We start from the raw sequence: 55,390 nt of genomic DNA on the forward strand, positions 1-55,390 counted from the left end.
CCAGATTATCGGCACGCGGCGCAGACCTGCCTCATATTGATTACTTGGGACAAACGGAAGTCTTTTTAACCCCAAGGGCCCTTTGGGCGCTGCGGCGGCTCAGAAGAACCGCCCCCCCACGGACCGGACACTCCGGAACTCTGAGTGCGGGCCTTTGCGCGGCCGTAACCTTGCCCGCCCAGACCTGACTGAGCGAGCTTTCGCAATTCATCGATCCTGTTTTGCGTGTTCGGGTGGGTCGAAAACAGACTGTCCATCCGTTCACCTGATAGCGGGTTGATAATAAACATGTGCGCCGTTGCCGGTGAGCGTTCAGCATCGTCGTTGTGAATGCGCGCAACCCCGCCGGAGATCTTCGACAATGCCGAGGCCAGCCACATCGGCTCACCACAGATTTCGGCCCCCATACGGTCGGCGGCGTATTCCCGGGTTCGCGATATTGCCATCTGCACGATCATGGCGGCCATCGGAGCGACAATCATCATGACGATCAAACCGACAATCCCGAGCGGGTTGTTGCGGTTTCCGCCGAAAAACATTGCGAAGTTCGCAAGCATTGAAATCGCACCGGCGATTGTGGCGGTGATTGTCATGATCAGCGTGTCGTGGTTTTTGACGTGCGCAAGCTCATGCGCCATGACACCGGCCACTTCTTCTGGGCTCAGCATGTCCAAAAGGCCGGTCGTGGCTGCGACTGCCGCATTCTGAGGATTTCGGCCTGTTGCAAAAGCATTTGGCTGCGGATTGTTGATCAGATAAACCTTCGGCATGGGGAGCTCGGCATTGGCTGCCAGCTGCCGGACCATCTTGAAGAGTTCCGGTGCCGTCCGCTCATCAACCTCCTGCGCATGGTGCATGCGCAGAACCATCTTGTCCGAGTTCCAATAGCTAAAAACGTTCATGCCCGCGGCAACCAGCAGCGCGATCATCATACCGCCTGGACCGCCGAGCATATAGCCGATGCCCATGAAAAGAGCGGTCATGGCCGCCAGAAGCATCGCCGTGCGAATGTAGTTCATCGTCGCTTTCCACCTGACATGTTTCACATGACCAACTGCCGCTCTATATAGCGGACTCAGACATCGAAATGGTGTCAAACAGGAGTTTCTGCAAGATTGTAAGGAAATGACCCTCGGTCGAGTGAGGACCACATGGACGACAAAAAACCCCAAACAACAGAGACCTACGAGGCGCTTGACGTCCCTAACCTGGCGTCTAAAGCGGACGGTGTCGCGGCGAAGCGGTTTGAGGACCTGCCACCTGCCGCCCAACGGGCGCTGTTGGAAGCACAAGAACGCCGCAAGAAAATCGACGAAAAAAACAACGCGATGCCAATGGAAATCGACGGCCGCGGGGGGTTGGAGCCAACCCGCTACGACGATTGGGAAATCAAAGGCATTACCGTTGACTTCTGATAGCTGCTAGCTCGCGACCATTTGACGAACGCGCTCAGCAATAGCGCGTGCGAGCGGAGGCTGCATTTCAGGGTCCAGATGGATAGCATCAACCTTGCTGACGGACACGACGCTGCCAGCATCGAAAAATTCGGCACCATATAGTCTGGCAATGCGCTGGTAGACTTCTGGCAACTTTCTCGCCTGATCGTGGCGATCATCTCCAAGGAAAAAATCCTCAAACGGCGTTTCGGCGAAAACACCAAGCGGCGGCGGACATACCAGCAGGGTTTTCGGCGCGCGCCCCTCCGGGTCGTCCGTATCTCGCCCGCTATAGTCCAACAAACGAGACATCGCTGCCCCGATCGTCTCAGCGCTCATCTGAAACCGTGATTGCAGGTCGTTTGTTCCCAGCATAATAATCAGGATGTCGATTGGCATATGGGTTTTTCGGATGGTTGCCAGATGCGCCAGTCCGTTCTTGTCGCCCCTCACAGGATCCTCGAACACTGTTGTGCGCCCGTTCAGCCCTTCTTCGATGATATAGAAGCTTTCGCCGAGCTCCTTTTGCAACAAGCGAGTCCAGCGCAAATGCGGCCCGTACCGTGTTCGGTCAACAGGATTGAAACCCCAGGTGAGCGAATCGCCAAAACACACAACGGAAACAGGATCATTGAACTCTGGCATCAAAAAGTTCCACTGCTCTAAAAACAAAATTTACTCAACAGCTTAGACGGCAACTCCGCTTGCGGCAAGTTGTTGCTAGGACGCCGTAAAACGGCTGAGAGTGGTCTGTGGTTAATCAGAGCTTTACCAAGACGCTCATAGTTTAAGGTTAGTTACGCGTAACGGATGTTCGGGACATTCATGACAGTCAGCACGTCTTCTTATCGGCGCGGCGCAGCCCTGCCCAGTTCCAACCCATTTCAACGCCTCGCAGGTTTGCTCGGCGAGGATGCACCGGGTCTGCCCCCCATAACGCTGACCATAGGTGAGCCGCAGCATGCCATCCCAAATTTCACGGCAGACGTCCTTAATGCCGCGATGGCCGATTTCCGGCGATATCCGCCGATCAATGGTACGCCGGAATTCAGAGATACAATCGCGGATTGGCTTGAAAAGCGTTATAATATTCCGGGCATGATTGATCGGACACACGGTGTCTTGCCACTCAACGGATCGCGGGAAGGTTTGTCGTTTGGCGCGATCGCAGCCAGGGACCAACTGGGCAAAGACGTGGAACATCCCGTCGTCATCTTGCCAAACCCGTTCTACCAAACCTACGCAGCCGCCGCCCATATAGCCGATGCCGAAGCGGTGCTGCTTGATGCGCGGCCCGGGGAAAACTTCCTGCCGGATATAAACAGTCTGCCGCAGGACCTCCTGGATAGAACAGTTGCGTTCTATGTCGCTTCTCCAACCAATCCAGAAGGTTCTGTTGCGGGGCTGGACTATTGGACAAGACTTATTGACTTGGCCCGCAAGCACAACTTTTTCATCTTCGCAGATGAATGTTATTCCGAAATCTACCGAACCAGTCCACCGCCTGGCATCCTGGAGGCTGCCAAAACGATTGGCACAGGATTCTCGAACATCATCGTCTTAAACTCGCTGTCAAAACGCTCAAACCTGGCTGGTTTGAGATGCGGATTCGCCGCTGGCGATCCCGAATTCCTATCCAGATGGGTCAAGTTCCGCGGGCTCGCTGCACCGCAAGTTCCCCTTCCAGCTCAAGCGGTTGCAGTCCATGCCTACCGCGATGAGAACCACGTGATCGAAAACCGGCGGCTTTACAATGAAAAATACGAGGCAGCGGAAAAACACCTTTCCCCCATTCTCGGCCCGGTAACGACCGAAGGCGGCTTTTTTCTTTGGCTGAACATTGCCCCTTGGGGAAGTGGCGAACACGTCACCCAAAGGCTCTGGGGGGATGTCGGGTTGAAGGTTCTGCCCGGGAGTTATCTTGCCTCCAATCAAAGTGATGGCAGCAATCCGGGGCGTGACTATATCCGCGTTGGACTCGTTGCTCCGATTGATCACACTGAGACGGCTCTGGAGCGGCTTGCCAAGTGGCTGGGAGACAACGCATGAGACAAGCCAGCGCAACACGGACAACACATCGGCGCCCCACGGTCGACCTTCGCGACACAGAAAGCCCAATCAAGCGGTTTTTGCGCAGAAACCTGGTTGGACTGTGCGGCCTGTCAATTATCGCGTGTGCGGCAGCGCTTGCTGCGGCACTAGCGACATGGTCGGTGGCCGACCCGAGCCTCAATCATGCAACGGATGAACCTGTCCGAAATGCACTCGGTCGCCCGGGAGCAATAATCGCTGACATTTTGATGCAGACCATCGGCCTGGCAACAGCAGTGTTTCTCGTTCCAATTGTTTTGTGGGGGTGGAGGTTGCTTGCGGGGCATGCACTGCGCATCGGCCGGCGGCGTATCAGTTATTGGGTCGTTGGCACAGTGCTCGCGGCAGGGGCTCTTGCAGCTCTTCCGGTTGCAAGCAGCTGGCCTCTGCCAACGGGACTTGGCGGTTTTTTTGGCGATACGATTCACGCCGTACCGGCTCTGATTACTTCAAACCTTACGGCCGGTGCCGCCATGATTGTGGGATCATTAGGCCTCGGAATTCCGGCAGCCTTCTTCCTCATCGCATCCGCCGGCTGGTTCAGCAGTGTGGAAAAAGATGAACAAGAGGTACTGGCACACCAAACCGCTCGCGGTCACGGCCATCCTCAAGAACCCGAATACATGGATGAGGATGACGAAGAGCCAGAATCTCGGCTTTCTCTGGCGTTTAGCGCCACAATAGGCCTTGTTAGCCACTGGGCATTGCTCAGCTGGGCTCTTTTCCGCCGGTTGACAGGCTTATCCGGCTCCGGCGTGCGTGAGCCCTACGAAGACTGGGAGGAAGAAGACGAAGCTGTTGCAGAATATGAGCCGGAAGACAAAAGTCAGGCGAGCCTCCTGAAACGGTTCCGCCGCTCCTTGGCGGACAAGCTTATGCCAAACGACGAAGACGGCCTTGAGACATATTATGGAAGCCGGGCAGGCGATGCGGATCACACCGAACCCCTCGCGGGCTCCGAGGAGGGATATTACGACGAGGATGATTACGAGGAAGAGGACGGAGCAAGCTTTGCCCCCGGCGATCTTCTGTCGGACAAGGGGCCGGTCGCAAATTCTGAACCTCGTCGCCCCGTCGGAATTGCCAGCCCGAAAACCGCCGCAGAGCCTATCCCTGCCGGCCGCGTCATTCCGCAAGCCCCCCGGCCAAAGCCTGGCAAACGCGTGATTGCCGAGGCACAACCGTCATTCTTGGGCGCCCCAGAGGAATACGAATTGCCGCCCCTGCGGCTTCTCGCGGAACCGAAAGCAACCGGCAAAGTGCCAGGCCTTTCGGCTGACGCGTTGGAACAGAACGCAAGAATTCTGGAGGGCGTTCTGGAGGACTTTGGTGTGCGCGGGGAAATCATCGAAGTACGTCCTGGGCCGGTTGTCACGCTTTACGAGCTCGAGCCGGCACCAGGCATCAAGTCATCTCGCGTGATCGGCCTCGCTGACGACATTGCGCGCTCGATGAGCGCGATTTCTGCACGTGTAGCCGTTATCCCAGGCAAGAATGCAATCGGGATCGAGTTACCAAACTCCAGGCGCGAAACTGTGTATTTGCGGGAACTTCTAGCGGCGCAGGATTTTGAAAAATCGAAATCCAAGCTTGCCCTTGGTCTTGGCAAAACCATCAATGGCGAAGGCGTTGTAGCTGACCTCGCCCGAATGCCGCACTTACTTGTTGCGGGTACGACCGGCTCTGGCAAGTCGGTCGCGATCAACACAATGATCCTCTCATTGCTGTACCGGTTAAATCCGGATCAGTGCAAAATGATCATGATCGATCCAAAAATGCTCGAATTGTCGATCTATGACGGTATCCCGCATTTGCTGACACCAGTCGTCACCGATCCAAAAAAAGCCGTTGTGGCGCTAAAATGGACCGTCCGCGAGATGGAAGAACGCTACAAAAAAATGTCAAAAATGGGTGTTCGGAACATCGACGGCTACAACACACGTATCAAACAGGCGCTCGAAAAAGGTGAGAGTTTCACTCGGACCGTGCAAACCGGATTTGATCGCGACACAGGTCAACCGGTCTACGAGGACGAAGAACTCCCGCTTGAGCAAATGCCATATATTGTTGTCATCGTAGACGAGATGGCCGACCTGATGATGGTGGCGGGCAAGGATATTGAAGGCGCGATCCAGCGATTGGCACAGATGGCACGCGCAGCCGGGATTCACCTGATCATGGCGACCCAACGCCCCTCGGTGGACGTGATCACCGGAACGATCAAGGCAAACTTCCCGACCCGGATTTCATTCCAGGTAACATCGAAGATCGACAGCCGGACCATTCTTGGCGAGATGGGCGCTGAGCAGCTTTTGGGTATGGGCGACATGCTGTTTATGGCGGGCGGTGGCCGAATTCAGCGTGTCCACGGTCCCTTTGTTTCAGACGATGAAGTCGAAGACATCGTCAAGCACCTCAAGGTCCAAGGCACCCCGCAGTACCTCGAAGCCGTCACCGAGGAGGAAGACACCGCCGAAAGCCCGTATGATGGCGGCCTTGCCGGAGGCGATGAGGGCAACGACTTGTATGACAAAGCAGTGGCCATTGTGCTGCGCGACAAGAAAGCCTCAACCTCCTATGTACAACGGCGGCTCTCGATCGGATACAACCGTGCGGCTTCGCTGATCGAACGCATGGAGCAAGAAGGCTTGATTAGCTCGGCAAATCACGCGGGCAAACGGGAAATCCTTGTGAAAAACGGCGTCGAAGACGATATTTGATAGGACATCGAATGTTCATGCTGTTGATGTCAAAGGATCGCCACATGATTCCACTAGGCGTGCCACGACATTGAGATCGCAAATAATCAGACTAAGAAGGACCCGCTATGACAACGCGTGCCGTTTCCAAACTGCTCTGCAAGGCCGCGCTCATCGCCTCTTTGGTGTTCAGTGGTCTAGCTCCGGCGTTGGCTCTCACACCGGAAGAGCAAAAATCGCTCGCCGACGTCAATACGTATTTCAATTCTATAAAGACGATGCATGGGGACTTCATACAGTTTGGTCCAACGGGTGAGCAAACCGAGGGCAAATTCTACCTCGCGCGGCCGGGAAAGGTTCGGTTTTACTACAATCCACCCGCCCAACTTGACATCATCGCTGATGGAAAATCTGTATCGGTCAAGGATCGCAAGCTTGCGACCCAAGACATCTGGCCTTTGAATAAAACTCCCCTGCGCTTTTTGCTCGCCGACAACATTGACCTGCAAAAAGATGCTAATGTCACGAATGTACTGGTCGAACCCGATCTCATTACAGTTACAATCGAAGATAAAACGACGTTCAATTCCGGTATACTGACGCTCATTTTCGATGCGTCGGACTACAAATTGAAACAATGGACTGTAACTGACGCGCAAGGTTACGACACGTCTGTCGCAATATATAACGTCGTATCCAACGGCCCTACAAATCCGGATCTGTTCCAAATCGACTATCTGGCGAATGCCCGTCAGAACCGGAAATAAACGCTTCTAGACCCGCTCATATCGGTGTGCTGCCATGTCCCATCCCATCCCATCACGCGTCCGGCAGCTGCTGTCCGATTTTTGCGCTCGAAAGGGCCTCAAACTCGTAAGCGACCCGAAAATCGGGTATGCGGGGTTTATCCAGGATCGCAATGGCCAAAGGCGATTTTATAAAGGAACGCATTTTGACCTGAATACGTTGGGCGCAGCAGAAGTGTCCGATGACAAGGCCTATGCGCTAAAGTTCTTGAAGCGCGACGGCTTTCGCGTTCCCGAAAGCTTGCTGCTCTACGTTGCAGGTAAAAAAATCGAAAAACCGATCACGCTACAAGTGGCCGAGTTTTCAGAACGTGTTGGCTATCCCTTGTTCGTCAAACCCAATGGCGGGCAGGAGGGTAAAGATGTTGTCAAAGTGCGTGACCGGGATGAGCTGGACGGGACCCTCAGAGACCTTTGCGCACGCCATAACCTTGTTTTGCTTCAACAAGCGGTAAAAGGCATCGATCTCAGGATTGTGGTTCTTGATGGAGTGGTGCTGTGTGCCATCGAGCGGCATCCACCACAGGTCCTCGGGGACGGTAACTCAAAAATCGAAGAACTGTTAACTGGACTTGTACAAATCAAATCAGATGATCCAAGGATCCTCCGAGAGCTTGCGCAACAAGGTTTGGACTTCGACAGCATTCCGGCCGAGGGTCAACCCATTCGGCTTCTCCCCAACGCTAACCTCTCCGCTGGCGGAACTGGGGAGATCGTTACACAAGGGGTTGGTCAAAACCACATCGAAGCTGCTGTAAACGCTGCCAAATGCCTCGGACTTAGGTACGCCGGAATTGACATGATGGTCGACGACGTGGCGGGCAAAACGCCGGGGTATACGGTGCTTGAGGCAAATGCGGCCCCGGGCCTCAATCACTTGGCAGCACAAAGCGATGAGGATGCCAAAGCCGTTGCGGACCTGTACGAAGCGGTTTTCCTCGCAATGGCTCAAGGGCTTCAACTGCGGATGACAGATCGTCAGCGACCTACCGCCGCTTGACTGTGCTTAGTAGTCACCGATTTTGATATCTGGCGTATAGGTTCCGGCGACTTCCTTTACAACGGCTTGTCCGCAAATGGTGCGGCCGCGCTCGGCATCGAAAGTGAGGGAAGGGTCCCCATGAAGCTCCCATCCCTTGTTTAAGGCGGCAGTTATGCGATGACAAAACTCACTGTCATCCACGCCTGTTATGAACCGGTACAATCTCATGAATGCCTCACCCGCGGCTTCGCGCAGCTATGAGATCTGCGATTGCAATTACGCGCTTTCCCATGTCTGCATGCAGCCGTTCAACCATTTTCCCATCCACTTGAATTGCACCTTTATCTGCATTTTCCGGCTGATCAAAGATGTCATTGATCTTGCGGGCCCATAACACCTCACTTTCACTTGGACTGAAGGTTCGGTGGCAAGCCTCGATCTGTTTTGGATGGACGAGGGTCTTGCCATCCATGCCCATCTCAACGCCTTGACGGCATTCGGCTTCGAAACCTTCGAGATCATTAAAGGCGTTGTAAACACCATCAAGAACATCAATCCCGCCCGAGCGCGCGGCTGCGACACACGTCATGAGCCACGGCATCATAACAGCGCGACCCGGAGCCAAGGCAGCACGGGTTTCTTTTGCTAAATCATTTGTACCCATTACAAAACACGACAAACGTACCCGTGCGTCGTGTCCGCAAGCGCCGATTTCGGCCGCATTGAGGATCGCGTGCGGGGTTTCCATCATTGCCCAGACTTTTAGCGAAGGGGAGGCGCCAAGCACATTCAAGCGCTGCGCGACCTGCTCCAAATCTGCAGCACTATTCACTTTCGGAACGAGAAGTGCATCAGGGTTTGCGTGCACAGCAGCCTCCAGATCCTCCTGCCCCCAAGGTGTGTCCGCTCCATTGACCCGGATAATGACTTCGCGATCGCCATATCCTCCTTCGGTTACCGCTGACACAATCTGTTCACGCGCCTTAGCTTTGGAATCAGGCGCTACAGCGTCTTCAAGGTCAAGTATCAAACAGTCGACATCAAGCGTTTTCGCCTTTTCCAGAGCCCTGGCATTGGATCCTGGCATATAAAGCGCGGAGCGGCGCGGTTTGGGGGCGTTGGTCATGAGCTACCCTTTTAAGTCTCTATGCTGCGGCGCAACGCTAGCTCCGCCGGCCGCCAATTGCCACTCGCCTTTTGGCGAACTGCCGTCTTGTGGTTTGATGGACGCTTAATTTTAGAAAGAATTCAATGCACAGCTTCCGCAGGTCCTTGATTGTCGGCTGCGAACCGGACATCTTGCAATCATCCCAGATGGACAGACCTGTTCCGGAGACTCCATGACAACCACGGACATCAGGACCCTAGGTCCCGACGATGCTCACCAACTCGCTCCTTTGATCGCCGAAAACACACAGGCCCTGAAACGAGGGGCACCGCGTCGTCCAGACGAATTCTATGCCGAACGCATTCTCGGCGATAAGAACGCTGAAGTGCTTGGGGTATTCAGCAAAGACCGTTTGATCGGCTTTGCTGTCTATTTCGACCTTCCAGAACTTATAACGGGCCTTCGGCTGGGACAGCTAGACGATATCTACGTGCACCCTGACTTCAGAAATCAGGGAGTGGGTCGAAGAATGATCGAAAGTCTTGTAGACGAAGGGCACAAGCGTGGATGGCTGCACCTGCGCTGGCTGGTACCGGGCAAAAATGCTCCGGCAGTCGCTCTCTATGAAAAGATAGCCGAACCCGACCACCGTAAGAGTTATGTGATCCCGATTGACAGGATCGCAGGCGATTAAGGCATATATGAACGCCTAAAAAGCGATAGGCAGAACACCGAGCGGAATGAGCCCCATTCGCAGTTGATTGTCGGTGATTGTCAGGGGCAACGTGACGGTATTTTGGTTCATAGAATTCTCGCCCGCGCCGCCCATGGCGCGGGCCGCACCTTCTAGGGCGGCAGGCAGGCTTGCATTTTCAGGAAACAGTCGGCCGATAAGTTCGGCGGTTTTCGTGACATCTGAAATGGTCAAATCAAGTGCGCCGGAAATCAACCCCGACTGACCAACCTCCAGCTGACCTTCGGCTATCGCTTCTGCTCCTGCACTATTGAGCGTTGCCTGTACGACCTGAATCGGTCGCACACCGGTCTCGCCGACCGGCAGGTCCATGAACTTCTTCCCTGCAAGCAGGCTCATGCCGTCGCTGATCCGGACATGAAGGCGGGCGGTCAACGGATCGGACGTCACTGCGGACAAATCACTGGTAAGGTCCTGAAGCGCCACAAATGCTTCCAGCGTTTCATCCGCATCGGGCATAGCGCGCAAATGAATGTCAGCCTGATCTGCAACTCCCCGGCCGAAGGCAAATGGTAAAGCAATCTCAAAAGAAACCTTTTCGAGAATCGCATCGACTTGGCGGATCGATTGTTCGTTGAAAATAATACTCGCGCGTGCAGTTTCCCAAGCGCCATTAAGTTTCCCGGACGACAACTCATCCCGCAGCGCCATTGGTCCTCGGGCTTCAAAAATTATGTGCCATGGATTGTAAATCAAAGCGACCGCATGGAGTAATCCGAGCTCTGCAGACTGGCCAGCCGCATTCTGCAGTGTGAGATCGTTGCAACTGACTTCATAGCGGAACGGAAAACCCCGAACTGATCTCTCCCGGCAGCCGACATTGGTTCCTTCAGTTGAAAGGCCGGTGATAATCCGGTCGATTTCGTTTGAAAGAACGGTGCGTCCATAAGCCCAAGCAGCGGACCAACCGGCACAAACAACGATGATGATGCCGATGAGCGCAGTGTATCTTTTTTTCACATTCAATTTCGGCCCGGCTGCGGGAACTGTCATTGAAAGTCTTTCTGTTTTGCGGCACCAACACACGAGGAGCGATGGTCAACAATTGGTTGGGTTTGGCAGTCAAGTAGTTTGTAGGAAGTGATATGAGCGATTTTTGGGTCTTTGGCTACGGCTCATTGATGTGGAATCCGGGGTTCGAATTCATAAAGGCCGAGCCCGCACTACTCCGAGGAGCTCACCGGGCCTTGTGCGTCTATTCTTGGGTACACCGCGGAACACAGAGCAGCCCAGGACTGGTTTTCGGCCTCGACCGCGGTGGAGCTTGCAGGGGGATGGCGTATCTTGTTGCGGGCAAACACCGGGACAAGACCGTCTCATATCTCCGTGCCCGTGAACAAGTCACCATGGTCTATCTGGAAAAGTGGCGTAAAATCTCACTTCAGTCCGGAGGAACAGCTGCTGCACTGACATACATGGTAGACCGAAACCACCCTCAATATGCCGGTGCGCTGCCTCTCCAGACTCAGCTTGATATCGTGCTCAACGCAATTGGCCAATCGGGAAGAAACCCGGAATATGTTTTGAACACAGCGGAGCACTTCAAGGAAATCGGCATTAAGGACAGTGGCGTGTTCTGGCTCGCCGAACGATTGGCACACCCGAGATGAGTTTCATCGAACCGAATTTGGAACCGGTGACGGATCAGGCGCACGTTGCGCTTCGGCGATTAGCTTATCACTGGCAGTTTCAATTGTGCTTACCAACCGCTCATGAAATATATGGGGCTCAAGGCCAGGCTCAATAGCCGGAAGAAACTCGACGATAACCGTTCCCGGATAGACAAGCCAAGAAGAACGCGGCCAGTAAATCCCCGCATTATGTGCGACTGGAAGAACAGCACAACCAAGATCTTTGTACAAGTGAGCGATACCGAATTTGTATTTCGGCTCAGCTCCCACAGCGCGGCGCGTTCCTTCGGGAAAAATAAATATTTGACGGCCTTTGGCGATCGTCTCTTTAGCGGACTCAATCATGGCTGCAAGGGCCGCTGAGCGCTTGCCTCGATTAATTGGTATTTGTTCAAATTTCGCAGTGTACCAGCCAAAGATCGGAATCCAGCGCAGTTCCCGCTTTAATATGAAGGTAGGCGCGGAAAAAAATGGAATGAGAGACACAGTCTCCCAAGCAGATTGATGTTTCGAGGCAACAATGAATCCGCCCTCAGGAATGTTCTCAAGCCCGCGGACCTCGACCTTAATTCCGGCGACCCACCGCATCAGCCATTGCAAGACACGAGACCAAAACGGGACGAGCCACCACCCATAGCGGCGCGGTACAAGCAGGACCGGCGACCCTAGAATCATCATGACCAACGTCACGGAATAGAAAAGAACTTGGAACAAAGTTGATCTGAGGAACAGCATGGTATCCAGCACAGCGTGGCAGAGAGTATGTCGAAGCTACAGCCCGATGGCGCCCAAAAGCTGCCTTGCGGCAAGTCGGAACCGAGCGAGGGTATACTTGGAATATTCGCGAATGAGAAGCCGGATCGTACGCGGCGAGGAATACCAAGTATTAAGATGCAGTCCCGGATTGAACACTGGATAGGCTACCAGCTCGACACCGGGCATCACGCTGGAGAGTTCGATTTGTGCACGGGGCAAGTGATACGCGCTTGTAACAAGAATGAGAGAAGTGAAACCGTTATCTTTTGCCCAACTGGCTGTTTCAGATGCATTTCCTTCGGTGTTGAGCGCTGCGCGATCCAAATCTACGCAACAGGACAAGAGAGGCATGTCAGCTTTCGTGAGGATCGCTATTTGCTCGGGTGTTGTTCCCGGATGAACACCGGAAATCAACAAACGTTCGGCTCGGCCCTCATTGAGAAGCTGGATCGCGTGCTGAACCCGTTCCGTTCCACCTGTCAAAACAACAATCGCATCGGCGCTAGGGGCATGTGGGACTTCCAAGTTTGAAACGCGATTTGCAAAACTCACAAACTTGAACACGATTGCGCCGGCAAAGGCGATTGCGCACAAACCCAAGAACAAGCGCTTTCGGTTTCTAAATTTTCGCGCCACTGGAGCGGTTTTTTGACCCGATGAGCCCGACATGTTTGCTGCCGCCACGCAAGATGGAGACCGAGAGTAGGCGTCACGCTGTTCCGATATGTGATCCGCAGGTTTCATGACGCATACATGTTAAATGATTCGGATCATTTGGTGGCAATGGCGTACACGGTGTCAATCGACTTTGGAAAGATGGGCTTTTACCGCAAGTCCAGAAGTCAGTGCAGTCAGCACGGCAACGAGGAATACCACAGCAATGACACCCAGATATCCTGGAACACTTACCGAAACAGAGCCAAAAAGCGCTGACAGCTGATCTGACCCCGCCTGTCCCTCTGTGCGCCGTGTAAAAGCATCAAGCAACAAAAAGCTGATGATGGCTGCGATGCCGCCAGAAACCCCGCCCTTGAGGCCGAGCATGAGAAAGTGTCTTTGAAACTCCCGAGCAATGAAACTGTCTTCTGCGCCGACAAAATGGAGAACCGACACAACATCCTTGTTTCCGGCCATTGCCGCTTGTGTGGCAAACACAACGCTCAACACCATCGATCCAAGCACTAATATCATAATCGCAATTCCGCCGGCGACAACCGCACCGGCCATCGCGGACAAACGCGAAGTCCAAACCGAATGATCATCAAGGCTGGCACCAGCGACTTCAGACTCAATTTTTTGTTTCAGGTTCGAAAGCCTCAGGCTGGCCGGATCAGCCACCGTGATTTGAATAAGCCGAGGCACAGGAAGCGTCTCCAATTCAAGGCCAGAGCCAAGCCATGGTTGAAGCAGCTCGCGGGTTTCTGCATCTGAAAGAGCGCGCACACTTCCAATACCTGGAAACTCTTGGGTGAGGGCGACAGCTTTGTCGATTTCGCGCAGCATATCGACACCCTCAGCAGGACGGATTTGAACTGTAATCTCACGCACAAGGTCATTTTGCCATGCGTCTGCGGCGTCCCAAACGATTGACACCGCCCCGACCGTCAGACACGCAAGGAAACTCATAATTGCAACCACCAGCGTAAGCGCGCGGCCTGCAACGGATTGCGGCGGAACGATAGCCGCGCTTGGGCGGATCTTTGAGTTTGCGGAGGGCTTTCGGTCCTGTTTGGCCTTGGTTGAACCGGACAACTTCGGGCGTTTCGGCAAATTAACCGGCAGGACATCAGATTTCGACGGTGCTTTGCGCGGGCCCTGTTTCTTTCTTGTGGCCATCTACGGTCCTAATCAAAAATCTCGAGGCGACCATCGGCCAAAACCATACGGCGAGCATCGACCTGTTCCAGCAAGGCGATATCATGGGTTGCAATAACAACCGACGTCCCAAGCTTGTTCAATTCCATGAACAAACGAAGCAGCCGTTTTGCGAGTGGCGGATCGACATTACCGGTCGGCTCATCGGCCAACAACACGTCAGGTCTTGTGATCAACGCACGGGCAATTGCAGCGCGCTGTTTTTCTCCACCTGACAGGACCGGTGGCAAGGCATGCATGCGCTCACCTAGTCCAACCCATTTCAACAACTCGACCACGTCCGCACGGTAATCCGATTCCTCGCGTCCAATTACCCGAAGCGGCAATGCTACATTTTCGTACGTGGTTAGATGATCCAGCAGACGAAAATCCTGAAAAACAACGCCGATTTTTCGTCGTAATTCCGGCAGTTCGTTTTTTCCAATCAGGCTGATGTCCCGGTCGAAGACCTTTATCAAACCCCGTGTCGGCCGCAATGACATGAACAGCATGCGAATGAGACTCGTCTTGCCAGCGCCAGACGGACCAGTCAGGAACTGAAATGACTGCGGTTCGACACTGAACGAAAGATCCTTGAGGATTTCAGGCCCCATCCCGTATCTGAGACCAACATTTTCAAACCGGATCACAAAAGCCTCCTGCGCATTAGCGCAACCTAGCGATTGGCCGTTAACGCTTCATTAATCATATACAGGTCCATTTAAACCCTAAAGTTTTCGTGGGTGACTGGCCGCCAAGTCCACAAAATCAATGCCGGATCTGACCCAGCTCGGCTAAACTCGTTGCGATTTAGCACATATGGTGAAGGGTCTTCGCACATGAAGATCAAATGTCCGGATTGCAATACGTCCTATGACATCAAAGCCTCCGCGCTTGGTGCAAAGGGTAGGAGCGTCAAATGCGCAAAATGCGGCAACAGTTGGTTTGCGAGTCCTGACTCTGACGAAACTGTTGGTGCCATCGCTCCTGAACAAAAAGCCGAAGCGGCTGACAAAGCCGCTTGGATGGATGACCAGCAGGATGAAGAGACTGCGGAATTCGACGGCTCCGAGTCTGAATTGGAAGATGATGCGGACGCCGACATGGCGGCGTTTTCTGCAGACGACGAGGTTCAGGATCCGGTCAAGCGAGCACCTCCTCCTGCCGAACCAAAGAAACCAGCTGCCCCGGCAAATACTGCGCCGGAACTAGATGCTGATGGCAAGCCAATTGACATTGAGACCATGGCCAATCGGCCAAAGATCAAGGTCAATCCGAACAAGTTCCGGCGCGATCACATTGGGGCCGTTATCCGTTGGATTATGAGGCGTAATTTCCACCGTATTGGCGGAATATCGCTTTTTGTAGCGGCAATTGCATTATGTGGCTTTCTTCTCACCATACGGGCAAGCATTGTCAAACAGGCTCCTGATTTGGCAAGTCTGTTTGAAATCATCGGTATGGAAGTCAATTTGCGCGGGCTGGAATTTCGGGACTTGCGAACCTTTTCAGAACAGGAAGAGGGCCAGCAAGTGCTTGTTGTCGAAGGGTCGATCCGCAATCTTGAAACACAGGAAAACGATGTTCCTGCCGTGCGTCTGTCGATCCGCGGCACTGACTTGCAAGAAATTTACGCCTGGACGGTTGAACCACGTACAAGAGTGCTAAAAGCGCTTGATGAAACACGATTTCGAACAATCCTTGCCGACCCGCCAACCGGAGCGTCCGACATCCAGGTCCGCTTCGTAGACCGCGGGCTTCGCCAAAATGCTCTTGAGTAACATGACAACAATAAACACACTCTTTGACGAAGATGCTATTGCCGCGCGTGTTGCAGATCTCGCACGTGAAATCGCCCTGTCGAAGCCGGAAAGGCTTTTGGTTGTGGCCGTTTTGAAAGGCAGTTTCATTTTCGCGGCGGATCTTGTCCGCGCCATGCACCGCGCCGGTCTCACTCCGGAAATGGAATTCATCCACCTTTCAAGCTACGGAGCCGGAACAGAAGGTTCTGAAAACATCCGCATTTTGCGCGATGTTGAAAGTGACGTTAACGGACGCGATATAGTATTGGTGGATGATATTCTGGAATCCGGCCGGACTCTTAAGTTTGCGCGTGACCGCTTGAATGAGCGGGGAGCCCGATCCGTCAGCATCGCAGCGCTGCTCGACAAACCGGATAAGCGTAAAACGGCAATTTCCGCAGATTACGTGGGATTTGCATGTCCCGACAAGTTTGTGGTCGGCTACGGCATGGACATGGGTCATGCTTGGCGCCAACTGCCTTACATCGGCTATGTCGCATCGGTGGGGGATGATAGCGGCGCTTGAGCGATTGGAGTTGAACAATGACCCGAATTCTTCTGACCGAGGACGATGAAGCGGTCCGGAGTTTCGTGAAGCGTGCCCTCGAGCTGGATGGGCATGAAGTCGAAACGGCGGAAGACGGCGGCGAGGCCGCGGAAATTTTGGACCGTGAGCAAGGGGCATTCAGCCTTCTGCTGTCGGACATCAAGATGCCCGTGATGGATGGGATTGCATTGGCACTCCATACGGCACGCGACTACCCGCAGATACCTATCCTGCTTATGACCGGTTTTGCCGATCAAAGGGAGCGTGCGAGTGGGCTTGATGCCCTCGTACATGATGTGATCACGAAACCGTTTTCGCTGACCGATATCAGAGCTGCGGTTCGAAACGCGATAGACGAGGTTAAGCCATCGGAAACGCGCCGCTACGCCTAAAACTCGAAGAAACGGCCAGAAAAAGCCCGGCGCAACGCGCCGGGCTTTTGTTGTCAATAGCGGTTCAAGAGCCGCTCGAGATAATCTAGTTCCAGCTGAGGCCGGGACGGATCGGAGAACCGGCGGCGCAATTCTTCCAAGATCCGCCGGGCCCGTTGAACATCGATTTCATCTGGCACCTGAACACGGTTTCCAAAATCAGGGCCTTCAGTCCTGCGAGGACGGCCTAAAGGGTCTTCGTCCATAGGCGATCGACCGTTTGCCATGCCGGGCCCTTCTCCTTGGCCCATCATCTGCTCAGCCATGCCTTGGGCGCCACGCCGCAACGCATCTAGTGCACTGCCTTGTTGCCCCAATGCTTGCTGACCTTGGCCCTCGCCCAGCGATTGTTGAGCTTGCCCCATGGACTCTCCAGCCTCTCCCAAGGCCTCGTTTTGACCCATTCCGTTTTGGCCAAGCTGTTCCATCAACTGTTGCAGCTGTTGCGCGAGATCGCCTTGCCCCTGCTGAAGCTGATCAAGCATTTGTTGCAATTGCTCCTGGGTCATTTGCTGGCCTTGCCCTTGCTGACCCGGCTGCTGTTGCTGGCCCTGTTGGCCTTGCTGATTGTTGAACTGATGGGTTTGGTCCATGAGCTGCTGTTGTTCCTGGATCATACGACCCAGCTCATCGAGCATCTGCATCATTTCGCTGGTCATGCCATCTGGCATCATTTGCGGGCGGCCGGCTTGGAGATTTTCGAGCATCTGCTGCATCTGGGCCAGCAATTCGCGCGCAGCATCCCGTGACCCCGTGCGGGCAAGCTCTTCAATTCGGTTGAGCATCTCCGAAAGGTCTTGCTGACTGAGATTTTGCTGGTTGGAATTGAACGGCTGCATGGCCTGTGGGTTCTGGCGCATCTGTTCCGCCAGAGCTTGCATGTAATTGTTCAACGCCTCGCGAAGTTGCTGTGTAAGCTCCGCGATTTCCTCGTCACTGGCGCCGTTTTCAAGCGCCCGTCTGAGGGCTTCTTGTGCTTCCCGCAATGCGCGTTCTGCTACTGACAAATCACCATCTTCGATCGTTAGCGCCAAATCCCAAAGCAAAGGCAGAAGTGCTTTGAGTTTTTCGTCGGTTTGAGCCCGCACTAGCTCCTTATAGGCAAAGCGCATGCCCAGATAGGTGCGGGTCTCGATCTCAAAAACCTCCGGCGCGATAAGCAAGGCATCCATTGCCGTTATCGTTCGCCCTTGGTTGTTGGCGTCCAAGGCAAGATCACGTCTTTGCTCGACAATAGCGCGTGCCAGGGGCTTCCGGAAAAGACGTTGAGGCAGTGTGAACTGATATGCAGGCGAATAACCTTCCTGGCCGGCCTCGTCCCGCGCGGTCAGATAAAGGTCAACTTCGGACCCGGCCCAGGGATGTGAAGTCAAATCACGGATCGTTTCGCCCGTTTTTGCAGTCCCAGCGCGAGGTGGAAGTGACAAAGGAAATTGCGGAGCCCCAACGAGTGGTCGCGGTGCCTGAGTGAGCGCCGGTGCACTACGGACGGGCGCAATGCGCGCCTCAGCGGCAACCACCCCGTAATCATCCTTCACAAGGTAGGAAAATTTGAGCGCTCCGCTGAGTTGCTCTTCTGGATCGTCGGTAAGCCGTATTTCTGGTGCATCGTCTGGGACAACTTCAAAGCGAAACTGCTCAACGATCACAGCGTCTTTTTTGAGACTAATGATCGAAGATTGTTCTAATGCAACCTTGAACTCATTCGGCAAACCCGCCGATTGCTCTGCGGCATCGCCATCAGGTTCAATGACTTCCGGCACTTCGTCGGATTTGGACTCGAGTTCCAAAGTCAATCCATCATTGCCCTGCGATCTAACCACCAGAACGGATCCCTCCGGCACCCTCACAGGCAGGCTTTTGTCGCGCAGCGCCGCGCTCTCGCCGGTCAGATAAACAGGCGGCTCATTGGTGTAGAGCGGCGGGGTGACCCATGCATCAAGTCGGTTGGCAATTTCAGTTACATCAACCGGTGACTGGAAAGCTGATGTAAGCCTGGACCATCGGTCCGCACCGGTCGAAAAAAAACCAACGATTACTAGAAACACCGCAATCAATCTAAATGCATAGGGGTCCTGACGGTATGCACGCGGATCTGGAGAACCTGTTCGCATGCCTGCTACGGCTTTGGCCATGCGCTTAAGGTGCAGTTGCCACAGCGCCCTCGTAGATTCATCGTCCGAAGCATTTGACAAGTCGTCGGCCAATGCCGTCAAAGGTCGGTGTTTTGTTCCGGAGATCGCCTCGATCCGCGCAAGGGCTTTTTGGCGTGATGGCCATTGCAGATGATAGAGACCCCTGGCAGACCAAAGCAAAAAGGCTGCGAAGGCAATCAGCCCGACTACTCGAAGCCATGCCGGAAGTGCGATCCAAAGGCCCAACCACGAAACACCAACAAAAAAGGCAAGGACTGTGAGCACCGGCATAAGCGCCCGCCACAGGTCCTCCAAGAATAGGATCAGGCTGCTTCGCCCTGCCAGCGCTTCTAGCTTTTTGCGCGTATCCTCTTGCGGATGACCGTTTTGGTGTGTCTCGTTGCGGTCCAAGGTTTCGCCTCTGCTCGCTTGCCAGAATAACACGTTAAGTCGCGTATTCCGGATGGATAGGTCATTTCCTATTCCTAAACTGAGGCAGAAATACCAACTCGGCAACCTGTCGAAACAACTAAGTCCGCAAGGATCTTATCACGCCTTGTTGAGCCAGGATGGCAATACATCCAGCCCGATCAGATCTTCAAAACTTGTTCTCGGCCGAACCACAGCAAATTCTGACCCGTTTACAAGGACTTCAGGGATGAGAAGCCGTGTGTTGTAGGTTCCGGATTGCACCGCGCCATAGGCACCCGCTGAGAAAATAGCCAACATATCACCTTGGTCTGCCGCGGGGATGCGCCGGGATAGAGCCAAGTAGTCGCCTGTTTCACAGACAGGACCAACCACATCGCAAACAATTTCGTTTTTGGAAGGATCGTGTTCATCAACCAGACGAATTTCGTGATGGGCCTCGTAGAGCGTTGGCCGGATGAGGTCATTCATCGCTGCATCGACAATCAAGAACGTTTTGTCCTCGCCACCTTTTACATAAATGACCTTGGTGACCAAGATCCCGGCATTGCCAGCGATGAGCCGCCCAGGTTCGAACATGATCCGGCAGTCGAGTTTTTGAACATGTTTCTTGACAACTTCGGCATAAGCATCTGGATGAGGAGGCGGGTCGTTGTCTTTCACATAAGGAATGCCGAGGCCTCCGCCCAGGTCTATATGATCAATCGCATGTCCTTGGGCGCGAAGGCGGTCAATGAGTTCCCCGAGCCGGGCGAAAGCATCATCGAAGGGCTGAAGTTCTGTGATCTGCGACCCAATGTGCATATCTATGCCGCTGACTGCGATACCGGGAAGCTTCGCAGCGATTGCATATACCGCCTCAGCTTTTTGCCAGGGAATGCCGAATTTGTTTTCGGCTTTACCAGTGGAGATTTTCGCGTGCGTCTTTGCATCCACATCCGGATTGATGCGCAAGGATATTTTAGCCGTTTTTCCTTTCTGCTGCGCGACCCGGGACAGCTGGTGCAGCTCCGGTTCAGACTCAACATTGAAACACAAAATGTCTTCGTCGAGCGCATAAGCCTGTTCGGCAGCAGTTTTTCCGACACCGGAAAACAAAATCTTGTTTGCTGGAACCCCCGCCAAACGCGCTCTTCGTAGCTCACCTTCGGAGACCACGTCCATACCGGCGCCGAGCTCGGCAAGGGTCGCCAGAACAGCTTGATTGGAGTTGGCTTTTACTGCGTAGCAGACGAGCGATGGAATATCATCGAATGCGGAAGTAAAGACCTGATAGTGCCGCCTTAGGGTCGCAGTGGAATAACAATAGAACGGCGTCCCGACAGCGTCGGCAATCTGCTTCACCGGCACGTCCTCGGCATAAAGGGTGCCGTTTCGATAGTCAAAGTGGTGCACTGACAGTCTGCCTTTAGCTTAAATTGAGATTTCCGAATTCGACCTCAAATTAGGAAGTCGAGCGGAAAACGCTCGGAAATTGGTTCCGGTTGCTCCACACCGCGTCCGGTGCCGACAGTATTGTCGCCACCGTCAAAGTCGGCAGAAAAACCCGCGGATGCTGAAGGGTCCGCCACAGCACCGGCTTGCGGAGGCTGCTCCAAAGAACCGCGCCGTCCGCAGCCTCCGAGCAAAAGTGCAACCGCCAGCCCGATAAGGACAGAATGTTTCAACATGCCTTTCGATGCCATTTCAGGTCCTTTAACTCCGACACTCGCTCCACCTTTCCTCGCATGAGACCGGGACAGGCGCAAGGCGGACTGTTTTTCAATGAAAGGCGCTTTAGATTTTCGACAGTTCTTTGAGCCAGCGCCTGGCCTGCTTGCGGACACTAACAGGCGAGGTCCCGCCGTAACTCGTCCGGCTGCGGACCGACTTGTCCACGGATAACACTGAGAAAACCTCCTGGGTGATCTTTGGCTCCACGTCCTGCATTTCCGCAAGTGAAACCTTGTGCAGCTCAATACCCCTATCAACGGCGATAGCCACAATCGCGCCGGTCACATGGTGAGCGTCGCGGAACGGCATGCCGAGAACACGAACCAACCAATCGGCAAGATCCGTCGCGGTAGAATAGCCGGAACCTGCAGCCTTCTTCATCGCCTTTGTTACGGGTTCGAGATCTTTGACCATGCCGGTCATAGCAGCAAGAGCAAGCGAAGTGCTTGCAAGTCCATCAAAGGCCTGTTCTTTGTCTTCCTGCATGTCCTTTGAATAGGCGAGCGGCAGGCCTTTCATCATCACCAGAAGCGCTTGAAGGGAACCGTAGATACGCCCGGTTTTTGCTCGCACCAATTCGGCAGCGTCCGGGTTTTTCTTTTGTGGCATGATGGAAGAACCAGTTGAAAACTTGTCCGACAGCTTCACAAATCCGAATTGCGCCGAGCACCAGACAACAATCTCCTCCGCTAGGCGCGACAAATGCATGGCTGTCAACGAAGCTGCGGCCAGTGCCTCTATCACGAAGTCCCGATCCGAAACTCCGTCAAGCGAGTTTGCCGTCGGCCGATCAAATCCAAGGGCTTCAGCAGTCATTTTCCTGTCGATCGGAAAAGATGTCCCGGCAAGCGCTGCAGATCCCAAAGGGCATTCGTTCATGCGCTTGCGTGCGTCGCGTACACGCCCGCGATCCCGAGCAAACATTTCGACGTAAGCAAGCAAGTGATGTCCGAATGTCACAGGTTGGGCGGACTGCAAGTGCGTGAAACCCGGCATGACATCCCCAGCATAGGCTTCCGCCTTTTCAGCCAAAGCACTCATAAGCTCTGCAAGCTGCAGGTCGAGCGTATCCAGCGTTTCGCGTACCCACAGCCGGAAATCCGTAGCGACCTGATCATTGCGTGAGCGCGCGGTATGGAGACGTCCGGCTGCAGGGCCAATCAGCTCGGCGAGACGCGCCTCGATGTTCATGTGAATGTCTTCAAGCGCACGGGAAAATTTAAAATTCCCGCTGTCTATTTCTGACAGGATCGTGTCTAGACCTTGAACAATCTTGTCGGCATCGTCCGATGTAACAATGTTTCTATCGGCAAGCATGCGCACATGGGCTTTCGAGCCATCTATGTCTTGCTTATATATCTTGCGGTCGTAGTCGATGGAGGCATTGATTTCCTCCATGATGGCGTCTGGCCCTTCGGCGAACCGACCGCCCCACATGCGATTGCTCATGCCCTGTCCCTTAAAAGGCAACCCCTTACGAGGTAAAAAATGACGAAGCCCACCGACTCCGGACCAAGCTCAAGACGCGGTGTGTTTGCCGCAGGCCTAGCCGGTGCCGTTGCTGCTCTCGCGGCGGTATACGTGATCGCCGGGCCGAATGGCAACACAGCGAACGGCGAATCATGCAAGATCGCGCTCCAGGCTGCTGCAGCAGCCAAACCATTTGCGACAGGGGAGGTGGCCGCTTTCCTTCCGGCTCAAAAACCACTCGGTCTATCGGAAATCGCGTTTCTCGGTCCCCATGACGAATTGCTGAAGATGTCAGATTTTGCGGGTAAAACGGTGTTACTCAATCTCTGGGCAACCTGGTGTGCGCCGTGCCGAAAGGAGATGCCGGCGCTCGATAAACTTCAAGCAGATCTTGGTAGCGAAGAGTTCGAAGTCGTCGCGGTGAACCTGGATCGGGGCGGACCCGAGAAACCCAAAGCCTTTCTTCAAGAAATCGGCGTGAGCAGGCTCGGATATTATCACGACTCATCTAACCGCTTGCTGCAGGATCTGCGCGCGAAAGCGCGTGCTACCGGCCTTCCAACAACAATCCTCATAGGGCCCGAGGGTTGCGAAATCGGCACGATGTACGGCCCTGCGGAATGGGCAGACAGCGATGCAGTCAACCTCATCCGCGCCGCGATGGCACCAAAAGCGGGCAGCTGATCTAGTCGAACCCGGCTTGATGCATGAGCTCATCATAGGCGCCAGATTCTGTGAACGTCTTGAACGCAGCATTAAACCGGGTTCGGATCTCTTCGCTTTGCGGATGCCGTTTTGAAACTGCGATATGCATGATTCCGGTGCCAAGCCGTGGCTCGAGGACCTTGAAATCCGACCAGTTGTACCCATCCTGACGCGCCGAATGACGTAGCCGCTCCCGTAGATCCGCAACGACATCAGCGCGCCCAAGCGCCAGCATCCGCAGGTTCAGGCGGTGATCCGGAACTTCATTGAAGTTTAAGTCCGCCTCTAAGAGCCCTCCCGGGTATGCGTTGTCCTGAACAATACCGATCCGAAAACCCTTCAGGTCCGACAAACTCCCGACGGTTTTAAGAGGAAAGTCTTGCCGGGCAAGCAGAACCATGTCGGCAGAAAAAAAGGGCTCGGAGTAGTCGAATATTTTCGCCCGTTCGGGGGTGAAATAGGCGCCAATAACCGCGTCGGTTTTCAAGTTTTCCGTGTCAGAAAGCGCACGGCTCCATGGCAGGTGCCGGATGATGGGCTCGTACCCGGCTTCTTCAAGCACCCTGGAAACCAGAACATTCAAAATACCACCCCCGGGGAGGTCGGGCATGGAGTAAGGAGCGTAGTTCTCGTCGGTCGCAAGCACAATTGGTTGGCTATGGGCCGGATTGGCCACTATCACCAGACCAAACAGCGCCAGGTAGACCAATTTCATCTTCAGACCGCCCTTTTTATCGTCTGACCCTGGGAAGCGTCGGGTTGGACCAAGGGCCTAATGTTTGTGATCACAATGCGGGGGGCCACTATCCAATCCAACCACTCGAACGCGAGAAGCCTGTGCACCAGCGAAGCGGTGGACCGCTTCGCCATTCTCATCTGCAGTCTAAGCCTGCCCATCACTGCCCGTACCCGGTTTCCGTAAGAACCTCATCATATCGGCCGGATTCGCGCATGCTTGCAAGCGCCTCATTGAACCGCGAAATGATTTCCTCAGCATCAGGATGGGCTTTCGACACCGTGATGTGCATGACACCCGCCCCAAGAGCTGGCTCCAGCGCCTTGAACTGCGACCAATCAAGCCCGGACTTCTCAGCAGCATACCTAAGGCGCTCGGTGAGATCTACGACCAGATCAATCCGGCCACCATCAAGTTTGCGGAGGTTCAAGGTGAAATCCGTGACAGCTTCGAAATCGAGATCGGCGTCAAGGATTCCACCCGGATAGGCATTGTCCTGGATGATCCCGACCTTCGCGCCGGACAGATCCGAAAAATCAGAGTAGTCGGACACTGGGTAATCGGATTTCGCCAGCAAAATCGTCTCTGCGGAATAAAACGGCTCCGAATACTCGTAAATCTTGGCGCGATCCTCTGTGTAAAACGCGCCGATGAGGACATCCTTGTCCGCGCTTTCGGTTGCCGCCAGAGCCCGGCTCCATGGCAAAAGTTCGATATCCGGCTCATATCCGGCTTCCTTGAAGATTTCAGCCACAAGGACGTTCAAAAAGCCTTGTCCAGGCAGATTTGCGCTTGAGTAGGGCGGATATGCATCGTCACCGGTGAGCGTGAGCGTGTTGGACGAAGCGGGCATGCTCATCATGCACAATGCCGCTATCATGGCCAAAAAACGTGTCATTGTCTCATCCTTCTGCGAAGTTGAACAATCTAACCAATCTCTACGGTGAAGCAGTCGGGCTGGAGGTCAGCCAGACGGAACTGGTCGCATTAGGGCTGCGCCAAACGGGAACGGGCGCCAGTCTGTCCTGACCGGCACCCGTTCGAATCCTGTAAGACCGTCTCGTCCAGCCTGAAATCAGACCGTGATGTCGACGGCGTTGCCGAGGCCAGGGATCTGACGATTTTCGCGTTCTTGCTGCTGCTCGGTTGCATCTGCTTCTTCGAGACGTTCCGCAGTTTGACGCTCTTGCTCGTTGTTGTCTCGGATTGCGTTTGTCGCCAGCTCGCTCCGCACATTCGCGGCGCTAAAGGCTGCCGAACTTGTGCTGTCTGAAACGCTTGCCATGTTCCGAACTCCTACTGCAATGACCAGTTTGTCTTTTGCATTTAAACTGTGATGTCGAAGCGCCCACCAAGCCCAGGATCAATGTCTCGGGCTTCAACCCGGCGCTCAATCTGCTCGACCTGTCGCGCCAATTGCTCAGCGCGGTTACTGCTTAAGTCAGCTTGCCGCTGGACTGTTTGGGCAACAGCAACTTCCTGCTTCGCGTCAAGTTCTCTGAGCTGGTCAACCACTTTCTGCGTTTCCCGCAAAGTAGGCGAGGAAGCCAATGCCTGAGAACTTCGATATCCACTTACTTCAGGCACTAGAAACTCCGTGTCTCGGTTTCTAATACTCCATCATGTAATCAGTCTCAAGACAAGGAAAAGTTAATAGAGCGTTTCTTCTGCTTATAGAGTTCGCAATTACTTTCCTAAGCAGTTGTAATTTTACTAAAATTTTAATGAGTACCCAAATTCCGGAATACAGGAACCTGGCTATCAAATACGATACTAGAGAATGAGAAATAATATCAGGCAGTTATGTCGAGTTTCGCGCCTATTCCTACCTCCACAGTAGCTTGCGACACGGCTTGCAGGCTATCTGCACCCTCTTGCAGCATGGCAATCAGATTTGCATCTTGCACCTGCGACATCTTTGCGAACTTTGCTTGCAATGCCAATCCTGTTTGGGCCTGGCTTGTTATTGCAAATGTTGATGCGATTCCAACGCTATCCATAAACACACCCCCGACGATCAAGTACTTTCGGCTGCCGGCGTTAAAACCGCGTTAAGGTGGTACAAACAGCTGTAAGTCTGTTCTCTTTAACTTTCCACTTGAGGTTCTTGGAAGGCTTGGGATCTGATGATAGATCTTGGGACGTTTGTATTCGGCTAAATGGGCCGCAACATATTTGGCCACGTCGTCGTTATCAAACCCATCAGGATTGGTCGGCACAACAAAGGCTGTAATCAGGCTGACACCTGTGCCTGATTTGGTCTCAGTTACTGCCACCTCCTGTATAGCGGGATGATCCAAAAGAACGCTTTCTACCTCTTCGGGCGCCACACGATATCCGAACGCATTCATGAGATCGTCTCCGCGTCCCTCGTACCAGACGTATCCGTCTTGATCTATGCGCGCACGGTCGCCGGTGAGGAACCAATCGCCACGAAAAGCCTTTGCAGTTTCCTCTGGCCTATTCCAATAAGACAGCATTAGCCCAGGTTCAGACCGGTGAACCGCAAGCAATCCAGGTTCACCAACAGGCGCCAACCCTGCCTCGCTGACATTTTCCGTTAGAACAGCAACTTTTCGCCCGGTTTGCGGTTTTCCAGGCGAACCCGGTTTTACCGGCACCGACGGGCCCGAAGAGATGTAAGTTGAAATCTCGCTCATTCCGAGCGCCTCATAGAGCTGCCGCCCCGTGCGGCTTGTCCATTCCCGATACAAAGACGCCGGCAACACTTCACCTGCTGTAAGGCCATGCCTTAGGTTTGGAAAGGACTGCTGCGTAACGTGACCATATTTTAGAATACGGCGATACAGGCTTGGCACGGCAGCGAACAGGGTCGCCCGCGTTCGCGACAGCAGGTCCGGCCAGATGTGAGGGTCTCGCGGACCAGAATACACGACACTGGTGGCGCCATTTGCCCAAGGATCCATCAGTCCAGCCCCAAGTGTATACGTCCAGTTGAACGCACCCGCGTGCAAGAGCCTGTCGGAGGATCTTAAATCGCACCAATCGCGATACATGGGGCGACGTGCGGCACCAGAACGCTGCGCATGTAAAACCCCTTTGGGCGTGCCGCTTGTGCCGGATGTATAAATCAAAAATGCCGGATCATCCGCATCAGTAGATGCGTAGTTGCCTTTCGGCGCGTTCATGAGCTGCCCAATCTCTTCTGGGCCAAAAAACGCAGGCGCATGTGCCGGCAACGGTGTGCGGCCATCATGTAGCACAAGGGCTGCTCCACTATCCTCAAGGATAGATGTCGCCTCCGGTCCCGTCAGCATTTCCGATGTCGGAACAGGGACGCAGCCGCCGGCAATCGCACCGAAGAAAAGGAGCGGGAACTCGACAGTGTGGCCGAGGCGCAGCAATACCCTGTCACCCTGGCTAAGGCCGAAGCCACGGAGGCCACTGGCAATCGACAGCACCGCGTCCTCGACAGCCCGGTAGGTCCAGTACTCAAGGGCTGTCCCACCGGGCCCAACCACCTCAAGAGCCACCGCATCACTGTCAGGCGCAGCGTTGGTCAGGCAATATCGTGCAAGGTTCATAAGGCCGGATATTACCGGGTCGGCACCGGCGTGTCGCCGCGGTAGTCATAAAATCCGCGCTGAGTTTTTCGGCCAAGCCAACCGGCTTCCACGTATTTCACGAGCAAAGGGCAAGGACGGTATTTGGTGTCCGCAAGACCTTCGTAAAGCACCTGCATAATCGACAAACACGTATCCAAGCCGATAAAATCAGCAAGCTGGAGAGGGCCCATCGGATGATTTGCGCCAAGCTTCATAGCTTTGTCGATGGATTCAACCGAACCCACACCTTCATACAGCGTGTAGATCGCTTCATTGATCATAGGAAGCAAGATCCGATTGACCATGAAAGCCGGGAAATCTTCGGCAACGGCAGTTTGTTTTCCAAGCCGATCCACAAACGCCTGAGACACTTCGAACGTAGAGTCTGCAGTTGCGATTCCGCGAACAAGTTCAACCAGCTCCATAAGTGGCACAGGATTCATAAAATGAATCCCGATAAACCGCTCTGGCCGATCTGTCGTGGCTGCAAGGCGGGTAATTGAAATCGACGATGTGTTGGTAGCCAGGATCGCTTCCGGCTTTAGGAGAGGGCACAGCTGCGCGAAGATTTTCCGCTTCACTTGTTCGTTCTCAATGGCGGATTCAATCACGAGATCGGTATCAGCCAGCAGATCCAGATCTGCAGCGGGGGAAATGCGGTCCAGGGCGGCTTTGCGCGCATCTTCTGTGATGATTTCTTTTTGGACCTGCTTAGCCATATTCCCGTTTATGGAGGCCAATCCAGACTCGATCCGGTCTATTGAGATATCGCTTAGCGAAACGTCGAAACCTGCGAGCGCGCATACATGAGCAATTCCGCTGCCCATTTGACCTGCGCCGATAACGCCGACTTTTTTGATTTCGACCACCATGTTCCAATCCGATCCTAGAGTCACAGCCCCACCGGCTGATATGCCGGGCTATTTTTGGCAAGTCCCGGCTCAAACAGCAAGAACCCCAAGGCGAAAAGCTCACATCGCCTTGGGGTTTTTTATCATTCAAAAGTTGCGCTTATTCGACAGCGGCCTTGAATTCCGGCAGCACATCAAACAAATCGGCTACAAGCCCGTAGTCGGCAACCTGGAAAATTGGCGCTTCTTCGTCCTTGTTAATCGCAACGATCACCTTCGAGTCTTTCATCCCAGCCAAATGCTGGATCGCCCCCGAAATCCCGCAGGCGATGTACAGATCGGGCGCGACCACCTTACCTGTCTGACCAACCTGCCAGTCATTCGGCGCGTAGCCTGCATCAACAGCGGCCCGTGACGCGCCCACAGCAGCCCCAAGCGCATCGGCTACCGGCATAATCACCTCTTGAAACTTTTCTTCAGAACCAAGAGCCCGGCCACCGGAAATTATGATTTTTGCCGATGTGAGTTCAGGGCGATCGGACTTAGAAAGCTCTTCGCCGACAAAACTTGACAGGTCCGAGGCACCTGCTTCAGCCACATCCACCACATCAGCGGATCCGCCGTCGCTCGCAGCAGAGAAGCTTGCTGTCCGCACGGTGATGACTTTCTTGGCATCCCCGGACTTGACGGTCTGAATAGCGTTGCCGGCATAAATCGGACGCTCGAAGGTTTCGGCGTCGATGACCGCAGTAATGTCGGACAGCTGCATAACATCAAGCAGAGCAGCGACGCGCGGCATGATGTTTTTGCCGCTTGCGGTGGCTGGCGCTACAAACGCATCGTAGTCAGCGGCCATACCGACGATCAAATCTGCCATCGGTTCAGCGAGTTGATGTGCGGCAGCGTCGCTATCAATGACCAGAACCTTGGAGACGCCGGAAAGCTTTGCAGCTTCATCGGCCACGGATTTCACATCCTTTCCGGCCACCAACACATGAACGTCGCCGCCGAGAGCGGCCGCTGCAGTCAAGGCTTTAGCTGTCGCATCGTTCAGTGCGCCGCCGCCATGTTCCGCCAAAAGAAGAGTTGTCATATTGGGTTTCCTCCTGAAGCCAGCTTTAAAGTACGCCTGCTTCATTCTTGAGCTTTTCGACAAGCTCGGTGATAGAGCCAACTTTCACACCGGCTTCACGGGCAGCCGGCTCCGCCGTGGACACAACGGTCAAGCGCGGGGTGATATCGACGCCAAAATCAACCGGTGTTTTTTCATCAATGGGCTTTTTCTTCGCCTTCATGATGTTCGGCAATGACGCATACCGCGGCTCATTGAGGCGCAAATCCGTCGTTACGATTGCCGGCATCTTAAGTTTGACGGTTTGCAGGCCGCCATCGATCTCGCGGGTGACATCGACTGTCCCATCACCAAGATCCACTTTCGAAGCAAAAGTACCTTGTGACCAGCCTAGCAGCGCGGCCAGCATCTGCCCAGTCTGATTGCAATCATCGTCGATGGCCTGTTTTCCGAGAATCACGAGGCCAGGCTCTTCCTGCTCAACAATTGCCTTAAGGATCTTTGCGACTGCAAGCGGTTCCGCGGTTTCGTCTGTTTTAACCAGGATGCCGCGATCCGCGCCCATCGCGAGACCCGTGCGCAGTGTTTCGGTAGCCTGCTGAGGACCAACGGATACCACAACGACTTCACTGGCCTTGCCAGCTTCCTTTAAGCGCAGGGCTTCCTCGACAGAGATTTCATCAAAAGGGTTCATCGACATCTTGACATTGGCAAGATCTACCCCGGAGCCGTCCGCCTTCACCCGCACTTTCACGTTATAATCAATGACCCGTTTTACGGGCACGAGGATCTTCATTTGGTCTCCACCTCTTATTGGGCCGACACTTTCGCCGCACCGCATTATTTTGGCCTTTTTGCCGCCCCTATAACGGGGTTTAAATGGCAGGTTTCAGCCGAATTGAACGCATCTCGCGGGACGGTACTTGACCTTAGCGGCACGTGTCAACGATGGCCTAAGGTAAGCTTAGGCAATTTACCGCACCCCGCTCCAAGCGAACAAGCTCGCGACGATCGGCCGCGTCATAGCCCCCTGTCAAACAGAGGCACGCCAGGCCGGCGCAGAAAAATCACTAAGATTGCCCCCGCCGCAAGCCCGCCAATATGTGCCGACCAAGCGACCTGGCTTTCCTGTGTGAAAACGGCATTGAAGACCTGATAAACGACCCAAGCCCCCAGCACCCATTGCGCCGACAACCTTAGCGGAATGCGTCCCAGAGCAAGAACCCAAATTTTAACCTTGGGATGAAGCATCAAATACGCAGCGACAACTCCCGACACCGCCCCTGACGCGCCGACCAGTGGCACGTCCGACCCGAATGCTGCAATCATGTATGCGAACCCACCAGCAGCAGCGCTTAACAGATAAAAAATCAGAAAGCGCACATGCCCCATAGCATCTTCCACGTTGTCTCCGAAAACCCACAGGAACAGCATGTTTCCGAGCAAATGCATGAAGTCTCCATGCATGAAGGCATATGTTACAATCGACCAGCTATCCGGGAAGACCTGCAATTCGGTCGGCAAGTCCTTTTGGTCGAAGAATACGCTTGGAATGAGCCCATAGGAGTACGCCAAAGCGCTTGCCATCTCACCTAGACCGGCGCCTTGAACCGTAAAAAATATGACCGCATTTAAGATGATAAGCCCCCATGTAACGACCGGGCTTACGACGTGCTTCCAAGAATTGTGATCATGCAGCGGTATGAACATGCACGGCTCCAGTTTCCGAACCGTGCACGTAAAGTATGGCTCAGCGGTTCTTACCCGGAACCCATAGCACGTCCCCTTCGCCTTTTGCATTTAGGAAACGAGAGGCAACGAAGAAGAAGTCGGACAGCCGGTTCATGTACAAGACGGCAGACGGGTTTATCTTTTCGGCCGCTTGCAACTCGACAAGCAAACGCTCACATCGGCGAGACACAGTTCTAGCGAGGTGGAGGTAAGCGGAAGCCTCCGAACCACCAGGCAGGACAAAAGAGCGCAGGGGTGAAAGTTCCCCATTGAACCGGTCTATCGCCTCTTCGATCGCAGTCACCTGAGCGGCAGTTATCCGCAATGGTTCGTATCCAAGGTCTTGATCCGTTTCAGGCGTTGCTAAGTCTGCTCCCAAGTCGAACAGATCGTTCTGGATCCGTCCCAAAACCTCATCCACATCCGGTGCCATCTTCCCGGTGTGCAATCGGACCAGTCCGACGACTGAATTTGTTTCGTCTACCGTTCCATAGCTCTCAATCCGAAGATCATTTTTCGGACGACGCTCTCCGGTTCCAAGCGCAGTTGTTCCATCGTCACCGGTTTTTGTATAAATTTTGTTGAGTATAACCACGTTGCCCCCTTGTTTATCGACCAGGACCGAAGAAGTAGAGTCCGGTCATGACCACGACAACCACCAAAAACTGCAGCCCCACACGCCAGCGCATAAGCATTTGGCTGCGGTTCGATGGGCCGCCCCTCATCATGTTCCAGATACCCATCACAAGCACGACGGCGACCGCCGCCATTCCGATTGGTACAAGGGCATTCACAACTGCTGCCATTTTCTCTTCCTTTTAGATCCCGTTCGGAGCGCCATCCAGCTCAGGTCGAGTCACTCTTCCGCATCGGCTGCCTTAATCAGGAACCGGTCAAGCAAAAATGTAGGCAGTATCCGCTTCAAAACCGCCAGCAAGCTGGTCGGGACCGTCACATAATACCTTGCTTTCGGGCGCTTGGCTTCAAGGGCGTGTATGAGACGTTTGACGACTGCTTCTGGCGGAAGTTTAAACGGCCCGGGTTCTCCGCTTTCCATACGGACGCGGCGTTTTTCGTAGGTCATACGGTGGATTGAGGCCTCCAGACCTTCTTTTCCGATCCACCTGTCGAAGTTTTCTAGCGCATTCTGAGTGAAGTTTGTTCCGATCGGACCGGGCTGAATCACGCTTACAGTGACCCCCGAGCCGCGCAACTCTTGCCGAAGCGTATCTGAATAGGCTTCAAGCGCAAATTTCGAAGCTGTGTAAGCACCACGGTACTTCATGGCGACAAATCCGAGAACCGAAGAACACTGAACAATTCGGCCCGAATTTTGGCTGCGCATGATCGGCACAATCCGCTGTGTAAGATCGTGCCAACCGATGAAATTGGCCTCGAAAAGCGCCCGCATACCGTCAACGGGAATGTCCTCCAGAGCGCCTGGTATTGCGTAAGCGCCGTTGTTGAAAAGTGCGTCCAGTTTGCCGCCCGTTTGGTCCAATACATAGTCGACCGCTGCCGCAATGGTGGCTGGATCTTCATAATCCAGGCGGACGCTATCGAATCCGGCCTGTCTGAGACGAATGACGTCCCCGGGGTTTCTTGCAGTTGCAAAAACAGTCCAATTCCGGCCGCGCATCAGCCTCGCGGCCTCGGCACCAATGCCCGTTGAGCATCCGGTCATAAGGACCGTCCGCGGTGGATTGAACATCAAACGGTCGTCAGACATACTTGGAACGCTCTTGAATTCCGGACAAACCCGCAATTTTTATATAGGTTCGCCAGATAACAGCTTCGGTGCGGGACCTGCAAATCCAGATGCTTCGGAGATGAATTGCGACTTCAGTCCCGGCATGCGATCAACAAGCCCAAGACCGAAGTCTCGAACTGCCCGTAGCATGTCGTTATCATTTGAAAAAAGCCTGTTTAACACATCGGTCACGATGCCCATTTGTAAGGTGTCAAACCGCCTCCAACGCTGATAGCGTTCCAAAACATCCGATGATCCGATGTCTTGTCCAAGACGACGCGCATCGACAATAACCTCGGCGAGCGCGGCAACATCTTTGAAGCCGAGATTGAGCCCTTGACCTGCAATCGGATGAATACCGTGCGCTGCATCGCCGATGAGTGCAAATCTCGGCCGGACGAACTCACGCGCCAGTGTTAGCCCCAGTGGATAGGCATTTTTTGGGCCGCCAAGTTCAATTTTACCAAGGTGGTGTCCGAACCGCCGCTCCAGTTCAAGCTCAAAAGTGAAGTCATCGCTTTTGACAAGACGCTCGGCATCGGCAGTTTTTTCAGTCCAGACCAAGGACGAGCGATTCCCGGGTAACGGAAGGATGGCAAACGGCCCAGCTGGCAGAAAGTGTTCTTCCGCGCGCCCGTCATGCGGGCGCTCGTGCTTGACCATCGTGACAATTCCAGATTGGCCATAGTCCCAGTGCACAGTCTTGATCCCGGCAAGACTTCTTAGCTTGGAACGAACACCGTCGGCTGCGACAAGCAACCGGGCTTCTATCGAAGCACCGCTTTTGAGCTGCACGAGCGTCTTGGTGGTTTCGCTGCGAAAGGTCAGGGCAGTGTCGAGCGCAAAAAACTGAACTCCCAGCGCTTTTGCTGCATTGTGTAGCGCAGGCATCATTTTGCCATTTGGCACCATATGGGCAAAAGGCTCCCCTTTGGTAACCTCACCGTCAAATGTGAGAAAAACCGGTCGCACTACATCCCGAAGTTTGCTGTCCGTTACAATCATCTCGTTGATGGGCTGCGCCGACGGGAGCAACTCTGACCAGAGCCCAAGCTGATCAAGCATCCGGCTGGCAGCGGCAGCTATTGCGGATGCTCGCGGATCTGACGCGAGCTGATCCATCGGTTTTGGATCAACGACCGCGACAGAAAGTGCTGGATCGGCTTTCTGTAACGCAAGTGACAGTGAAAGACCGACATAGCCACCACCGGCAATCACAACATCAAACCGTTGATCCGCATTGTTGGCATTCGCCATCGTGTTCTCCTGAGCCACACATCTTCCCTAAAGGCACCTTGACTTATGCGACCGGCCGCGTCCAAGTCAGGCTCGAAGCCAGCTTTTTCTGGCATAAAATCAGTACAACCACTGTCTTATTTAGCAGGGAACGCGCCGATGAACACGGCCATAGACACGCTTTTGCAAATACTTGACCTGGAGCCGCTCGAACACAATCTGTTTCGTGGTCGCAGCCCCCAAGTCGGCTGGCAACGGGTATTTGGCGGGCAAGTAATCGGGCAGGCTTTGGTTGCGGCATCGCGAACGGTTGTGGAAGACCGTAGCGTTCACTCCCTGCACGGTTACTTTATGCGGCCTGGCGATCCCTCGGTTCCAATCATCTATGAGGTTGACCGGATCCGCGATGGCGGCAGCTTCACCACGCGTCGGGTTGTAGCGATCCAGCACGGAAAAGCGATCTTTTCCATGTCTGCATCCTTTCAAGTTGCCGAAGAAGGCTTGGAACACCAGATCGAGATGCCGGATGTTCCAATGCCCGAAGCATTGCCAAGTGAACAGGATCTCAAGGAGAAGTTTCTCAGCGTTGCGCCAGAAAACGTCCGAAAGTATTGGGAACGAGAACGCCCAATAGAACTGCGGCCGGTTGATCTGACTCATTATTTCAGCCACAAAAAGCTGCCGCCGAGACAGTATGTTTGGGTGCGTGCGACCGGAAAATTACCTGACGAACCACGTATTCACCAATGCGTGCTGGCATATGCCTCTGACATGACCCTGCTGGACACATCGTTGTTTCCACACGGCAAATCAGTATTCAGCAAAAGCATTCAAGCCGCTAGCCTGGACCATGCGATGTGGTTTCACAGGCCGTTTAGAGCAGATGACTGGCTGCTTTACGCAACCGATTCGGTGTCAACGTCAGGCTCACGTGGTATGAATCGCGGACTGATCTACACGCGCGAAGGGCAGCTTATCGCGTCCACCGCTCAAGAAGGTCTTATACGCCTTACGAAAAATGACAATGACGGGTCAGACTGATCCGCGAAAGCCTGTGATTGCCAACGGATTGTCGACCAGCGTTTTCGGGTCCGGTGTGTCCGGGCGCAATGCACCAGTGAAAACTTCGAACATTTTCCGGACGAAACCCTCGGGCAGATTATGTGTGATGAAAACCATACGCGTACGGCGATCTTCGTCCGGCCATGCTTCAAGTGTTGCCGGTGGATGGAAGACATGCTGAACACCATGGATCACAACTGGATGTTCCGGGTCATCAGCGATGCAGACAATTCCTTTGATGCGTAATAGCTTCGGCCCATGAGCTGAGCGCAACAAATCCAGGAACATCTCCAAAGCCGAAGCGGAAACGGGTTGGTCCGTCGCCAACGTAAAAGCCCTGATAGAATCATTGTGACGGTTCACGTCATGAGAATGGTGATGTCCATGATCATGCCCGTGGTCGTGGTCGTGACGGTGGTCCTGGGAGTGAGCATGATTGTCGTATGCTTCCGCATTCAGCCATTTTGCAACATCCGGAATTTTTGACTTCGGATCATATAGTCCGGCATCGAATAACCGTTCCGGAACCGCATCCCCAGCCTGCGTATTCAAGCGGATGGCGCCAGGATTCAAACCCGACAAACGGTCCAACAACTCACTACAATCCAAACCCTCCGCAAAACTGTCTGCTAAGTCGGTTTTGGTTATCACCAGACGATCTGCGACGGCCGCTTGACGCCGCGCCTCTTCGTGGTTGTCCAGGGTCTCAAGCCCGTTGACAGCATCGACCAGGGTCACGACACTCTCAAGGCGATAGCGCATCATGATATATGGATGCAGCATAATCGTATGTAAAATGGGAGAAGGGTCCGCCAAACCGGTGGTTTCGATAACGACCCGGGACAAACGATCCAGTCGGCCGTTGTCGAGCCTGCGCAAAAGATCTTCCAAAGTGGTGACCAAGTCGCCGCGGATCGTACAACACAGGCATCCCGACGACAGCTCAAGCACGCCGTCGTTGGATTGATCAACGAGGAGATGATCCAAACCGATTTCGCCGAACTCGTTAATAATGACGGCTGTATCAGCCATGTCCGGATCTTTAAGGATCCGGTTCAGCAAGGTGGTTTTTCCTGAACCTAGAAAGCCGGTGATGATTGACAGAGGGATCGGCGGCTTCGGACCTTTTTGTTTGGGAGTGTTCTCAGCACGGTTCACCATTGAAGCGGTCTCCTTTGGTGATAGTCGTACCGAATAGCCTTCTAGATTTCCAGATGCCGCGATAAACCTCTAGGTTCTAGGCGCTCGACTTCTCGTACTCCGGAATATCATCATTATCGATGACAACCGGATCAAAATCCACGTCAGCGACCGAGTCTGCTCGCAAATCCGCTTTGTTCTCTGTTGAAACAACCACCCGCACAGCGGCAGCGGCTTTCCGCAAAACGTCAATCACTTCTTCGACGGAGCGTCCCTCCTGCAACTGAGTTGCGGATAGGTCCGCCAAGTCTGCAAGGGCACGAAGAGTTGCCGAAGATCTTGGTTCAGGCATTAGACGATCTCATTCTGCAGCCGGTAGACCTAGCCGATATTATTCAGACACATCAGCGGTGTATCTTGCGGCGGGCGCCGGCGGAGTGTTTCCCGACCTCACTTTTGCAAATTACAGTTAACAGCTCGTAAATCTAAAACCTCCGGTTAGACGCCCAGAGTGTCAGAATGTATTTTTTAGCCTCAATTTTCGGGCCTGGACGGCGGCACAGGTGCCGAAAAGCCAATACCCTTTCGAAACAACGATCCGGGCGACGGATTTTCGACGGCAACACCAGGGCGCTGTGGCGCGTCAGATCCAGAGACCGCCTCGGCAGCAGCGCGCGCAACAGCTGCGGCCAACTGACGTCTAGGATTGGGGGTGGGTATCGGTACATTGATAGCCGGTGCAAGCGCAACCGGCGAAGACGCCCCAGCAGGAACCCGGGTGGTGACAGCGATTGGACGATAAGCGATTCGCCTTGGGCCAATGCTTCTGTCGAGGATTTTGCCCCAATCCGTTTTGCCATTCGCCAACTTGAATTCCTCGGCATCTACCGGCTTGGGCTCTTGTTTTTTGCCCTTAAACAGCCCGGGTATCAACACCCCACCTTCCTTGCGTGCCGGGTTTACCAGCGAGAGAACATTCGTGCTCGGCTGCGCGCCTTGTAGATCGTAGCGAGCCATGATGCCCTTTGCACCGGGTTTGGGATTTCGACGGCAATACCCGTCTGCAGGTGGACGCCCGCCTGCGCGCGGCAACGTGGCGACGGTGAAACGCCCAGAACGTTTTCGGAACCCCTCGTCCATCATGTGGCGGGTATGAGCTATACGCTCAAGACCGGAGGCAGCCCCCATAACAATTGCAATGAGTGTGCGGTTGCCGCGGGTAGCAGTCGCGGCAACGTTGTAGCCGGAATTGCAAATATAGCCAGTCTTCATGCCATTGGCGCCCGGAACCCGCAGGAGATATTCCCGGTTTGCAGAACGAAGTGTTTTCTTTCCGAACTTAATTCCTGGGTGCTTGTAAACATCCCGCGCCTCTGGGAAGTCCTGCCAAAAGGCTTGCGCTAAGATAGCCATATCCCGCGCCGTAGTGATCTGCCGATTGTCGGGAAGCCCGTGTGGGTTCACAAACCGTGTATCGACCATTCCTAGGCGCTTTGCCTCGGCGTTCATCATCGCAATAAATCCGGTTTCAGAACCAGCGATTGCTTCGCCGAGAGCGACGGCAATATCATTTGCAGACTTGATCAGAATAATCTTGAGAGCCGCATCGACGGTAAGTGTGGTCCCAACTCTAAAACCCATTTTGCTCGGTGGTTCGGCAAGGGAATTTTTAGATTGAACAACAACCGAATCGAGGGTCGCGCGCCCTTCCCGAATGGCCTTGTAAGTCACATATGCTGTCATGATTTTGGTGAGGGAAGCCGGGTACCAAAGACGCGTTGGATCTTTCTGATCGAGGACGTCTCCTGTGCGCGCATCTATCAGGATATACGTGCCAATGTCAGCTTTTGCCGGCTGAATCATCACGAAAACCGTTGCGGCACAAAGCGCAGCCAAGCGAAAGCTCGCAATCAAGCGTCTGAATGCTCCGAACACGTGTTCCCCGCTATGTATCACTCGAAAAGGCACTCGATTGAAAGGTTCCAACTAGACCGTAGCGCCATAGTCTTAACTGAAATGTGCCATGATTTGCAAAATCTAACGCAGCGGCACACAGACTTATTACCGCCTTCGTTTCGGGCACATGCCTAAAATGCCGTCAAATCGTTATCGGAACGGCAAAAAATGAATGCCAGAACCCGGGTAAATGCCGCGAGATTCGGAATTGGCCCAAGCTTTGCTCGATGCACTGGCACACAGGGTAAAACACTTGCGTTCGGCACTCATCCAGTTTCAACTCAATGCACGCGCTTCCAAATCACCTACCAGTGGATCATCAGCACCATGTTTCATGCTGAAATAGAAAAAGTTTCAGCTGGTTGCAGGCCGCAGATGCAGCGAACAAGGGGAAAAGCTGAAGTCGGATTTAAAACCGACGACGGATCAACGCGTCTCGCTTCCCTCTTTCAGAGTGGTTCCGCCAAGATCCGGATTCCAAAAATTTACGAGGGTGCGCCGCAGGCCGTCCTGATTAACACGTCAGGCGGCGTAACTGGAGGCGACCAGCTGGCGTATTCTGCGCATTGCTCGGAGGGGACCCATGCAATCGTTACGAGCCAAACAGCAGAAAGGGCTTACCGAGCGTCATTCGAAACCGGACGGATCGACACATGTCTAAGCGCCGAAAACAATTCAACGATCGAGTGGCTCCCGCAGGAAACAATCTTGTTCGATGGGTCCGCGTTGAAGCGAACGCTTACGGCGGACCTCACTGGAGATGCTCGGCTTGTAGCCCTCGAAACGGTGGTGATCGGACGGCGCGCCATGGGCGAAAGGGTCAATCACCTTCACTACCAAGACCGCTGGCGCATCAAGAGAGATGGGAAGCTGACATTTGCCGACGATATCCGGCTCAGCGGAAACCCGGCGCAAATTCTGTCCGGTCCGGCAGCGGGCGAAGGCGCGCACTGTTTTGCGAGCTTCATAGATTGCCGGCCGGACGCGCCACTCTTTTTGGAGGCGGCACGAAAGGCCTTGCAACCCGCGCTCGGCTTGCAAGGCGTACAAGGAGCCGCAAGTGCCTGGAAAGACGTATTAACGACCCGGCTGATTTCAATTGACAGCCAGCAACTGAAAAAAGCGCTGACGATTTTTTTGGAAACATTCCGCAATTGCGCAGTGCCAAGGGTTTGGACCTGTTGAGCTGCGCCAAGGAGATTGACGTTTGAACCTGACCCCACGCGAAAAAGACAAGCTTTTGATTTCGATGGCGGCGATTGTGGCGCGGCGGCGTCTTGAACGCGGCGTTAAACTCAATCACCCCGAGGCAATCGCTCTCATCACCGATTTTGTCATTGAAGGGGCAAGAGATGGGAGATCGGTCGCCGATCTCATGGCGGCCGGCGCGAATGTGCTAACACGCGATCAGGTCATGGAAGGTGTAGCCGAAATGATCCATGACGTTCAAGTAGAGGCGACTTTCCCCGATGGCACCAAGCTCGTCACAGTACACGAGCCAATACGTTAAGTTGCCAACCCGCCGGTGCTTTAAGGAGCTTTGCATGCGTTCTTTTTTATGTCTGTGCATTATCGCCAGCGTCACCAGTCCTGGTTTGGCCCATCCCAGTTTGCAAGATCATGCTTACCCGCATACTGATGCTGCGGGCTACTTCACCATTGAAACTCTTATAATTTTTGCTTTGGGGCTTTCTATCGGCGCCACTGTTGCATGGGTAAAGCGCAAAAAGGACTGAAGAAATGATCCCTGGGGAACTCTTTCCGGCCGATGGTGAGATTGAATTGAATGCCGGTTTGCAGACCATCACGCTTGATGTTGCAAATACAGGCGACCGCCCCATCCAGGTCGGCAGCCACTACCATTTTGCCGAAACCAACTCCGGTTTATCCTTTGACCGTGACGCGGCCCGCGGCATGCGGCTCGATATCCCGGCCGGCACGGCAGTCCGGTTCGAACCAGGGCAAACGCGCAGCGTCACACTTGTTGCCTATCGCGGCGGCCGGACGGTCTATGGTTTCAACCAAAAAGTCATGGGACCGCTCTGAAAGGAGCAGAGAATGTTTCGGAAAGCAGTAATTATCATCGGTTTTGCAGTGAGCCTGCCTGCAGGAAACGCGGCGGCGCAAAAGAGCGTCGACTGCAAATCCCCGGAAACGCAAACCGACATGAATCATTGCGCCGCCCAGGACTGGAAAGCGGCCGATGGCAAGCTGAACGAGGCCTACAAGAAAGCCATGGCGTCGATGAAGAAGACCGACAGCTATTTGCCAAAGGACCAGAAAGGCGCGGCCGACACCTTGCGCGACGCCCAGCGCGACTGGATCCCGTTCCGCGACAAGGCCTGTGCCTCTTATGGGTTCCTGGCCCGGGGCGGAACCATGGAACCCATGCTGGTCGCCAATTGCAAAACAGAAGTGACCCAGCAAAGAACCAAGCAGCTGGAAGAGCTGGCACAGGGGCTTGGCAATTGATAAAGCGCATCGTCACAGCAAGCCTTCTTGCCTCGTTGAGTTGGGTTGCGCCCGCAGCGCCCCAACAACAAATCGATTGTGGCTATCCGCTAAATCGAGATGAGCGTCAATTCTGCGCGGAACAGACATTGGCAGAAGCGGAAGCCGACATGAATGCGTCCTTCGAGAGCGCTTTTGCCAAACTTAGGGCGCTTGATCCAACACTCCCTGAACAATTACAGGGAAGTTTCGCGGCGCTGGAAGAGGCACAAATCTCTTGGCGCGCCTTCCGGCAGAAAGACTGCGATGCCTATGCGGGCCCCTTCCGGGCTGGTGAGGACGGCGAGATGGCATTCCTCGGCTGTATGATCCTTCAAACCCGTCAGCGCTCAGATCAGCTCTCAGCCATGATCGATGACTATGGCGGATAAACAGACCCCCAATTTCGTCCCCGATTGGAGACAACCATGGCCTATAAGATGCCCCGCGCCGCCTATGCGGACATGTTCGGACCGACCACCGGTGACAAGTTGCGCCTGGCGGATACGGATCTCATCATCGAAGTCGAGAAGGACTTCACCACCTATGGCGAGGAAGTGAAATTCGGCGGCGGCAAGGTCATCCGCGACGGCATGGGCCAAAGCCAGGCGCCGCGCTCGGCAGGAGCCGTCGACACCGTCATCACCAACGCTTTGATTGTTGACCATTGGGGCATCGTAAAGGCCGATGTCGGGCTAAAGGACGGCCGCATTGTTGGCATTGGAAAAGCTGGCAACCCAGATGTCCAACCTGGTGTTGACGTCATCATCGGGCCTGGCACAGAAGCGATAGCAGGGGAGGGCAAGATCCTAACGGCAGGCGCGCTTGACGTGCATATCCATTTCATTTGCCCTCAGCAAATCGAAGAAGCCCTCATGTCCGGTGTCACGACGATGCTCGGCGGCGGTACAGGTCCCGCCACCGGCACCAACGCGACCACCTGCACACCCGGCCCTTGGCACATTACACGTATGCTTCAATCGGCCGAGAGCTTCCCGATGAATCTGGCGTTTGCGGGCAAGGGAAATGCGTCGCTGCCCGCCGCGCTTGAAGAACAAATTCTCGCGGGTGCCTCCGCATTGAAGCTGCACGAAGATTGGGGCACCACACCAGCCGCAATAGACACCTGTCTTGCCGTAGCAGACGAGTACGACGTTCAGGTCATGATACACACGGACACGCTGAACGAGTCTGGCTTTGTTGAAAACACCAAAGCTGCGTTTAAGGGCCGCACAATCCATGCCTTCCACACCGAAGGGGCGGGCGGCGGTCATGCGCCAGACATCATCAAAGTGTGCGGTGAAATGAATGTGCTGCCATCGTCCACCAATCCGACACGGCCCTACACAGTCAATACCCTGGAAGAGCATCTCGACATGCTGATGGTTTGCCACCATCTCGACAATTCTATTCCGGAAGATGTTGCATTCGCCGAGAGCCGGATCCGCAAAGAAACAATTGCCGCGGAAGACATCCTCCACGATATCGGAGCATTCTCCATAATTGCTTCGGACAGCCAAGCCATGGGCCGTGTCGGCGAGGTGATTATCCGCACGCTACAAACCGCTCACAAAATGAAAGTACAGCGGGGCCAGCTACAGGAAGAAACCGGTAACAACGATAACTTCCGGGTCAAACGCTATATGGCCAAAATCACGATCAATCCGGCAATCGCACACGGCCTTGATGAACACATAGGGTCAGTTGAGGTCGGCAAGCTGGCAGATCTTTGCCTTTGGGATCCAAAGTTCTTCGGTGTGAAGCCGGATATGGTGATTAAACTGGGTACAATTGCAGCCGCTCCAATGGGTGACCCAAATGCTTCAATTCCGACGCCTCAGCCGGTGCACTACCGGCCCATGTTCGGCGCTTATGGCAAGGCGATGACCCAAAGCCGGGTAACATTTGTTTCTAAGGCAGCGTATGACAACAATGTAAAAGCGAAGGCTGACCTAGATAGCCTTGTCTTGCCTGTCAAAAATGTTCGCGGCGGCATCACGAAAAAGTCGATGATTTTAAACGACGCAACCCCAGAAATTGACGTTCACCCGGAAACATATGAGGTGCGGGCAAACGGCGAACTCCTGACATGCGAACCAGCGGAAATCTTGCCGATGGCCCAGCGCTACTTCCTGTTCTAATGTTTGCCAAACAGGGGATATTCTCGGTGTATAAACTCATTGGATTCCCGCAAACCCGCGCCATGCGGGTTATGTGGATGCTCGAAGAACTCGGCGAGCCTTACGAAATCGATCCAGCGTTGCCACAATCCGAGGCAGCCAAAGCCATTAATCCAAGCGGTAAAGTTCCAGCACTTTGTGATGGCGACCTGATCGTGACAGAGTCTGTAGCGATCTGCACCTATCTGGCGGACAAGCATGGCAAATTCACGTTTCCAGCCGGAACGCCGGCACGCGCTCAGCAAGACAGTATCACCCAATTCGCCGTGGACGTTCTGGAAGGCGCGCTTTGGACATCAGCCAAGAATACTTTCGTGAATCCGGAAAGCAAAAGGGTTCCAGAAATTAAAGATGTCTGCCGCTACGAATTTGGGCAGGGGTTAAAGACGCTTGAGCACAGGCTTGGCGATGGCCGCTATGCCATGGGCGAACAATTTACCGTTCCTGACATCATACTGGGTCACTGCTCAGGATGGGCCAAAGTGGCGAATTTTGAATTGCCGTCCGAAGGTACGGTCTATGACTATTTCAAACGGCTTCGATCGCGCGATGGTTACAAGGCCACGACAACCAAGGTAAAGGCCGCGCTATGATCAGAGTTAAGGCCGTTAAACTGGCCGGGACATGGACCGGCAAACCAATTGCACGGGTGACCCTTGATCGGGAAGACCGTTATCGGCGGCGGGCCGTTCTATCCGCTGATAACGGAACGTCTTTCCTGCTTGATGAACCCACTGCCGTCCATCTGCGCCACGGCGATTGCTTGGAACTTGAAGATGGAACATTTATCGAGGTTGTCGCGAAGTGTGAGGATCTGGTCGATATCACCGCCGGAGATTCAGCACATCTAATTAAAATCGCTTGGCACCTTGGAAACCGCCATCTTCCGACACAACTCTTGGGTAACACCCTTCGAATCCGACGTGACCATGTGATTGAAAGCATGGTAGAGCAGCTGGGCGGGCGGCTGGTGCCGGTATCAGCGCCGTTTGACCCGGAGGGCGGTGCATATGGCCGTGGCCAGACTCACGGGCACGGTCACCATGGTCACAGTCATGGATGACCCACTCTCAACAAAAGCATTGTATAAGCTGCTTTCCTTTCTTTCACCTGCATTTCCAATCGGGGCGTTTACTTACTCGCACGGTTTAGAAAATGCGGTTGAAAACGGTTCAGTCACACATGCTGCCTCTCTTGTAGAATGGCTTACGAGTATTATGTGGTGTGGGGCCGGCCGGTCTGATGCTATTTTATTGAAAGAAGCACACCAGGCTGCCCTTCAAGGAGATCGGGAAACACTCATTGAACTCCGAGAACTCGGCCTCGCATTGCAACCTTCAAAAGAACGCTCTTTGGAGACATGTGCACAAGGCACCGCGTTTTTTAAGGCCGTCACCCAGAGTTGGCCGCCTTCCGGGGAGAGCCCGGCAATACTCGCTTTCAATGACCTTTCAGAAGGTTCAACAATCTGGCCATATCCGGCGGCCGTCGGGCTTTGCTGCGCTGCGCATGGCGTACCGGTAGAGGCCGCAACAATAGGGTTTCTCCAGGCGTTTGCGGCAAATATCGTCTCGGCAGCGATTAGAACGGTCCCACTCGGTCAGACGGAAGCTCAAACGGTTCTGGCGAAATTGGAATTCACTATCTTTCAGGTGGCAGAGGAAGCAGCAAGATCGGACATAGGTGACCTTGGGACATCGACCTTTCTGGCCGACATTGCGTCCATGAAACACGAAACCCAATATTCAAGGCTATTTCGCTCATGACGTTCACAAACGGCCCGCTCCGGGTAGGTATTGGTGGTCCAGTTGGGGCCGGCAAAACCACCTTAACTGAAAAACTATGCAAAGCGATGCGCGAGCAATTTTCACTCGCGGTGATTACCAACGACATTTACACTCGCGAAGATGCCGAGGCATTGATGCGCTCTCAAGCCCTGACAACCGATAGAATCCGGGGCGTCGAAACAGGCGGCTGCCCGCACACCGCAATCCGCGAGGACGCATCAATAAACCTGGCCGCGGTTCAAGATTTAACTGCGAGTTTTCCAGATCTCGATCTCATCCTAATCGAATCAGGTGGAGACAACCTTGCTGCAACTTTTTCACCTGAGCTCGCCGATTTAACGATTTACGTCATTGACGTGGCAGCGGGTGAGGAAATTCCGCGAAAAGGTGGCCCCGGCATTACGCGGTCCGATTTGCTAGTCATCAATAAGACGGACCTCGCTCCTTATGTCGGCGCAAGCCTGGACGTTATGAACCGGGATGCCTCAAAAATGCGAAAGGACCGGCCATTTATCTTTGCCAATATGCGCTCCGGAACCGGCATAGAGAACATAATTGAGTTTCTTATCACCAAAGGCGGGCTCCGATCTTAATCGGTTAACGGCAGACAAGCAGCATTCACCGGGTTGTTACCGACGGTCGCATGGCGCTTCCGATTGGTTGTTTTGAACGTTATCAAACCACTCCCCAGCTCAAAAGGACCCGAGAGAAATGGCTCTCTGGCTACCTTTGGAAAGGACTGGACTATTGGCAAAAGCATTTGTGACCCTTGTAGGGGCAACACTCGCGTCATTGGCAGCGATCGCTGTTGCTCAAGCGGAACCGCTGACAAACATCGGCAGTGGCCGAGGTGGTGTTCTTGTTGATCTGCATGGCGGAACCATCAACGCACCAATCGCAAAACCCGCCGAAGTGGATGCTTCGACAATCCCAGCCGGCCGCGGCAGCCCTCTTCATACATTGCTGGCTGAACCAAGCAACGCGCCAGTTTCTAGCACCGAGAGCTCCGCCGGTAACCCCGGATTCATCAAAATAGGCCCAACACGCGGCGGTGTCATTGTTCCAAAATAAGAACCAATGGATATGCATGTATGGGGAGCCTCATGGCTCCCCATCGCCCTCAAGGATCATGGGTTGAAAAATCACACTGTCCCAAGCATACAAAAAACGGACAGCCATGGGATTTCAGACATGATGTATGATGGCATCAACTTGATCGGGGCGTTTGTTGCTGCGGTTGGGAGTTTTGTTTTTGGCGCGCTTTGGTACGGCCTGCTCGGCAAAACCTGGACAAAAGCGGCCAACTTGAAAGCTGACGAAACCAAGCCGGCCATCTCGACTATGGCGATTGCCTTTTTCTGCCAATTTGTCATGGCCTTCGTTTTTGCCGGAGTTATTTACCATGTCGCGGGAACCTCCGTCCGGACCGGCTTAATCTCAGCCATCATGCTGGGCGTAGGAATAATTTTTCCAACCCTTATCGCAAATCATCGATTTCAGAATCAGCCGTGGACACTCACCTTCATAGATGGCGGCCACTGGATTGGGGTGCTGTTGGTTCAGGGAGTTTTGATCGGGCTAGTCGGAGACTTTCCGGCATAAAAGCGCAGTTTCCCTTACGACAAACGGATACGGCTACGAAAGTACCAGCTCGTAGCATATGGACGCTGCCAAAGCTGATAAGCATAATGTCGCCGACAAAACAGGGGCGTAGAGCAGATAGAGCTGCAAAATGGCCTCGTTTGTGGCGTCTGGGAGGTTATTCAAATGTCAGCCAATGTTTTCCCCGTTCCGGCGGATGTCGCAGCGCGCGCACATATTGACGAGCAGAAATATACCGAAATGTACCGCCGGTCGGTCGAGGATCCGGATGGATTCTGGGGCGAACACGGCAAACGCCTTGACTGGATAAAGCCGTATTCGAGAGTTAAAAATACTTCCTACGACTTTCACAACGTCTCTATTAAATGGTTCGAAGACGGAACGCTCAATGTTTCCGCAAATTGCGTTGACCGCCATCTTGAGACACGCGGTGACCAACCTGCAATCATCTGGGAAGCTGATGATCCTAACGAACACAAGGTTATCACTTACAAAGAGCTGCATCATGAAGTGAACAAGTTCGCCAATGTGCTTCACGGGCAAGGCGTTAAGAAGGGTGATCGTGTTACTATCTATTTGCCGATGATCCCCGAGGCGGCCTATGCCATGTTGGCTTGCGCACGCATTGGAGCCATACATTCCATCGTCTTTGGCGGTTTTTCGCCGGACAGTCTCGCTCAGCGTATAGACAGCTGTAAGAGCAATTGCATTATCACCGCTGACGAAGGCCTGCGCGGCGGCCGGAAAGTGCCGCTAAAGGCCAATGTCGACAAAGCTGTCGAAAAGGCACCGGTCGACTGCGTCATTGTTGTGAAGCGGACCGGCAGTGAAATTACCATGAAAGACGGCCGAGATGTCTGGTATCATGATGAAGCCGACCGTGTTTCCGATCACTGTGCGCCCGTGGAAATGAACGCGGAAGATCCGCTTTTTATCCTCTACACCTCAGGCTCCACGGGCCAGCCCAAGGGAGTTGTGCACACGACGGGCGGATATCTCGTGTATGCATCAATGACCCATAAGTACGTCTTCGACTACCATGACGGCGATGTGTATTGGTGCACGGCGGATGTCGGCTGGGTGACCGGCCACAGTTATATTGTCTACGGACCGCTTGCGAACGGCGCCACCACATTGATGTTTGAAGGGGTGCCGACATATCCAGGGCCCGGACGTTTCTGGGAAGTATGCGACAAACACAACGTAAATATTTTCTACACAGCACCGACCGCAATCCGGGCACTGATGGGCGCAGGTGATGAGCACGTCACCAAGACTTCGCGGAAATCACTTCGCTTGCTCGGATCGGTTGGAGAACCCATTAATCCAGAGGCGTGGACCTGGTATCACAACGTCGTCGGGGAGGGGCGTTGCCCTATTGTAGATACCTGGTGGCAGACCGAAACCGGCGGTATTTTGATCACGCCGTTGCCCGGCGCAACACCTTTGAAGCCTGGTTCTGCTACGCGTCCGTTTTTTGGAGTGCAGCCGGCTATCGTAGATGCAGAAGGCAACTTTCTTGATGGCGCGACAGAAGGTAACCTCGTTATCACCGACAGCTGGCCAGGCCAGATGCGCACGGTCTATGGCGACCATGAACGTTTTGTGCAGACCTATTTTGCAACCTATAAGGGGCTATACTTCACCGGCGATGGCTGCCGACGTGACGGGGACGGCTATTATTGGATCACCGGTCGCGTTGACGATGTGATCAACGTATCTGGACACCGCATGGGTACGGCAGAAGTCGAAAGTGCTCTTGTTGCACACCCAAAGGTCTCTGAAGCCGCCGTTGTTGGCTATCCGCATGATATTAAAGGCCAAGGTATCTATGCCTATGTCACTCTCATGGAGGGTGAAGAGCCGACAGACAGTTTGAAAAAGGAACTGGTGACGCATGTCAGATCGGAAATCGGCCCAATCGCCTCCCCAGACCTGATTCAGTTTGCGCCAGGACTGCCCAAAACCCGTTCCGGCAAGATTATGCGCCGAATTTTGCGGAAAATCGCCGAAGACAGTTTCGATAGTTTGGGCGATACGTCAACACTGGCAGATCCAGCGGTCGTTGATGATCTAATCGACAACAGGCAAAACCGGGCCTGACAACAAAAAAAGCGCAGCTCTTGAAGCTGCACTTTTTTACCCATGCGTTTTCGAGCGGGACTACATTGCAAGATAGATCGCCTGGATGCGCTTTGCAATGTTCCCAAACGCGTTTATCAGCTCTTCGTTGTTCGTAGCTTGATAGTAAGTATTACTGTCTCGGCTTGAGTATTCTGTTGCGCAGCTTTGCATATTTCGCGCCCCAACCGAGCTATTGTTCGAACCGAAGTAGACCGAATAAACCTTGATACCCGCCGCCTTCATGTTGTCACAAAGATCTCTCTGTGTTTGCGACGACTGATTGTTATAGGATACGCTTTCAGATAATTCGACCCATTGGTCGGAACAAGTTCGGTTCCACCAAGGACCTGTGCAATAGTTCCCATAGTCGTAGTAGCGGTTATTATCGCCGTCAGTCATGATAATGGCGTATTTGTTGACGTCATCATCATTGTATGATGCTGGCCAGCTTTCCTCAGGCCAGACATCGCTGTAATTCGGCGAAAGCGCATTCCAGCCCCAGATCACACCGGTATGACCAGCCGTTCCACCTGAATCTCTCAAGGCATCGATAGCGGGAAGCAGCTTGGTTCGGTCAGCAGTCAGCGGAATCATCTCCGAGCTCGACGAACATCCATAGCTATAACCGTAAAAAGTTTCGTATGGCGGAGCTTCACCGTCTTCGAAATCCTCGAAGTAGTCGTATGGCTTGTCGGTGAGAGCAACATTCTCGGAGCCATAGTCTTGCCGCTCCGTCACACAATCGTTTTCGGGCAAAGGATAGTAAACCCCACCTCTTACTTGATCAGCGTATTCGCCCAAATTGACGCCCTGGCTATACGGCACGAGAGCAATCCTAAACTTGCTGTCGTTTGTGTCGGTGTCGGCTGGGATCAAGATATCAACCAATGCTGTGGACGCTGTTCTCAAAGTTCTCATGTCACTGGAACTCATTGAGCCGGTGACATCGACAATCAGCGCGATTTCAACATCGAAGCGGGAATAATTCACCATCGCCTCGACGCCGATATCGATGGTTTCGGGCCCCATACCGCCCATTCGCATGAAAGTTGTGTCAGCGGACACGCTTGAGCTGACTTCAATAGTTCCCATGTCTGGATCAACAGTAAAACTGAGATTTGAAAGGGCGTAGCCCTTAAGTCCCATTCCTTCCAAGTTAGCTTCAAACGAAGCTTTCAGGAGGTTCTCGATCTCCGTGTCACTCATTTCATTGACGGATAACTCAGTCGCCACGGTCAATGCAGCTGCATCAAGCGCCTGGGCCAATTGATCGCGATTTTTGTAAGCGTTGCTCATGTCAATTGCCGCGCCAGTGACTACGATCACCAGGAAAGCACTTACAGCGAAAATGGGCAAAAACGACGCAGACACGTCGTTCGAAAATCGCTTTGTGTTAAGAAGAAGCGTACTCACATGTGAGCAAAGCATTTTTAGCTCCGGATTCTGGTCCTTTCGAAACAACACCACGAAATCGACAGAAAACTGTTAAAAATGACAGTAATAAAACTGAAATAAGAAAATAAAGTAAATTAGAATTAAACAAAAAAGATAAAACTGCTCTAAGGTTCCAGCTCTGTGTCCCAATACAAAAAATCCAACCAACTCTCATGTAGGTAGTTCGGCGGAAATCCACGGCCGTTATTGTGCAAATCTTGAATTGTAGGCTGAAAAGGCATGTGCATCGGCCACATGTTAATTTGCGCGCAGGACTTATTAGCCTTGCGCAAATTACATGGGGAACACGCAGTTATCACATTTTCCCAAGTCGTTTGGCCGCCTTTCGATCGTGGAATTAGATGATCAAAGGTTAGTTCTTCCTTAGACCCACAGTATTGGCACTGGAACTTGTCGCGCAAGAAAACGTTGAAGCGGGTGAAGGCGGGGAAGCGGCTTGGTTTTACGAAAGTCTTTAAGGAAACAACGCTTGGCAATCTGAATTCGAAGCTCGGACTTCGCACCGTCGCATCATATTCAGAAACAATGTTCACGCGATCAAGAAAAACAGCCTTAATCGTGTCCTGCCATGACCAAAGCGACAAGGGATAGTAGCTCAGAGGTCTGTAATCTGCGTTGAGTACCAACGCCGGATGGGCGCCCGGCGAAACTGCAATCGTCACCTTCCGCTCCTCAAACGTGATCGGATGTCGTGCTATCCGAACCAGTTGGACTGTACGGCTAGCCCTTGTTTCGTCGAGAGTATTGTAGTGCTCAAGTGACAGTCTTGTGAAGCCAAAATAAATAGGTGCGTCCTTATGGCAAACACGCTTCGTCGGCAAAAGGATAACGAACGCAATTAATTGAGTTATATGCAGATTTGGCCAATCGTTGCATTGCCAACTTATTTTCCTCTGGGAAACAAAAAAGGGCGCCTGATGAGCGCCCTTTTTCCTTTATGCACTTATCGGCGAATCAATTCACAGTCCATTCCCGGATATCGACGAAATGGCCTGCAATTGCAGAGGCCGCGGCCATGGCCGGCGATACAAGATGCGTTCGGCCCTTGTGCCCCTGTCGCCCCTCAAAATTGCGGTTCGAGGTAGACGCACAACGCTCTCCCGGCTTCAACTTATCAGCATTCATGGCAAGACACATTGAGCAACCAGGTTCACGCCATTCAAATCCGGCGTTTTTAAACACAACGTCAAGACCTTCCTCTTCGGCCTGTTCTTTCACAAGACCGGAGCCCGGTACGACCATTGCCGAGACAGTTGGACTGACCTTATGATTTCCAATAACAGCTGCGGCAGCGCGCAAATCTTCAATTCGGCCATTCGTACACGACCCGATGAACACGCGATCGATCTTTATGTCTGTCATTTTTGTGCCTGGTTCCAGCCCCATATACTCCAGAGCACGCCGCTTTGAGGCCCGGCGGTTTTCCTCTTCGATCTGATCCGGATTGGGAACATGGCCTTCAATAGACACAACGTCTTCCGGAGATGATCCCCAACTCACGATAGGCGGCAGATTTGCGGCATCCAGACGGATGATCTTGTCGAACTCAGCACCTTCGTCAGACTTCAGGGTTTTCCAGTGCGCAAGGGCCATATCCCAAGCTTCGCCTTTTGGAGCTTTCGGGCGGCCTTTGATGTATTCGAACGTAGTTTCATCAGGCGCTATTAACCCTGCTCGCGCGCCCGCTTCGATTGACATGTTGCACACGGTCATACGGCCTTCCATCGAAAGGCTGCGGATCGCTTCTCCAGCATATTCGATTACATAACCGGTGCCGCCGGCCGTTCCAATCTCTCCGATGATCGCCAGAATCACATCCTTTGCAGTCACGCCGGACGGAAGCTGACCGTCAACCTGAACCAGCATGTTCTTGGCCTTCTTCTGGATCAGTGTTTGCGTCGCAAGAACATGTTCCACTTCTGAAGTCCCGATGCCATGAGCAAGGGACCCAAACGCACCATGTGTTGACGTATGGCTGTCACCGCAAACAATCGTCATACCTGGAAGCGTAAAGCCCTGTTCCGGACCGACGATGTGAACAACACCCTGGCGCATGTCCAATTCAGAATAATATTCAACACCAAACTCTGCAGCATTTTTTGCCAAAGTCTCGACCTGAAGAGCTGACTCAGGATCATCAATGCCATCACGGCGGTCGGTTGTCGGAACATTATGGTCAACAACCGCCAGAGTTTTCTGCGGCTGGCGAACTTTCCGGTTTTTCAGCCGCAATCCCTCGAAGGCCTGAGGGCTGGTCACTTCATGGACAAGATGCCGGTCGATATAAAGGAGAGCTGTGCCGTCTTCCTGATGATCAACCAAATGGTCGTCCCAGATTTTATCGTAGAGCGTTTTCGCACGGGCCATGGGTATCTCCTGAAACTTTTCAGCGCCACGTTTCTCAAGCTGGAAACAGGCGTTTTTTATAGCTGGCCGCATTTAAAGCGTAGGGCCTATTCTACCAGTCAGATTGTGATGACTCAGCACACCGAGCAGGTCAAGTGAATCAAGTTGAGCTTTTGTCAACGACACTTGACTCACAAAAAAGGCGGCACACGGGCCGCCTTTTTCAAAGATCTTCAAATTCAGATTATTCAGCAGCGCTCTCGGCTGCAGCAGCTGCTGCGTCTTTTTCGGCTTGTTTTGCTGCCGCTTTCGCAGCTTTTTCGGCCGCCATATCCGCGCGGGTCGCTTCGTTCAAGCGCTTCGCACGCGCGTTAGAGGCCTCAACAATACGAGCGGACTTACCGCGGCGGTCGCGCAGGTAGTAAAGCTTTGCCCGGCGTACCTTGCCGCGGCGAACAACTTCAACACCCTCAAGCATCGGCGAGTAAATCGGGAACACACGTTCAACGCCTTCGCCGTATGAGATTTTGCGGACCGTGAAGCTTTCATTGATACCGCCGCCAGAACGGGCGATGCACACACCCTCATAAGCCTGCGTCCGAGTCCGCGTCCCTTCTGTTACACGTACGTTGACGCGAACAGTATCACCGGGAGAAAATTCCGGAAGTTTGCGCTGCTCTTCAATACGTGCCATTTCAGCTGCATTGAGTTCTTCAATAATGTTCATGGCATATTTCCTTTTTAAATTAACAAGGGCCGGAGCACGGAGTGCTTCCGGGTTCCGAATACCTTGCGCCATGTTTCGAGTGCCCGAGACCGCAGCTTAACGCGACGATCTCAGCGCGTGTCGCATACAATGAATCTCTTTGTGTGTCACCTAGAATCTCGGCGTTCAATTGCCTCGGAGTCACCGTTCGAACCGTATTTTTCATTTACCATATAATTCATTTTTTTATTTACCCGCAAAACACGGCTTACCTAGTGTGAAAAAAATTACCTATTTAAGTTAAATCACGGGCTCTCAAGCATTTCGTGCGCTTATGCGTCAGCAAACTTCATCAAGAGGCAAAGATGAGAATTTCAAAAGTCGTACATTGTATGTTTTCTCAATTTTTGCGAGATGAAAATGGCAACTTTATAATTATTACAGCCTTGTCGCTTGTGCCTCTCATTGTAATGGCGGGGGGGTCTTTGGATGTCCTTCGAATGACCACAACGTCTCAAAAACTCCAAAGCGCATTGGACTCAGCGACCCTGGCGGCCGCTTCGCTTACAAATGCTCAAGATATCGAAACCACGATCAATGAATATGTGGCCGCAAATCTCCCGGATAAAAAGCCCTACACCACGCTCGATCTGAGTATCGACACTCAAGATAACGCACTCAACTCGAGAACGATCGAAATCTCGGCTTCGGTTCTGCTGGATACGCCCTTTCTGGGCTTGGTGGGTATGGACACACAAACCGTGAGTGCACAGTCAGTCGCAAATCAGTCTGCGGAAAATGTCGAGATCGCGATGGTGCTTGACATATCCTCGTCTATGAATGGGTCAAAGTTACCGGCTCTCAGAGACGCCGCAAAGGGCTTTGTCGACATCATGCTCGAGGGTAACAACAAAGACTACACATCGATCAACTATGTCCCGTTTGGGGGCACTGTGAATATCGGCGACTTCTACAGTCAGTATGTCGTAGACCCTGACAGCGATCCATCTGTGATCATTGATCCGAACATGAGCGAATATGATATTGGTCAGGACGTGTCCTACGGAAAATTTGCTTTTTCCGCCGATGCGGAAGGATGCATTGAATACCATGATGATGATTTTGGAACGTATACTGACGGTATCGTTTCCATACCTGCCATACCGACCGATAGCAGATCGCAGGTTCCCGAATTCACACGCTGGAACACCAATAATCCCTGGTGCCCAAAAGACTCGAGCAAGGTGCTGTTAAACACCAACAATCAAAGTGCTCTTGAGTCTGCCATCGACGCAATTGAGCTATCTGACGGAACAGGGATGGATATTGGCGCCCTATGGGGCGCGAAAGTTTTGTCAGGCAGCATGCGGGGAAATCTGGGAGGCGACTTTTCTGATCGCCCTGCAGATTTTGATGATGAAGAGACGTTAAAGGTCGCAGTGATCATGACTGATGGTGAGATCACCGCTCAGTTTAGACCAACCTACGATCCAGGTGCGAATTCTCATATCAATAGCGGCTTTGAAAGGCAGACGATTTATTCAAAAGGAGGAAAGAACACGTCTTCTACAACGGAACATCGCGCCGTCGCTTATTTTAAGAGATCCTGCGATTTCATGAAGCAAAACGGAGTCCAGATTTATACAATCGGCTTCCAGATCTCTTCGGGTTCGACGGCTGACTCACTGCTAAACTATTGTGCAAGCTCGCCATCGAACTACTATTTCGTGGAAGGCCTGAACATCGACGATGCGTTTGACGCCATTGCGGCATCAGTTAATGCACTACGCATCACGGGTTGACAGGATACATGTAGTGAAAACGGTGTTCCGCAATTTCCGGCGCAATCAAAGCGGCGTAACGGCGATCGAGTTTGCTTTTCTCGCACCGCTTTATTTCACGCTCCTTTTGTCGAGTTTTGAGCTTGGGCTGCTTTATTCGCGAATCGCGATGCTGGACCACGCTGTCTCAACGATTTCAAAGTCGGTCTATATCGGAACTGTGGCTGCCGGCGTAGACGCTGGGACGATTACGAGCGATGACATTGAGCAAGATGTCTGCGATATCGCCGGTCTCATTCTGCCGAATTGCGTGAACAATATTACTGTTGAGCTCACCGAAATAGCGTCTCTGACAAGTTTTCCTGCAGCGGATGCGACCTGCAGGGATTCTGGAACAGGATTAGATCCGGTCGTCGAATTCGATCCTGGAGGATCGAGCAGTATCATGTTTATGCGGGTTTGCGTCACCA

62 protein-coding genes (1 of these 62 running past the window's edge) are annotated in these 55,390 nt (G+C 53.5%); 28 read left to right on the forward strand and 34 right to left on the reverse strand.

Annotated features, from left to right (window positions below; genetic code table 11):
* Positions 1-65: 65 nt before the first annotated feature.
* Complete coding sequence (htpX, locus tag JM93_RS15775; protein ID WP_145345394.1) at positions 66-1,019, reverse strand: zinc metalloprotease HtpX; 954 nt, start codon at positions 1,017-1,019, stop codon at positions 66-68.
* A 132-nt stretch (positions 1,020-1,151) separates the two neighbouring features.
* Here htpX and JM93_RS15780 point away from each other — a divergent pair, with 132 nt between their 5' ends.
* The gene (locus JM93_RS15780; protein ID WP_145345396.1) at positions 1,152-1,415 is read left to right on the forward strand and encodes a DUF1674 domain-containing protein; all 264 of its coding nucleotides are present in this window, start codon (positions 1,152-1,154) and stop codon (positions 1,413-1,415) included.
* 6 nt (positions 1,416-1,421) lie between these two features.
* On the opposite strand, the gene JM93_RS15785 is transcribed toward JM93_RS15780, so the two are convergent.
* Entirely contained in the window at positions 1,422-2,081 is a 660-nt protein-coding gene (locus JM93_RS15785) for an SGNH/GDSL hydrolase family protein (protein WP_145345399.1), read from the reverse strand.
* Between the two features lie 180 nt (positions 2,082-2,261).
* On the opposite strand from JM93_RS15785, the gene JM93_RS15790 reads away from it, so the two are divergent.
* The 4 genes from JM93_RS15790 (at position 2,262) to JM93_RS15805 (ending at position 8,032) form a co-directional block, all read left to right on the forward strand.
* The gene (locus JM93_RS15790) at positions 2,262-3,485 is read left to right on the forward strand and encodes an aminotransferase class I/II-fold pyridoxal phosphate-dependent enzyme (RefSeq protein ID WP_145345401.1); all 1,224 of its coding nucleotides are present in this window, start codon (positions 2,262-2,264) and stop codon (positions 3,483-3,485) included.
* Entirely contained in the window at positions 3,482-6,247 is a 2,766-nt protein-coding gene (locus JM93_RS15795; protein ID WP_145345403.1) for an FtsK/SpoIIIE family DNA translocase, read from the forward strand. The genes JM93_RS15790 and JM93_RS15795 overlap by 4 nt, the downstream gene beginning before the upstream one ends.
* A gap of 107 nt (positions 6,248-6,354) precedes the next feature.
* A complete protein-coding gene (locus JM93_RS15800) occupies positions 6,355-6,993 on the forward strand; it encodes an outer membrane lipoprotein carrier protein LolA (protein WP_145345405.1) in 639 nt (212 codons plus the stop codon).
* A gap of 34 nt (positions 6,994-7,027) precedes the next feature.
* Positions 7,028-8,032, forward strand: a complete 1,005-nt coding sequence (locus JM93_RS15805) for an ATP-grasp domain-containing protein (RefSeq protein WP_145345407.1) — start codon at positions 7,028-7,030, stop codon at positions 8,030-8,032.
* Positions 8,033-8,038: 6 nt separating this feature from the next.
* On the opposite strand, the gene JM93_RS15810 is transcribed toward JM93_RS15805, so the two are convergent.
* The gene (locus JM93_RS15810; protein ID WP_145345409.1) at positions 8,039-8,242 is read right to left on the reverse strand and encodes a DUF1737 domain-containing protein; all 204 of its coding nucleotides are present in this window, start codon (positions 8,240-8,242) and stop codon (positions 8,039-8,041) included.
* A 7-nt stretch (positions 8,243-8,249) separates the two neighbouring features.
* Complete coding sequence (locus JM93_RS15815; protein WP_145345411.1) at positions 8,250-9,140, reverse strand: HpcH/HpaI aldolase/citrate lyase family protein; 891 nt, start codon at positions 9,138-9,140, stop codon at positions 8,250-8,252.
* A gap of 214 nt (positions 9,141-9,354) precedes the next feature.
* Between JM93_RS15815 and JM93_RS15820 the strand changes: the two genes are divergently transcribed.
* A complete protein-coding gene (locus JM93_RS15820; protein ID WP_145345413.1) occupies positions 9,355-9,816 on the forward strand; it encodes a GNAT family N-acetyltransferase in 462 nt (153 codons plus the stop codon).
* A gap of 15 nt (positions 9,817-9,831) precedes the next feature.
* On the opposite strand, the gene JM93_RS15825 is transcribed toward JM93_RS15820, so the two are convergent.
* Entirely contained in the window at positions 9,832-10,869 is a 1,038-nt protein-coding gene (locus JM93_RS15825; protein ID WP_145345416.1) for a DUF2125 domain-containing protein, read from the reverse strand.
* 92 nt (positions 10,870-10,961) lie between these two features.
* On the opposite strand from JM93_RS15825, the gene JM93_RS15830 reads away from it, so the two are divergent.
* The gene (locus JM93_RS15830) at positions 10,962-11,486 is read left to right on the forward strand and encodes a gamma-glutamylcyclotransferase (RefSeq protein WP_145345417.1); all 525 of its coding nucleotides are present in this window, start codon (positions 10,962-10,964) and stop codon (positions 11,484-11,486) included.
* Positions 11,487-11,489: 3 nt separating this feature from the next.
* Here JM93_RS15830 and JM93_RS15835 read toward each other — a convergent pair whose 3' ends face one another.
* From JM93_RS15835 to ftsE, 4 genes are all read right to left on the reverse strand, one after another.
* The gene (locus JM93_RS15835) at positions 11,490-12,242 is read right to left on the reverse strand and encodes a lysophospholipid acyltransferase family protein (RefSeq protein ID WP_145345418.1); all 753 of its coding nucleotides are present in this window, start codon (positions 12,240-12,242) and stop codon (positions 11,490-11,492) included.
* Positions 12,243-12,278: 36 nt separating this feature from the next.
* Positions 12,279-12,932, reverse strand: coding sequence for a YdcF family protein (locus tag JM93_RS15840; RefSeq protein WP_208995222.1), 654 nt, complete (start codon positions 12,930-12,932; stop codon positions 12,279-12,281).
* 129 nt (positions 12,933-13,061) lie between these two features.
* Positions 13,062-14,099 (reverse strand): cell division protein FtsX, encoded by a 1,038-nt coding sequence (locus tag JM93_RS15845; protein ID WP_145345421.1) that lies wholly within the window; start codon positions 14,097-14,099, stop codon positions 13,062-13,064.
* An 8-nt stretch (positions 14,100-14,107) separates the two neighbouring features.
* A complete protein-coding gene (gene ftsE, locus JM93_RS15850) occupies positions 14,108-14,767 on the reverse strand; it encodes a cell division ATP-binding protein FtsE (protein ID WP_145345423.1) in 660 nt (219 codons plus the stop codon).
* A 189-nt stretch (positions 14,768-14,956) separates the two neighbouring features.
* On the opposite strand from ftsE, the gene JM93_RS15855 reads away from it, so the two are divergent.
* Genes JM93_RS15855 through JM93_RS15865 form a run of 3 tightly spaced genes read left to right on the forward strand, consistent with a single transcriptional unit; the run spans position 14,957 to position 16,858 of the window.
* A complete protein-coding gene (locus tag JM93_RS15855; protein WP_145345425.1) occupies positions 14,957-15,898 on the forward strand; it encodes a zinc-ribbon domain-containing protein in 942 nt (313 codons plus the stop codon).
* 1 nt (position 15,899) lies between these two features.
* Positions 15,900-16,445, forward strand: a complete 546-nt coding sequence (hpt, locus tag JM93_RS15860) for a hypoxanthine phosphoribosyltransferase (RefSeq protein WP_145345427.1) — start codon at positions 15,900-15,902, stop codon at positions 16,443-16,445.
* A 17-nt stretch (positions 16,446-16,462) separates the two neighbouring features.
* Entirely contained in the window at positions 16,463-16,858 is a 396-nt protein-coding gene (locus JM93_RS15865; protein ID WP_145345429.1) for a response regulator, read from the forward strand.
* A 53-nt stretch (positions 16,859-16,911) separates the two neighbouring features.
* Here JM93_RS15865 and JM93_RS15870 read toward each other — a convergent pair whose 3' ends face one another.
* From JM93_RS15870 to argH, 4 genes are all read right to left on the reverse strand, one after another.
* Entirely contained in the window at positions 16,912-19,443 is a 2,532-nt protein-coding gene (locus tag JM93_RS15870; RefSeq protein WP_145345431.1) for a TIGR02302 family protein, read from the reverse strand.
* Positions 19,444-19,581: 138 nt separating this feature from the next.
* Positions 19,582-20,856, reverse strand: a complete 1,275-nt coding sequence (gene lysA, locus JM93_RS15875; protein WP_145345433.1) for a diaminopimelate decarboxylase — start codon at positions 20,854-20,856, stop codon at positions 19,582-19,584.
* Between the two features lie 44 nt (positions 20,857-20,900).
* Positions 20,901-21,146 (reverse strand): LPS translocon maturation chaperone LptM, encoded by a 246-nt coding sequence (lptM, locus tag JM93_RS15880; protein WP_145345435.1) that lies wholly within the window; start codon positions 21,144-21,146, stop codon positions 20,901-20,903.
* Between the two features lie 91 nt (positions 21,147-21,237).
* Positions 21,238-22,623 carry an argininosuccinate lyase gene (argH, locus tag JM93_RS15885; RefSeq protein ID WP_145345437.1) on the reverse strand — a complete coding sequence of 462 codons (1,386 nt, stop codon included), beginning with the start codon at positions 22,621-22,623 and terminating at the stop codon, positions 21,238-21,240.
* 39 nt (positions 22,624-22,662) lie between these two features.
* Between argH and tlpA the strand changes: the two genes are divergently transcribed.
* Complete coding sequence (tlpA, locus tag JM93_RS15890) at positions 22,663-23,328, forward strand: thiol:disulfide interchange protein TlpA (RefSeq protein ID WP_145345439.1); 666 nt, start codon at positions 22,663-22,665, stop codon at positions 23,326-23,328.
* A gap of 1 nt (position 23,329) precedes the next feature.
* On the opposite strand, the gene JM93_RS15895 is transcribed toward tlpA, so the two are convergent.
* The 14 genes from JM93_RS15895 to JM93_RS15960 form a co-directional block, all read right to left on the reverse strand.
* Entirely contained in the window at positions 23,330-24,064 is a 735-nt protein-coding gene (locus JM93_RS15895) for a substrate-binding periplasmic protein (protein WP_145345441.1), read from the reverse strand.
* A 181-nt stretch (positions 24,065-24,245) separates the two neighbouring features.
* Positions 24,246-24,983 carry a substrate-binding periplasmic protein gene (locus JM93_RS15900; protein ID WP_145345443.1) on the reverse strand — a complete coding sequence of 246 codons (738 nt, stop codon included), beginning with the start codon at positions 24,981-24,983 and terminating at the stop codon, positions 24,246-24,248.
* Between the two features lie 177 nt (positions 24,984-25,160).
* Positions 25,161-25,370, reverse strand: a complete 210-nt coding sequence (locus JM93_RS15905) for a hypothetical protein (protein WP_145345445.1) — start codon at positions 25,368-25,370, stop codon at positions 25,161-25,163.
* Positions 25,371-25,411: 41 nt separating this feature from the next.
* Positions 25,412-25,672 carry a hypothetical protein gene (locus tag JM93_RS15910; protein WP_145345447.1) on the reverse strand — a complete coding sequence of 87 codons (261 nt, stop codon included), beginning with the start codon at positions 25,670-25,672 and terminating at the stop codon, positions 25,412-25,414.
* 206 nt (positions 25,673-25,878) lie between these two features.
* Entirely contained in the window at positions 25,879-26,085 is a 207-nt protein-coding gene (locus JM93_RS15915) for a hypothetical protein (RefSeq protein ID WP_145345449.1), read from the reverse strand.
* 51 nt (positions 26,086-26,136) lie between these two features.
* Positions 26,137-27,630: a class I adenylate-forming enzyme family protein gene (locus JM93_RS15920; RefSeq protein ID WP_145345451.1), complete on the reverse strand. Its 1,494-nt coding sequence runs from the start codon at positions 27,628-27,630 to the stop codon at positions 26,137-26,139.
* A gap of 11 nt (positions 27,631-27,641) precedes the next feature.
* Positions 27,642-28,523, reverse strand: coding sequence for a 3-hydroxybutyryl-CoA dehydrogenase (locus JM93_RS15925; protein ID WP_145345453.1), 882 nt, complete (start codon positions 28,521-28,523; stop codon positions 27,642-27,644).
* 139 nt (positions 28,524-28,662) lie between these two features.
* Complete coding sequence (locus tag JM93_RS15930) at positions 28,663-29,595, reverse strand: electron transfer flavoprotein subunit alpha/FixB family protein (RefSeq protein WP_145345455.1); 933 nt, start codon at positions 29,593-29,595, stop codon at positions 28,663-28,665.
* A 25-nt stretch (positions 29,596-29,620) separates the two neighbouring features.
* Positions 29,621-30,370, reverse strand: coding sequence for an electron transfer flavoprotein subunit beta/FixA family protein (locus JM93_RS15935; protein WP_145345457.1), 750 nt, complete (start codon positions 30,368-30,370; stop codon positions 29,621-29,623).
* 224 nt (positions 30,371-30,594) lie between these two features.
* Positions 30,595-31,284 (reverse strand): rhomboid family intramembrane serine protease, encoded by a 690-nt coding sequence (locus JM93_RS15940; protein WP_145345459.1) that lies wholly within the window; start codon positions 31,282-31,284, stop codon positions 30,595-30,597.
* 40 nt (positions 31,285-31,324) lie between these two features.
* Positions 31,325-31,900, reverse strand: coding sequence for a cob(I)yrinic acid a,c-diamide adenosyltransferase (locus JM93_RS15945; RefSeq protein WP_145345461.1), 576 nt, complete (start codon positions 31,898-31,900; stop codon positions 31,325-31,327).
* A 13-nt stretch (positions 31,901-31,913) separates the two neighbouring features.
* Positions 31,914-32,111, reverse strand: a complete 198-nt coding sequence (locus JM93_RS15950) for a twin transmembrane helix small protein (RefSeq protein ID WP_145345463.1) — start codon at positions 32,109-32,111, stop codon at positions 31,914-31,916.
* A gap of 50 nt (positions 32,112-32,161) precedes the next feature.
* On the reverse strand, positions 32,162-33,034 hold the full coding sequence (locus JM93_RS15955; RefSeq protein WP_244300864.1) for an SDR family NAD(P)-dependent oxidoreductase: 873 nt from the start codon (positions 33,032-33,034) through the stop codon (positions 32,162-32,164).
* Positions 33,035-33,073: 39 nt separating this feature from the next.
* Positions 33,074-34,312 (reverse strand): ubiquinone biosynthesis hydroxylase, encoded by a 1,239-nt coding sequence (locus tag JM93_RS15960; RefSeq protein ID WP_145345465.1) that lies wholly within the window; start codon positions 34,310-34,312, stop codon positions 33,074-33,076.
* Between the two features lie 138 nt (positions 34,313-34,450).
* On the opposite strand from JM93_RS15960, the gene tesB reads away from it, so the two are divergent.
* Positions 34,451-35,332, forward strand: coding sequence for an acyl-CoA thioesterase II (gene tesB / locus JM93_RS15965; protein ID WP_145345467.1), 882 nt, complete (start codon positions 34,451-34,453; stop codon positions 35,330-35,332).
* Here the strand turns inward: tesB and JM93_RS15970 are convergent.
* The 3 genes from JM93_RS15970 to JM93_RS15980 form a co-directional block, all read right to left on the reverse strand.
* Positions 35,324-36,514, reverse strand: a complete 1,191-nt coding sequence (locus tag JM93_RS15970) for a CobW family GTP-binding protein (RefSeq protein ID WP_145345469.1) — start codon at positions 36,512-36,514, stop codon at positions 35,324-35,326. The two genes, tesB and JM93_RS15970, sit on opposite strands and share 9 nt — an antisense overlap.
* Positions 36,515-36,590: 76 nt before the next feature.
* Positions 36,591-36,845, reverse strand: coding sequence for a hypothetical protein (locus JM93_RS15975; protein ID WP_145345471.1), 255 nt, complete (start codon positions 36,843-36,845; stop codon positions 36,591-36,593).
* A 182-nt stretch (positions 36,846-37,027) separates the two neighbouring features.
* Positions 37,028-38,407, reverse strand: a complete 1,380-nt coding sequence (locus tag JM93_RS15980; RefSeq protein ID WP_208995224.1) for a D-alanyl-D-alanine carboxypeptidase family protein — start codon at positions 38,405-38,407, stop codon at positions 37,028-37,030.
* A 417-nt stretch (positions 38,408-38,824) separates the two neighbouring features.
* Here JM93_RS15980 and JM93_RS15985 point away from each other — a divergent pair, with 417 nt between their 5' ends.
* The 14 genes from JM93_RS15985 to acs all read left to right on the forward strand — a co-directional run bounded on the left by JM93_RS15985 (position 38,825) and on the right by acs (position 48,611).
* Complete coding sequence (locus tag JM93_RS15985) at positions 38,825-39,634, forward strand: urease accessory protein UreD (RefSeq protein WP_208995226.1); 810 nt, start codon at positions 38,825-38,827, stop codon at positions 39,632-39,634.
* Positions 39,635-39,656: 22 nt separating this feature from the next.
* Positions 39,657-39,959 (forward strand): urease subunit gamma, encoded by a 303-nt coding sequence (locus JM93_RS15990; RefSeq protein ID WP_145345475.1) that lies wholly within the window; start codon positions 39,657-39,659, stop codon positions 39,957-39,959.
* Between the two features lie 34 nt (positions 39,960-39,993).
* A complete protein-coding gene (locus JM93_RS15995; protein ID WP_145345477.1) occupies positions 39,994-40,185 on the forward strand; it encodes a hypothetical protein in 192 nt (63 codons plus the stop codon).
* 4 nt (positions 40,186-40,189) lie between these two features.
* Positions 40,190-40,495 (forward strand): urease subunit beta, encoded by a 306-nt coding sequence (locus JM93_RS16000; protein WP_145345479.1) that lies wholly within the window; start codon positions 40,190-40,192, stop codon positions 40,493-40,495.
* Positions 40,496-40,507: 12 nt separating this feature from the next.
* On the forward strand, positions 40,508-40,921 hold the full coding sequence (locus JM93_RS16005) for a lysozyme inhibitor LprI family protein (protein WP_145345481.1): 414 nt from the start codon (positions 40,508-40,510) through the stop codon (positions 40,919-40,921).
* Complete coding sequence (locus tag JM93_RS16010; RefSeq protein ID WP_145345483.1) at positions 40,918-41,331, forward strand: lysozyme inhibitor LprI family protein; 414 nt, start codon at positions 40,918-40,920, stop codon at positions 41,329-41,331. Before JM93_RS16005 ends, JM93_RS16010 begins: the two co-directional genes overlap by 4 nt.
* A gap of 36 nt (positions 41,332-41,367) precedes the next feature.
* Positions 41,368-43,080, forward strand: a complete 1,713-nt coding sequence (gene ureC, locus JM93_RS16015; protein ID WP_145345485.1) for an urease subunit alpha — start codon at positions 41,368-41,370, stop codon at positions 43,078-43,080.
* Positions 43,081-43,106: 26 nt separating this feature from the next.
* Positions 43,107-43,712 carry a glutathione S-transferase family protein gene (locus JM93_RS16020; RefSeq protein ID WP_145345487.1) on the forward strand — a complete coding sequence of 202 codons (606 nt, stop codon included), beginning with the start codon at positions 43,107-43,109 and terminating at the stop codon, positions 43,710-43,712.
* Positions 43,709-44,182 carry an urease accessory protein UreE gene (locus JM93_RS16025; RefSeq protein WP_145345489.1) on the forward strand — a complete coding sequence of 158 codons (474 nt, stop codon included), beginning with the start codon at positions 43,709-43,711 and terminating at the stop codon, positions 44,180-44,182. Before JM93_RS16020 ends, JM93_RS16025 begins: the two co-directional genes overlap by 4 nt.
* Positions 44,175-44,885, forward strand: coding sequence for an urease accessory protein UreF (locus JM93_RS16030; protein WP_145345817.1), 711 nt, complete (start codon positions 44,175-44,177; stop codon positions 44,883-44,885). The genes JM93_RS16025 and JM93_RS16030 overlap by 8 nt, the downstream gene beginning before the upstream one ends.
* On the forward strand, positions 44,882-45,499 hold the full coding sequence (ureG, locus tag JM93_RS16035) for an urease accessory protein UreG (RefSeq protein WP_145345491.1): 618 nt from the start codon (positions 44,882-44,884) through the stop codon (positions 45,497-45,499). The genes JM93_RS16030 and ureG overlap by 4 nt, the downstream gene beginning before the upstream one ends.
* A gap of 154 nt (positions 45,500-45,653) precedes the next feature.
* Positions 45,654-45,977, forward strand: coding sequence for a hypothetical protein (locus tag JM93_RS16040; protein ID WP_145345493.1), 324 nt, complete (start codon positions 45,654-45,656; stop codon positions 45,975-45,977).
* 120 nt (positions 45,978-46,097) lie between these two features.
* Positions 46,098-46,508 (forward strand): DUF1761 domain-containing protein, encoded by a 411-nt coding sequence (locus JM93_RS16045; protein ID WP_145345819.1) that lies wholly within the window; start codon positions 46,098-46,100, stop codon positions 46,506-46,508.
* A gap of 165 nt (positions 46,509-46,673) precedes the next feature.
* Positions 46,674-48,611 carry an acetate--CoA ligase gene (gene acs / locus JM93_RS16050; protein ID WP_145345495.1) on the forward strand — a complete coding sequence of 646 codons (1,938 nt, stop codon included), beginning with the start codon at positions 46,674-46,676 and terminating at the stop codon, positions 48,609-48,611.
* A 60-nt stretch (positions 48,612-48,671) separates the two neighbouring features.
* Here acs and JM93_RS16055 read toward each other — a convergent pair whose 3' ends face one another.
* From JM93_RS16055 to rplS, 4 genes are all read right to left on the reverse strand, one after another.
* The gene (locus tag JM93_RS16055; RefSeq protein WP_145345497.1) at positions 48,672-50,060 is read right to left on the reverse strand and encodes a pilus assembly protein TadG-related protein; all 1,389 of its coding nucleotides are present in this window, start codon (positions 50,058-50,060) and stop codon (positions 48,672-48,674) included.
* Positions 50,061-50,191: 131 nt separating this feature from the next.
* A complete protein-coding gene (locus JM93_RS16060; RefSeq protein WP_145345499.1) occupies positions 50,192-50,749 on the reverse strand; it encodes an HNH endonuclease in 558 nt (185 codons plus the stop codon).
* A 292-nt stretch (positions 50,750-51,041) separates the two neighbouring features.
* Complete coding sequence (gene leuC, locus JM93_RS16065) at positions 51,042-52,454, reverse strand: 3-isopropylmalate dehydratase large subunit (RefSeq protein ID WP_145345501.1); 1,413 nt, start codon at positions 52,452-52,454, stop codon at positions 51,042-51,044.
* Between the two features lie 223 nt (positions 52,455-52,677).
* Positions 52,678-53,160 (reverse strand): 50S ribosomal protein L19, encoded by a 483-nt coding sequence (rplS, locus tag JM93_RS16070; protein WP_145345503.1) that lies wholly within the window; start codon positions 53,158-53,160, stop codon positions 52,678-52,680.
* A 371-nt stretch (positions 53,161-53,531) separates the two neighbouring features.
* On the opposite strand from rplS, the gene JM93_RS16075 reads away from it, so the two are divergent.
* Complete coding sequence (locus JM93_RS16075; RefSeq protein ID WP_280114437.1) at positions 53,532-54,941, forward strand: pilus assembly protein TadG-related protein; 1,410 nt, start codon at positions 53,532-53,534, stop codon at positions 54,939-54,941.
* A 13-nt stretch (positions 54,942-54,954) separates the two neighbouring features.
* Positions 54,955-55,390: the 5' portion of a TadE/TadG family type IV pilus assembly protein gene (locus JM93_RS16080; RefSeq protein WP_170230702.1), read on the forward strand. The gene runs 107 nt beyond the window's last position; the window shows 436 of its 543 coding nt (coding positions 1-436); its start codon is at positions 54,955-54,957; its stop codon lies off the right edge, out of view.

The organism is Roseibium hamelinense (assembly GCF_007830545.1).
Taxonomy (GTDB): domain Bacteria; phylum Pseudomonadota; class Alphaproteobacteria; order Rhizobiales; family Stappiaceae; genus Roseibium; species Roseibium hamelinense.

What these genes read in the sequence shown, in the direction of transcription:
- htpX (WP_145345394.1), bottom strand. Translation starts at nt 1,019, where the DNA reads ATGAACTACATTCGCACGGCGATGCTTCTGGCGGCCATGACCGCTCTT.
- JM93_RS15780 (WP_145345396.1), top strand. Translation starts at nt 1,152, where the DNA reads ATGGACGACAAAAAACCCCAAACAACAGAGACCTACGAGGCGCTTGAC.
- JM93_RS15785 (WP_145345399.1), bottom strand. Translation starts at nt 2,081, where the DNA reads ATGCCAGAGTTCAATGATCCTGTTTCCGTTGTGTGTTTTGGCGATTCG.
- JM93_RS15790 (WP_145345401.1), top strand. Translation starts at nt 2,262, where the DNA reads ATGACAGTCAGCACGTCTTCTTATCGGCGCGGCGCAGCCCTGCCCAGT.
- JM93_RS15795 (WP_145345403.1), top strand. Translation starts at nt 3,482, where the DNA reads ATGAGACAAGCCAGCGCAACACGGACAACACATCGGCGCCCCACGGTC.
- JM93_RS15800 (WP_145345405.1), top strand. Translation starts at nt 6,355, where the DNA reads ATGACAACGCGTGCCGTTTCCAAACTGCTCTGCAAGGCCGCGCTCATC.
- JM93_RS15805 (WP_145345407.1), top strand. Translation starts at nt 7,028, where the DNA reads ATGTCCCATCCCATCCCATCACGCGTCCGGCAGCTGCTGTCCGATTTT.
- JM93_RS15810 (WP_145345409.1), bottom strand. Translation starts at nt 8,242, where the DNA reads ATGAGATTGTACCGGTTCATAACAGGCGTGGATGACAGTGAGTTTTGT.
- JM93_RS15815 (WP_145345411.1), bottom strand. Translation starts at nt 9,140, where the DNA reads ATGACCAACGCCCCCAAACCGCGCCGCTCCGCGCTTTATATGCCAGGA.
- JM93_RS15820 (WP_145345413.1), top strand. Translation starts at nt 9,355, where the DNA reads ATGACAACCACGGACATCAGGACCCTAGGTCCCGACGATGCTCACCAA.
- JM93_RS15825 (WP_145345416.1), bottom strand. Translation starts at nt 10,869, where the DNA reads ATGACAGTTCCCGCAGCCGGGCCGAAATTGAATGTGAAAAAAAGATAC.
- JM93_RS15830 (WP_145345417.1), top strand. Translation starts at nt 10,962, where the DNA reads ATGAGCGATTTTTGGGTCTTTGGCTACGGCTCATTGATGTGGAATCCG.
- JM93_RS15835 (WP_145345418.1), bottom strand. Translation starts at nt 12,242, where the DNA reads ATGCTGTTCCTCAGATCAACTTTGTTCCAAGTTCTTTTCTATTCCGTG.
- JM93_RS15840 (WP_208995222.1), bottom strand. Translation starts at nt 12,932, where the DNA reads ATGTCGGGCTCATCGGGTCAAAAAACCGCTCCAGTGGCGCGAAAATTT.
- JM93_RS15845 (WP_145345421.1), bottom strand. Translation starts at nt 14,099, where the DNA reads ATGGCCACAAGAAAGAAACAGGGCCCGCGCAAAGCACCGTCGAAATCT.
- JM93_RS15855 (WP_145345425.1), top strand. Translation starts at nt 14,957, where the DNA reads ATGAAGATCAAATGTCCGGATTGCAATACGTCCTATGACATCAAAGCC.
- hpt (WP_145345427.1), top strand. Translation starts at nt 15,900, where the DNA reads ATGACAACAATAAACACACTCTTTGACGAAGATGCTATTGCCGCGCGT.
- JM93_RS15865 (WP_145345429.1), top strand. Translation starts at nt 16,463, where the DNA reads ATGACCCGAATTCTTCTGACCGAGGACGATGAAGCGGTCCGGAGTTTC.
- lptM (WP_145345435.1), bottom strand. Translation starts at nt 21,146, where the DNA reads ATGGCATCGAAAGGCATGTTGAAACATTCTGTCCTTATCGGGCTGGCG.
- argH (WP_145345437.1), bottom strand. Translation starts at nt 22,623, where the DNA reads ATGAGCAATCGCATGTGGGGCGGTCGGTTCGCCGAAGGGCCAGACGCC.
- tlpA (WP_145345439.1), top strand. Translation starts at nt 22,663, where the DNA reads ATGACGAAGCCCACCGACTCCGGACCAAGCTCAAGACGCGGTGTGTTT.
- JM93_RS15895 (WP_145345441.1), bottom strand. Translation starts at nt 24,064, where the DNA reads ATGAAATTGGTCTACCTGGCGCTGTTTGGTCTGGTGATAGTGGCCAAT.
- JM93_RS15900 (WP_145345443.1), bottom strand. Translation starts at nt 24,983, where the DNA reads ATGACACGTTTTTTGGCCATGATAGCGGCATTGTGCATGATGAGCATG.
- JM93_RS15905 (WP_145345445.1), bottom strand. Translation starts at nt 25,370, where the DNA reads ATGGCAAGCGTTTCAGACAGCACAAGTTCGGCAGCCTTTAGCGCCGCG.
- JM93_RS15915 (WP_145345449.1), bottom strand. Translation starts at nt 26,085, where the DNA reads ATGGATAGCGTTGGAATCGCATCAACATTTGCAATAACAAGCCAGGCC.
- JM93_RS15920 (WP_145345451.1), bottom strand. Translation starts at nt 27,630, where the DNA reads ATGAACCTTGCACGATATTGCCTGACCAACGCTGCGCCTGACAGTGAT.
- JM93_RS15925 (WP_145345453.1), bottom strand. Translation starts at nt 28,523, where the DNA reads ATGGTGGTCGAAATCAAAAAAGTCGGCGTTATCGGCGCAGGTCAAATG.
- JM93_RS15930 (WP_145345455.1), bottom strand. Translation starts at nt 29,595, where the DNA reads ATGACAACTCTTCTTTTGGCGGAACATGGCGGCGGCGCACTGAACGAT.
- JM93_RS15935 (WP_145345457.1), bottom strand. Translation starts at nt 30,370, where the DNA reads ATGAAGATCCTCGTGCCCGTAAAACGGGTCATTGATTATAACGTGAAA.
- JM93_RS15940 (WP_145345459.1), bottom strand. Translation starts at nt 31,284, where the DNA reads ATGTTCATACCGCTGCATGATCACAATTCTTGGAAGCACGTCGTAAGC.
- JM93_RS15950 (WP_145345463.1), bottom strand. Translation starts at nt 32,111, where the DNA reads ATGGCAGCAGTTGTGAATGCCCTTGTACCAATCGGAATGGCGGCGGTC.
- JM93_RS15955 (WP_244300864.1), bottom strand. Translation starts at nt 33,034, where the DNA reads ATGTCTGACGACCGTTTGATGTTCAATCCACCGCGGACGGTCCTTATG.
- JM93_RS15960 (WP_145345465.1), bottom strand. Translation starts at nt 34,312, where the DNA reads ATGGCGAATGCCAACAATGCGGATCAACGGTTTGATGTTGTGATTGCC.
- tesB (WP_145345467.1), top strand. Translation starts at nt 34,451, where the DNA reads ATGAACACGGCCATAGACACGCTTTTGCAAATACTTGACCTGGAGCCG.
- JM93_RS15970 (WP_145345469.1), bottom strand. Translation starts at nt 36,514, where the DNA reads ATGGTGAACCGTGCTGAGAACACTCCCAAACAAAAAGGTCCGAAGCCG.
- JM93_RS15975 (WP_145345471.1), bottom strand. Translation starts at nt 36,845, where the DNA reads ATGCCTGAACCAAGATCTTCGGCAACTCTTCGTGCCCTTGCAGACTTG.
- JM93_RS15985 (WP_208995226.1), top strand. Translation starts at nt 38,825, where the DNA reads ATGCAGCGAACAAGGGGAAAAGCTGAAGTCGGATTTAAAACCGACGAC.
- JM93_RS15995 (WP_145345477.1), top strand. Translation starts at nt 39,994, where the DNA reads ATGCGTTCTTTTTTATGTCTGTGCATTATCGCCAGCGTCACCAGTCCT.
- JM93_RS16000 (WP_145345479.1), top strand. Translation starts at nt 40,190, where the DNA reads ATGATCCCTGGGGAACTCTTTCCGGCCGATGGTGAGATTGAATTGAAT.
- JM93_RS16005 (WP_145345481.1), top strand. Translation starts at nt 40,508, where the DNA reads ATGTTTCGGAAAGCAGTAATTATCATCGGTTTTGCAGTGAGCCTGCCT.
- ureC (WP_145345485.1), top strand. Translation starts at nt 41,368, where the DNA reads ATGGCCTATAAGATGCCCCGCGCCGCCTATGCGGACATGTTCGGACCG.
- JM93_RS16025 (WP_145345489.1), top strand. Translation starts at nt 43,709, where the DNA reads ATGATCAGAGTTAAGGCCGTTAAACTGGCCGGGACATGGACCGGCAAA.
- JM93_RS16030 (WP_145345817.1), top strand. Translation starts at nt 44,175, where the DNA reads ATGGATGACCCACTCTCAACAAAAGCATTGTATAAGCTGCTTTCCTTT.
- ureG (WP_145345491.1), top strand. Translation starts at nt 44,882, where the DNA reads ATGACGTTCACAAACGGCCCGCTCCGGGTAGGTATTGGTGGTCCAGTT.
- JM93_RS16045 (WP_145345819.1), top strand. Translation starts at nt 46,098, where the DNA reads ATGATGTATGATGGCATCAACTTGATCGGGGCGTTTGTTGCTGCGGTT.
- acs (WP_145345495.1), top strand. Translation starts at nt 46,674, where the DNA reads ATGTCAGCCAATGTTTTCCCCGTTCCGGCGGATGTCGCAGCGCGCGCA.
- JM93_RS16055 (WP_145345497.1), bottom strand. Translation starts at nt 50,060, where the DNA reads ATGCTTTGCTCACATGTGAGTACGCTTCTTCTTAACACAAAGCGATTT.
- leuC (WP_145345501.1), bottom strand. Translation starts at nt 52,454, where the DNA reads ATGGCCCGTGCGAAAACGCTCTACGATAAAATCTGGGACGACCATTTG.
- rplS (WP_145345503.1), bottom strand. Translation starts at nt 53,160, where the DNA reads ATGAACATTATTGAAGAACTCAATGCAGCTGAAATGGCACGTATTGAA.
- JM93_RS16075 (WP_280114437.1), top strand. Translation starts at nt 53,532, where the DNA reads ATGTTTTCTCAATTTTTGCGAGATGAAAATGGCAACTTTATAATTATT.